At 49.8% G+C, this 45,127-nt stretch carries 42 protein-coding genes, 1 pseudogene and 1 other annotated feature (1 of these 44 running past the window's edge); of the genes and pseudogenes, 28 read left to right on the top strand and 15 right to left on the bottom strand.

Features of this window, described 5'->3' with window-relative positions:
* Positions 1 to 34: 34 nt before the first annotated feature.
* Positions 35 to 1,015 carry an IS110 family transposase gene (locus tag BZG75_RS04910; protein ID WP_077460419.1) on the bottom strand — a complete coding sequence of 327 codons (981 nt, stop codon included), beginning with the start codon at positions 1,013 to 1,015 and terminating at the stop codon, positions 35 to 37.
* Positions 1,016 to 2,059: 1,044 nt separating this feature from the next.
* Positions 2,060 to 4,807, bottom strand: coding sequence for a bifunctional acetaldehyde-CoA/alcohol dehydrogenase (gene adhE / locus BZG75_RS04905; RefSeq protein WP_274532496.1), 2,748 nt, complete (start codon positions 4,805 to 4,807; stop codon positions 2,060 to 2,062).
* 642 nt (positions 4,808 to 5,449) lie between these two features.
* Here adhE and BZG75_RS04900 point away from each other — a divergent pair.
* Positions 5,450 to 6,088 carry a YchE family NAAT transporter gene (locus tag BZG75_RS04900; RefSeq protein ID WP_077460415.1) on the top strand — a complete coding sequence of 213 codons (639 nt, stop codon included), beginning with the start codon at positions 5,450 to 5,452 and terminating at the stop codon, positions 6,086 to 6,088.
* A 135-nt stretch (positions 6,089 to 6,223) separates the two neighbouring features.
* A complete protein-coding gene (locus tag BZG75_RS04895; protein ID WP_077460414.1) occupies positions 6,224 to 7,072 on the top strand; it encodes an ion transporter in 849 nt (282 codons plus the stop codon).
* A gap of 133 nt (positions 7,073 to 7,205) precedes the next feature.
* Here the strand turns inward: BZG75_RS04895 and cysS are convergent, their stop codons facing one another.
* A complete protein-coding gene (gene cysS, locus BZG75_RS04890) occupies positions 7,206 to 8,600 on the bottom strand; it encodes a cysteine--tRNA ligase (protein ID WP_108742885.1) in 1,395 nt (464 codons plus the stop codon).
* A gap of 240 nt (positions 8,601 to 8,840) precedes the next feature.
* Between cysS and BZG75_RS04885 the strand changes: the two genes are divergently transcribed.
* The 13 genes from BZG75_RS04885 (at position 8,841) to hisIE (ending at position 19,149) form a co-directional block, all read left to right on the top strand.
* A complete protein-coding gene (locus tag BZG75_RS04885; protein WP_077576342.1) occupies positions 8,841 to 9,419 on the top strand; it encodes a MarR family winged helix-turn-helix transcriptional regulator in 579 nt (192 codons plus the stop codon).
* A 197-nt stretch (positions 9,420 to 9,616) separates the two neighbouring features.
* Positions 9,617 to 10,114, top strand: a complete 498-nt coding sequence (locus tag BZG75_RS04880; RefSeq protein ID WP_021022351.1) for a peptidylprolyl isomerase — start codon at positions 9,617 to 9,619, stop codon at positions 10,112 to 10,114.
* 81 nt (positions 10,115 to 10,195) lie between these two features.
* Entirely contained in the window at positions 10,196 to 10,930 is a 735-nt protein-coding gene (lpxH, locus tag BZG75_RS04875; RefSeq protein WP_077576332.1) for a UDP-2,3-diacylglucosamine diphosphatase, read from the top strand.
* A 29-nt stretch (positions 10,931 to 10,959) separates the two neighbouring features.
* A complete protein-coding gene (locus tag BZG75_RS04870; RefSeq protein ID WP_077576331.1) occupies positions 10,960 to 11,436 on the top strand; it encodes a YchJ family metal-binding protein in 477 nt (158 codons plus the stop codon).
* A 99-nt stretch (positions 11,437 to 11,535) separates the two neighbouring features.
* Complete coding sequence (locus tag BZG75_RS04865; protein ID WP_077576330.1) at positions 11,536 to 11,739, top strand: hypothetical protein; 204 nt, start codon at positions 11,536 to 11,538, stop codon at positions 11,737 to 11,739.
* Between the two features lie 165 nt (positions 11,740 to 11,904).
* Positions 11,905 to 12,043: a sequence feature (His leader region), on the top strand.
* Positions 12,044 to 12,077: 34 nt separating this feature from the next.
* Positions 12,078 to 12,974 carry an ATP phosphoribosyltransferase gene (hisG, locus tag BZG75_RS04860; protein WP_077576329.1) on the top strand — a complete coding sequence of 299 codons (897 nt, stop codon included), beginning with the start codon at positions 12,078 to 12,080 and terminating at the stop codon, positions 12,972 to 12,974.
* Between the two features lie 6 nt (positions 12,975 to 12,980).
* A complete protein-coding gene (gene hisD / locus BZG75_RS04855; protein WP_077576328.1) occupies positions 12,981 to 14,297 on the top strand; it encodes a histidinol dehydrogenase in 1,317 nt (438 codons plus the stop codon).
* Positions 14,298 to 14,299: 2 nt separating this feature from the next.
* Positions 14,300 to 15,352 carry a histidinol-phosphate transaminase gene (gene hisC / locus BZG75_RS04850; protein ID WP_108742884.1) on the top strand — a complete coding sequence of 351 codons (1,053 nt, stop codon included), beginning with the start codon at positions 14,300 to 14,302 and terminating at the stop codon, positions 15,350 to 15,352.
* An 11-nt stretch (positions 15,353 to 15,363) separates the two neighbouring features.
* Entirely contained in the window at positions 15,364 to 16,431 is a 1,068-nt protein-coding gene (gene hisB / locus BZG75_RS04845) for a bifunctional histidinol-phosphatase/imidazoleglycerol-phosphate dehydratase HisB (protein WP_077576326.1), read from the top strand.
* Positions 16,431 to 17,030, top strand: coding sequence for an imidazole glycerol phosphate synthase subunit HisH (gene hisH / locus BZG75_RS04840; protein ID WP_077460406.1), 600 nt, complete (start codon positions 16,431 to 16,433; stop codon positions 17,028 to 17,030). The genes hisB and hisH overlap by 1 nt, the downstream gene beginning before the upstream one ends.
* 6 nt (positions 17,031 to 17,036) lie before the next feature.
* Positions 17,037 to 17,774 carry a 1-(5-phosphoribosyl)-5-[(5-phosphoribosylamino)methylideneamino]imidazole-4-carboxamide isomerase gene (gene hisA, locus BZG75_RS04835; RefSeq protein WP_077576325.1) on the top strand — a complete coding sequence of 246 codons (738 nt, stop codon included), beginning with the start codon at positions 17,037 to 17,039 and terminating at the stop codon, positions 17,772 to 17,774.
* A complete protein-coding gene (hisF, locus tag BZG75_RS04830) occupies positions 17,756 to 18,529 on the top strand; it encodes an imidazole glycerol phosphate synthase subunit HisF (RefSeq protein ID WP_077576324.1) in 774 nt (257 codons plus the stop codon). The genes hisA and hisF overlap by 19 nt, the downstream gene beginning before the upstream one ends.
* Positions 18,526 to 19,149, top strand: coding sequence for a bifunctional phosphoribosyl-AMP cyclohydrolase/phosphoribosyl-ATP diphosphatase HisIE (gene hisIE, locus BZG75_RS04825; RefSeq protein WP_021022340.1), 624 nt, complete (start codon positions 18,526 to 18,528; stop codon positions 19,147 to 19,149). Before hisF ends, hisIE begins: the two co-directional genes overlap by 4 nt.
* 119 nt (positions 19,150 to 19,268) lie before the next feature.
* Here the strand turns inward: hisIE and BZG75_RS04820 are convergent, their stop codons facing one another.
* The 4 genes from BZG75_RS04820 to BZG75_RS04805 all read right to left on the bottom strand — a co-directional run bounded on the left by BZG75_RS04820 (position 19,269) and on the right by BZG75_RS04805 (position 22,072).
* Positions 19,269 to 20,465: a sensor histidine kinase gene (locus tag BZG75_RS04820; RefSeq protein ID WP_241824047.1), complete on the bottom strand. Its 1,197-nt coding sequence runs from the start codon at positions 20,463 to 20,465 to the stop codon at positions 19,269 to 19,271.
* A gap of 11 nt (positions 20,466 to 20,476) precedes the next feature.
* On the bottom strand, positions 20,477 to 21,172 hold the full coding sequence (locus BZG75_RS04815; protein ID WP_077460401.1) for a response regulator transcription factor: 696 nt from the start codon (positions 21,170 to 21,172) through the stop codon (positions 20,477 to 20,479).
* Between the two features lie 23 nt (positions 21,173 to 21,195).
* The gene (locus BZG75_RS04810; protein WP_077460400.1) at positions 21,196 to 21,474 is read right to left on the bottom strand and encodes a hypothetical protein; all 279 of its coding nucleotides are present in this window, start codon (positions 21,472 to 21,474) and stop codon (positions 21,196 to 21,198) included.
* Positions 21,475 to 21,538: 64 nt separating this feature from the next.
* Complete coding sequence (locus tag BZG75_RS04805; RefSeq protein ID WP_077460399.1) at positions 21,539 to 22,072, bottom strand: PepSY domain-containing protein; 534 nt, start codon at positions 22,070 to 22,072, stop codon at positions 21,539 to 21,541.
* 555 nt (positions 22,073 to 22,627) lie between these two features.
* On the opposite strand from BZG75_RS04805, the gene pseB reads away from it, so the two are divergent.
* Genes pseB through pseI form a run of 6 tightly spaced genes read left to right on the top strand, consistent with a single transcriptional unit; the run spans position 22,628 to position 28,164 of the window.
* On the top strand, positions 22,628 to 23,623 hold the full coding sequence (pseB, locus tag BZG75_RS04795; RefSeq protein ID WP_077576323.1) for a UDP-N-acetylglucosamine 4,6-dehydratase (inverting): 996 nt from the start codon (positions 22,628 to 22,630) through the stop codon (positions 23,621 to 23,623).
* A gap of 12 nt (positions 23,624 to 23,635) precedes the next feature.
* Positions 23,636 to 24,781, top strand: a complete 1,146-nt coding sequence (gene pseC / locus BZG75_RS04790) for a UDP-4-amino-4,6-dideoxy-N-acetyl-beta-L-altrosamine transaminase (protein WP_077576341.1) — start codon at positions 23,636 to 23,638, stop codon at positions 24,779 to 24,781.
* Positions 24,782 to 24,784: 3 nt separating this feature from the next.
* The gene (gene pseF, locus BZG75_RS04785; RefSeq protein WP_077576322.1) at positions 24,785 to 25,489 is read left to right on the top strand and encodes a pseudaminic acid cytidylyltransferase; all 705 of its coding nucleotides are present in this window, start codon (positions 24,785 to 24,787) and stop codon (positions 25,487 to 25,489) included.
* Positions 25,486 to 26,562: a UDP-2,4-diacetamido-2,4,6-trideoxy-beta-L-altropyranose hydrolase gene (gene pseG / locus BZG75_RS04780; protein WP_077576321.1), complete on the top strand. Its 1,077-nt coding sequence runs from the start codon at positions 25,486 to 25,488 to the stop codon at positions 26,560 to 26,562. The genes pseF and pseG overlap by 4 nt, the downstream gene beginning before the upstream one ends.
* A complete protein-coding gene (gene pseH / locus BZG75_RS04775) occupies positions 26,553 to 27,131 on the top strand; it encodes a UDP-4-amino-4,6-dideoxy-N-acetyl-beta-L-altrosamine N-acetyltransferase (RefSeq protein WP_077576320.1) in 579 nt (192 codons plus the stop codon). The genes pseG and pseH overlap by 10 nt, the downstream gene beginning before the upstream one ends.
* Positions 27,115 to 28,164, top strand: coding sequence for a pseudaminic acid synthase (gene pseI / locus BZG75_RS04770; protein WP_077576319.1), 1,050 nt, complete (start codon positions 27,115 to 27,117; stop codon positions 28,162 to 28,164). Before pseH ends, pseI begins: the two co-directional genes overlap by 17 nt.
* Positions 28,165 to 28,249: 85 nt before the next feature.
* Here the strand turns inward: pseI and icd are convergent, their stop codons facing one another.
* A complete protein-coding gene (gene icd, locus BZG75_RS04765) occupies positions 28,250 to 29,500 on the bottom strand; it encodes an NADP-dependent isocitrate dehydrogenase (protein WP_077576318.1) in 1,251 nt (416 codons plus the stop codon).
* A 139-nt stretch (positions 29,501 to 29,639) separates the two neighbouring features.
* Between icd and BZG75_RS04760 the strand changes: the two are divergent.
* The 5 genes and pseudogenes from BZG75_RS04760 to BZG75_RS04740 form a co-directional block, all read left to right on the top strand.
* Positions 29,640 to 30,272, top strand: a pseudogene (locus BZG75_RS04760) (pseudouridine synthase); the annotation flags it as partial.
* Positions 30,273 to 30,695: 423 nt separating this feature from the next.
* The gene (mnmA, locus tag BZG75_RS04755; protein ID WP_077460486.1) at positions 30,696 to 31,805 is read left to right on the top strand and encodes a tRNA 2-thiouridine(34) synthase MnmA; all 1,110 of its coding nucleotides are present in this window, start codon (positions 30,696 to 30,698) and stop codon (positions 31,803 to 31,805) included.
* A 13-nt stretch (positions 31,806 to 31,818) separates the two neighbouring features.
* On the top strand, positions 31,819 to 32,463 hold the full coding sequence (hflD, locus tag BZG75_RS04750) for a high frequency lysogenization protein HflD (protein WP_021022328.1): 645 nt from the start codon (positions 31,819 to 31,821) through the stop codon (positions 32,461 to 32,463).
* Between the two features lie 25 nt (positions 32,464 to 32,488).
* Complete coding sequence (gene purB / locus BZG75_RS04745) at positions 32,489 to 33,856, top strand: adenylosuccinate lyase (RefSeq protein ID WP_077576317.1); 1,368 nt, start codon at positions 32,489 to 32,491, stop codon at positions 33,854 to 33,856.
* 109 nt (positions 33,857 to 33,965) lie between these two features.
* Positions 33,966 to 35,114, top strand: coding sequence for a ribosomal protein uL16 3-hydroxylase (locus BZG75_RS04740; RefSeq protein ID WP_077576316.1), 1,149 nt, complete (start codon positions 33,966 to 33,968; stop codon positions 35,112 to 35,114).
* Between the two features lie 107 nt (positions 35,115 to 35,221).
* On the opposite strand, the gene oppC is transcribed toward BZG75_RS04740, so the two are convergent.
* The 4 genes from oppC to BZG75_RS15310 form a co-directional block, all read right to left on the bottom strand.
* On the bottom strand, positions 35,222 to 36,133 hold the full coding sequence (gene oppC, locus BZG75_RS04735; protein WP_077460389.1) for an oligopeptide ABC transporter permease OppC: 912 nt from the start codon (positions 36,131 to 36,133) through the stop codon (positions 35,222 to 35,224).
* Between the two features lie 10 nt (positions 36,134 to 36,143).
* On the bottom strand, positions 36,144 to 37,064 hold the full coding sequence (gene oppB, locus BZG75_RS04730; protein ID WP_077576315.1) for an oligopeptide ABC transporter permease OppB: 921 nt from the start codon (positions 37,062 to 37,064) through the stop codon (positions 36,144 to 36,146).
* Positions 37,065 to 37,217: 153 nt separating this feature from the next.
* Positions 37,218 to 38,888 carry an ABC transporter substrate-binding protein gene (locus BZG75_RS04725; protein WP_077460388.1) on the bottom strand — a complete coding sequence of 557 codons (1,671 nt, stop codon included), beginning with the start codon at positions 38,886 to 38,888 and terminating at the stop codon, positions 37,218 to 37,220.
* A 601-nt stretch (positions 38,889 to 39,489) separates the two neighbouring features.
* Complete coding sequence (locus BZG75_RS15310) at positions 39,490 to 39,654, bottom strand: hypothetical protein (protein ID WP_158009963.1); 165 nt, start codon at positions 39,652 to 39,654, stop codon at positions 39,490 to 39,492.
* Positions 39,655 to 40,433: 779 nt separating this feature from the next.
* Here BZG75_RS15310 and BZG75_RS04720 point away from each other — a divergent pair.
* Both BZG75_RS04720 and BZG75_RS04715 read left to right on the top strand, forming a co-directional pair.
* Positions 40,434 to 41,006 (top strand): LON peptidase substrate-binding domain-containing protein, encoded by a 573-nt coding sequence (locus tag BZG75_RS04720; protein ID WP_077460387.1) that lies wholly within the window; start codon positions 40,434 to 40,436, stop codon positions 41,004 to 41,006.
* A 212-nt stretch (positions 41,007 to 41,218) separates the two neighbouring features.
* The gene (locus tag BZG75_RS04715; RefSeq protein WP_077460386.1) at positions 41,219 to 42,211 is read left to right on the top strand and encodes a YvcK family protein; all 993 of its coding nucleotides are present in this window, start codon (positions 41,219 to 41,221) and stop codon (positions 42,209 to 42,211) included.
* Here BZG75_RS04715 and BZG75_RS04710 read toward each other — a convergent pair.
* The 3 genes from BZG75_RS04710 to uvrB all read right to left on the bottom strand — a co-directional run.
* Positions 42,158 to 42,517 carry an Hpt domain-containing protein gene (locus BZG75_RS04710; RefSeq protein WP_021022320.1) on the bottom strand — a complete coding sequence of 120 codons (360 nt, stop codon included), beginning with the start codon at positions 42,515 to 42,517 and terminating at the stop codon, positions 42,158 to 42,160. The two genes, BZG75_RS04715 and BZG75_RS04710, sit on opposite strands and share 54 nt — an antisense overlap.
* 13 nt (positions 42,518 to 42,530) lie before the next feature.
* Entirely contained in the window at positions 42,531 to 43,994 is a 1,464-nt protein-coding gene (luxO, locus tag BZG75_RS04705) for a quorum-sensing sigma-54 dependent transcriptional regulator LuxO (protein ID WP_242413575.1), read from the bottom strand.
* Between the two features lie 365 nt (positions 43,995 to 44,359).
* Positions 44,360 to 45,127, bottom strand: the end of a protein-coding gene (gene uvrB, locus BZG75_RS04700; RefSeq protein ID WP_021022317.1) for an excinuclease ABC subunit UvrB. Its footprint extends 1,260 nt past the window's final position; only the last 768 of its 2,028 coding nucleotides appear in the window; its start codon lies off the right edge, out of view — the gene reads right to left on this strand; it ends in the stop codon at positions 44,360 to 44,362.

The raw sequence follows: 45,127 nt of genomic DNA, 5'->3' as shown, positions 1-45,127 counted from the left end.
GTAGATACCATCTCTCCGAACCATCCGTAAAGGGTTATGTAACCACTTGCGGGTGGTATTCGCTTTGATGTTTTACAACACCAAAACAAATCTGTACCAGCTTGCGCATTCCAGCTCCTAAAGCCTGCATTTTACTTTTACCGTTTTCCATTAGGCGCTGATATTGTACCTGGATATCCGGGTTATATCTCAAGCAAACAACTGCCGCCATATACAGCTTTGCTCTGACATTAGCGGGCCCTTGTTTACTTAGACGGCTACGGCCTTTCCATTGTCCAGACTGTTGTATGCGGGGGACTAACCCTAAAAATGCAGCAACTTGCCCCGCTGTTCTGAATGAACGGCTGTGCAGCACGCTAAGCATTAAACGGGAGACTATCGGTCCTACACCCGGAATGCTTTCCATCAACTGGCGATCTTTTCTCAACTGTGGGTAGCGACCAATATGGTTGTCGATATCATCTTCAAGTCGCCTTTTCTCCGCTTTAAGCTGTTCGATCATCAGGTTTAATGACCCAATGACACGCTCTGAAGAACAGTTAAACTCGGCTTTCTCCAAGCGATTAGTCTCGCGGTTTAAATCTGTCTCCAACGATTCTAAGCGTGCCAGAAGTGCTTTTAATTCACGAATTTCCGGGCGTTCCGGCTGCCAGAGTTCAGGATGCATTCTGTGACAATAGAGAGCTAATATCTGGCTGTCTTTGGCATCCGTCTTGTGAGTATTACCCAGACTGGATGCAAACTCTTTAGTTCGGGCTGGGTTAACAACACAGATCTGATAGCCGCGCTCAAAAAGATAATGAGCAAGATTTTCATGGTAGATACCGGTTGCTTCCATCAACACGGTAATCTCACTGGGATCAGCTTTGGTCAGACTTGTAAGCCAGATGTCTAAGGCCTTGCTGTCTGCCGCATTATTCTTAAATACTTTGGTTTTGAATTTGTTTTTTTCCGCGTCACGTAACCAACAACAATCGAGTTTGGCTTTACTGATATCAATACCGATATAATGCATCTCTCACTACCCTTGTACATGCAGCATCACTGAAAACAGGTGCTTGGATACCATTCAATGTATAAGAACAAAAGAGTCTGGGCGCTGATCTACATAACAGCATCAGGTGCTAAGGTCGGAATCAGCATCACCAAACTCACCGGAACAGAGGTAGCTAACCTCAACTCCAGGAGAGATACAAGGTCGGTCTCTCACTACCCTTGTACATGCAGCATCACTGAAAACAGGTGCTTGGATACCATTCAATGTATAAGAACAAAAGAGTCTGGGCGCTGATCTACATAACAGCATCAGGTGCTAAGGTCGGAATCAGCATCACCAAACTCACCGGAACAGAGGTAGCTAACCTCAACTCCAGGAGAGATACAAGGTCGGTATAAGCGCCAGCACAATGCCAATCATTATCACGATGTGGGCCGCGCGCCATCCGACACCGGGGCCAACGATTAACCTCGATCGTGACAGGCGCCCGTTCACAATGTACACATATTCATCATCGTGCTGGGGCTTGTGTCATCGTCGCCAATGGCACCACCGATGTATCAATTTTGTCATTGTATGCATTCCCACGCAGGAGCGTGGGAACGAGTAATCGTCGCCAATGGCACCATCGATATATAAACCAGGCGTAGGTCGGCATAAGCGCCAGCACAATGCCAATCATTATCACGATGTGGGCCGCGCGCCATCCGACACCGGAGCCAACGATTAACCTCGATCGTGACAGGCGCCCGTTGGCAATGTGTACCTATCCATCATGGTGCCGGGGCTTGTGTCACCTACGCTAATTGCACCATCGATGTATAAATTTTGTCATTGTATGCATTCCCACGCAGGAGCGTGGGAACGAGCAAGAAGCGAAGCGTCTCGTCTCTTTCCGTATTCCGTAAGCGAAGCGCTCTGTATTCCAATTCCCGAATATCGCGTAGGTCGGCATAAGCGCCGGGGCTTGTGTTCAATCGTAAGATTAAGCAATCACGCGGGTAAAATCAAAAAGACCCGCCGGTGGCGGGTCTTTTTCGTTAAGCGGCTGCCTAGGTTACATTAGGCGTCTGCTTTTTGGTCCTTTTGCTCAGCTTTCGCTTTTGCGTCAGCTTTAGCCGCTTTGGTCGGCGCTGCAGCGGGTTGGTCATCTCTTTTTTTGATAACCGTGGTGCCTTCAAAGGTTTCACCTTCAACGTAAGGCTTACCATAGTAAGACGCAACCAACACTTCTTTCAGCTCTTTGATGAGTGGGTAGCGTGGGTTTGCACCGGTACATTGGTCATCAAACGCTTCTTCCGCCAGCTCGTCTAATTTAGCCATGAAGTCTGCTTCTGGTACACCCGCCGCTTGGATAGAGGTTGGAATGTCTAGTTTCAGCTTCATGTCTTCAAGCCAGGTTAACAAACGCTCAATTTTCTGTGCGGTACGGTCACCGGCTTGAGCCAGACCCAAGTGGTCAGCGATTTCTGCATAGCGACGACGTGCTTGTGGGCGGTCGTACTGCGAGAATGCCGTTTGCTTGGTTGGGTTGTCATTGGCGTTAAAACGTACCACGTTTGAAATCAATAATGCGTTCGCCAGGCCATGCGGCAGGTGGAACTCAGCACCGAGTTTATGCGCCATGGAGTGACACACACCCAAGAAGGCGTTGGCAAACGCGACACCGGCAATGGTGGCACCATTGTGCACTTTCTCACGTGCGATTGGGTCGTTAGCACCGTGCGTATAGCTTGCTGGCAGATAGTCTTTCAGCAGTTTCAGTGCTTGCAACGCTTGCCCTTCCGAGTACTCATTTGACAGGATAGACACGTAAGCTTCCATCGCGTGAGTAATCGCATCGTAACCACCAAAGGCTGTCAGCGACTTCGGCATGTTCATCACTAGGTTGGCATCAACAATCGCCATTTGTGGTGTCAGCTCGTAGTCAGCCAGTGGGTATTTCGCACCGGTTTCGTCGTCAGTCACAACCGCAAACGGCGTGACTTCTGAACCAGTACCTGAAGTGGTTGTTACACAAACCAATTCGGCTTTTTTACCCATTTTCGGGAATTTGTAGATACGTTTACGGATATCCATAAAGCGCATTGCGAGCTCTTCGAACGCGGTTTCTGGATGCTCGTACATTACCCACATAATTTTCGCTGCGTCCATCGGTGAACCACCACCAAGAGCGATAATCACGTCAGGCTGGAAGCTTTGCATCGCTTCAGCACCTTTGCGTACCACGCTTAGCGTTGGATCCGCTTCCACTTCGAAGAAAGTGTTTACATCCATGCCTTGCGCTTTAAGCAGTGACTCAATTTGCTCTGAATAACCGTTGTTAAACAGGAAGCGGTCAGTCACGATCATCGCACGTTTCTTGTCTTCCAAATCACCCAGTGCGATTGGCAAGCTGCCGCGACGGAAGTAGATAGATTTTGGTAGTTTGTGCCACAGCATATTCTCAGCTCGCTTCGCAACAGTTTTCTTGTTCATCAGGTGTTTAGGCCCAACGTTCTCAGAAATTGAGTTACCACCCCATGATCCACAACCCAGTGTGAGTGACGGTGCAACGTTAAAGTTGTACAAATCACCGATACCACCGTGCGTCGTTGGAATGTTCACCAGAATACGTGCTGTTTTCAGGCGGTCACCGAAATACTTAATGCGGTCTTGGTTGACATCTTGGTTGGTATACAGGCCTGATGTGTGACCGATACCGCCCATTTCTACCATTTTGCAAGCCATGTCGACGGCGTGCTCGAAGTTTTTGGCACGGAACATACCCAAGGTTGGTGAGAGTTTCTCGTGTGCAAATTCTTCTTCAATGCTGATTTCCAGGCCTTCACCAATCAGAATTTTTGTGTCTGATGGGACGCTTACGCCTGCCATATCGGCAATTTTTGTTGCTGATTGACCGACGATATCTGCGTTCAGGTTGCCGTTAATGAGCAACACTTTACGCACTTTGTCGGCGTCGGTTTTACTCAATACATGGCCTTTGTGAGAGGCGAAGCGTTCTTTGACTTCGTCATACACTTCGTCCATCACGATAACCGCTTGCTCTGACGCACATACCACGCCGTTATCGAAGGTTTTAGACATGAGTACAGAAGCTACAGCACGCTTAATGTCTGCAGTCTCGTCAATCACGACAGGTACGTTACCCGCACCCACGCCGATAGCTGGTTTACCAGATGAGTATGCCGCTTTCACCATGCCTGGGCCACCCGTGGCCAGAATCAGGTTGATGTCATCGTGCTTCATCAGTGCGTTAGAAAGCTCAACAGACGGTTGATCAATCCAGCCAATAATGTCTTTAGGCGCACCGGCGGCAACCGCGGCGTCGAGAACCAGTTTTGCGGCATCATTGGTGGAGTTTTTCGCACGTGGGTGTGGCGAGAAGATGATGCCGTTACGGGTTTTCAGTGAGATCAGAGATTTGAAGATCGCTGTCGACGTTGGGTTCGTGGTTGGAACGATACCGCAGATAAGACCCACTGGTTCGGCAATGGTCATGGTGCCGAATTCGTCATTCTCTTCCAAAATGCCGCAGGTTTTATCGTCTTTGTATTTGTTGTAGATGAACTCAGACGCGAAGTGGTTTTTGATAACCTTGTCTTCGAGGATACCCATGCCTGACTCTTCGACGGCTTGTTTAGCCAGCGGGATACGCGCGTTGTTTGCCGCCAGAGATGCAGCACGGAAGATCTTGTCTACTTGCTCCTGTGAATAGGTAGCAAATTCTTGTTGTGCCTTTTTGACACGCTCAACCATCGCGTTGAGTTCGGCAATATTAGTAACAGGCATAGTTGTCTCCTGGTTCATATTTGAAAATCATTTAGTAACTGCTTGCGACCACCAGCCTACCCGCTTGGTTGGGTTTTTGATGGCTGCCTGGCGTTTGACCCCTCTAACCGAGATTTCTTCACCCTAACGGCATCGCATTTAGTAAATAACTTTCAAAACTGAGTATAAGTTTTCACAGCGATAGCAACTTGATCTCGATCATTTGTTATCAAATCAATCACAACGAATTTATTGCTTAACCCCCATGAACATTGGGTTTATTCATCATGTAGCACACAGGCCACGTGTCCAATATTTTCACCAAAGTAACACGACCTTTACATGCGAGGCCAACAAAAGCGGTGATTTTGTATTATTTTTTCAACAAAAAGTGAGTGTCTACCATAAAGCTGTTTCTTTTATTCTTGTAAGCCCACCAATGTGACTCTTTTTCCTCTAGTGAGTAAAAACCGTTTAGTGGCTCAGTATAGTTTGCGCTAACAAACTTGCTCACTCATTTGGGGACTTTTTTGCTCCCTCCCATGACTTCACTAAAACCGCAATCAAGACTTGCAGAAAATGCAAGGTTAAGCGGTTGGTTTTTAAGCTGAGGTCGCTATACTGGCCCCACCTTTTAACCCGAGAGAAACTGGACTTCCTCACAGCATCACGAGATTCGCCATGGCCGTTTTTGACACCATGATTTTTGTACAGTTTTTTGTCGGGCTTTTTGCCGCCGTGAACCCTATCGGTATCATGCCCGTTTTTGTGACCCTTACCGTGCATCTTGACAAGCAAGAACGAAACCGCACTGCGTATACCGCAGCGATTGCGGTGGCGATTATCTTGATTGTGTCCTTGCTTGCCGGTCAGATGTTGCTCGACTTGTTCAGTATTTCTTTAGACTCTTTCCGTGTCGCCGGTGGCATGCTACTGCTCAGTATCGCTTTTACGATGATGAACGGTAAGTTAGGAGAAGGTAAACAAAACAAGCAGGAGCAGTCAGAAACCATCAGTCGTGAGCAAGTGGGCGTGGTGCCGCTTGCCATGCCGTTGCTTGCGGGCCCCGGCGCGATCAGTTCGACCATTGTTTACGGCTCCCAATACCCTGATACATGGAGTACGGTCACGCTTATTTCAACCCTGGTGATCTTCGCCGCTGGCATTTGGGGCTTATTTAAAGTGGGACCTGCGGTGGTAAAATTCTTGGGACAAACCGGTATTAACGTGATCACTCGAATCATGGGTCTGATTCTCGGCTCTCTCGGGATCGAGTTTATTGCCTCTGGCATGCGGGCTTTGTTTCCAGGCCTTAACTGACCCTGTCGCAGATTGGCCTTAGGCTACACGGTAAACAAATATCAAAAACCGGCACGTTGAGCTTTGTAGCCATGTTATGTGTTGCAGTGTCGGTTTTTCAGCTCAATCATCATGTTTTTCGAGCAAGGAAAGCCCATGAACAAACCACAAAGCCGATTGCAGCATTACTTATATACCACAATTTTTGGTACGGAAACCAAGCACGGTAAGGTGTTTGATCTGGCATTGATCGTCATGATTTTGGCATCAATGGTGGCATTGATGCTGGAGTCGATCGCAAGTGTCCACGCCCGCTGGTCACAATGGCTATATTGGATTGAGTGGGGATTTACTGGCATTTTTACCATTGAGTATTTGCTACGTCTTTATTGCTCCCCACGCCCATCCGCCTATGCACGTAGCTTTTATGGCGTCGTGGACCTGCTTGCCATTCTCCCCACTTACATCGCCGTATTTGTTCCGGGCACGACTTATATGATGGTGGTGCGTCTGCTCCGTGTATTACGTATTTTCCGTATACTGAGACTCATGCGCTTTTTGGAAGACTCCAATATTCTGATGCGTTCGATGATCATGTCATCACGCAAGGTGATGATTTTCTTTTCCACAGTCATGATTCTGGTCACAGTATTCGGCGCTCTAATGTATGTGATAGAAGGACCAGAGAATGGTTTCACCAGTATTCCTTATGCCATTTATTGGGCGATAGTAACGCTTACCACTGTCGGATATGGCGACTTGGTCCCCCAAACGGATATTGGTAAGACGCTGGCCTCTTTCACTATGCTGATGGGCTATTCCATTATCGCTGTCCCCACCGGGATCATTACTGCTGAAATAGGCCAACAAATGACACTGCATCGCCAGTTAGTCAAATGCCCAAATTGTTCAAAAGGGGGGCACGAGTCTGATGCGGACTTTTGTAAACATTGTGGTAGTGAACTGCCTGAGCCCGATAAGCGTGAAGTAAAGCCTGGACGGTAATCCAGGCCGGTGCCTTCACGCATTTGACCTTCTGTGTCACACGATTATCACACCGACAATAAAAAACGGAGCCTTATTTGGCTCCGTTTTCATTAAATTGCTATTATTCTCGGCCGGATGGCGCTTTATCTGCTTACTTACGGCGCCAGGTGGTGCCTTGTGGGCCATCTTCCAACACAATGCCCATCGCGGTCAGTGCATCGCGCGCCGCATCGGCTGCCGCGAAGTCTTTGGCTTTACGAGCATCATTACGTGTTTGAATTAAGGCTTCAATGTCAGCAACTTCATCATCCGCGCCAGCATCACCTTGCAAGAAGTTATCGGCGTCTTGCTCGAGCAAACCAAGAATAGATGCCAATTTGCGCATTTGCGCGCCCAACGCAGACGCGGCGGCCATATCGTCAGCACGGAGGCGGTTAATCTCACGGGCCATGTCAAACAACACTGAATAGGCTTCTGGCGTATTGAAGTCGTCATTCATTGCCGCTTCAAAACGCGCCACGTATTGGTCGCCACCTGCCGGGGTTGCCTGAGTGTCTAAACCACGCAATGCCGTATAAAGGCGCTCTAATGCTGAGCGGGCTTGGTTAAGATTTTCGTCGCTGTAATTCAGCTGGCTACGATAATGGCCTGACAGCAAGAAATAACGCACGCTCTCAGCATCGTAGTGCGCCAGCACATCACGGATGGTAAAGAAGTTTCCAAGTGACTTAGACATCTTCTCACGATCGACCATCACCATGCCGCTGTGCATCCACGTATTCACATACGGCGTGTCATGGGCACAGCACGACTGAGCAATTTCGTTCTCATGGTGCGGGAACTGTAAGTCTGAGCCGCCGCCATGAATATCAAAGTGCTTACCCAGAAGCGCTGAGTTCATCGCTGAGCATTCAATGTGCCAACCTGGGCGGCCCGGGCCCCAAGGGGATTCCCACGTCGGCTCGCCGGGTTTCGACATTTTCCATACCACAAAATCCAGCGGGCTGCGTTTCGCAGTTTCAATATCTACACGGGCACCCGCTTGGAGCTGATCCAAGTCTTGTTTAGACAACTTACCGTATTCATCAAACTTAGCGACTTCAAACATTACATCGCCGTTATCGGCCACATAGGCAAAACCACGCGCAATCAGCGTTTCTACCAAGGTAATGATTTCGTCAATATAATCGGTTGCACGCGGCTCGATATCAGGACGCACCATGTTTAAGGCATCAAAATCTTGGTGCATTTCACCAATCAAACGTTCTGTTAACGCATCGCAAGTCTCGCCATTTTCAGCGGCACGCTTGATGATCTTGTCATCAATATCCGTAATGTTGCGCACGAAGGTCAGATCAAAGCCCAGATAACGCAGGTAACGAGAAATCATGTCAAACGAAACGAAGGTGCGCCCATGTCCGATATGACAAAGATCGTAAATCGTCACCCCACACACATACATACCAATTTTTCCTGGCGTGATAGGCTGAAAGACGGCTTTTTCTCGCGTCAGTGAGTTGTAGATCTTTAACGGGGGGGTTTGCATCGACATAATAATTAGATGACTCGTTACAGTAATGACAATGAGTAAAGTGAAGCTGCTATTACACCTTTTCTGCTAGCGTGACGCAAGCATCGACCCGGTGTCTGGCCCGATAAAGCGCGACGACCGAGTTCACAAGTTAAGAGAAAAAGCACGATTTGAACCAAAACCGACCAATCGGTGCTTGAGTTGGGTCGGGGTGATCATTTATTTTTCGGTAAAGAATCTTTATCGATAACCATTATGACAAAAAATTCAACGCGCACGCACCCAGTAACCACGGCTGCTTCAAAAAGCCAAGAACAAGGTGTTACTCCATCACAAACTGACAAGGTTGATCTCATTCTGAGCCAGTGGCACAGCGAACGCCCTGATATTGATCCAAGCCCCATGGCGATTACAGGCCGGTTGGCACGTATCAACGGCCACATTAATCCCAAACTGCAGCATGTTTTCGGCCAATACAATCTAAACCCAGGGGAATTCGATGTGCTGGCCTCGTTACGGCGTGCGGGCAAACCCTACACGTTAACCCCAAATCAGCTGCTGGATGCTTTGATGCTCACCTCCGGCGCCATGACTAACCGTATTGATCGGTTGGAGCACAAAGGCTTGGTGGCACGCAGCCCCGATCCTAACGATCGCCGTGGGGTCTATGTCTCACTCACCGACGCAGGGCTGGATTTGATCGATAAGGCGGTGACCGATCACACCAATAACTTGCATCAGCTCCTGGCTGGACTCACCACTAGTGAGCAAGCCAACTTAGCTGATTTACTCAAAAAGTTACTCGGGCATGTTGAACCTATATCGTCAGAATGATCTCGATGAATAAAAGTGATCTTGAGAAATAAAAGTGATCTCGAGGAATTAAAGTGACAAAGCGTCCCTGTAAATCGATACTTTGGGGTCACTTAGCGATGATTAATTCCACATCCAGGGCGATCATGCTTGATCACCCGGCTCGTTAGGCTAAAATCTGTGATCCTTTTTAGCCAAGCCAATGACAGGATTACATCATGGTAACTCTTCATACCACGTTCGGTGATATCAAACTCCGCATGTATGCAGACGAAGCACCGGCCACGGTCGAGAACTTTTTACAATATTGCCGTGACGGCTTTTATAACGGAACCCTGTTCCACCGTGTTATCGACGGCTTTATGGTCCAAGGCGGTGGCATGGCCTCTGGCATGGAAGAAAAGTCGACGCGTGCACCGATCAAAAACGAAGCGGATAACGGTTTAAGTAACCTTACCGGTCGTTTATCCATGGCGCGTACCATGGAGCCGCATTCAGCCAGTTCACAATTCTTTATTAACGTGAATGACAACTTATTCCTGGATCACAAAGCCAAGACGCCAGACGGTTGGGGCTACTGTGTGTTTGCCGAAGTCGTCGACGGCATGGACGTGGTCAATAAGATCAAAGGCGTTGCGACCGGCAATTGGGGTTATGTACACCAAGACGTCCCTGTTGAAGAAGTATTAATCAATAGCGTGACTATCGAAGACTAAGCCGCACTCGTCAACAAGGGTAGCTAAAGCTACCCTTTCTTTTTGAGTGAACCGCTCGTTTTGCCAATAAAAAGCCAATACATGCCACATACCCTCTTTATTGCTGATTTACACCTCAGCCCTACTCGGCAAGATATCACTGATTGCTTTTTGCGATTTATGGCCGAGGAAGCGGTCCACGCTGATGCACTCTATGTGCTGGGAGATTTGTTTGAGGCTTGGATTGGCGATGATGATCACAGCCCCTTTCATCAGCAAATCAAAACCGCCTTTGCGACCCTCACACAGCAAGGCGTACCTGTGTACTTTATTCATGGCAATCGTGATTTTTTAATCGGAAAGCGTTTCGCCCGTGAAACAGGCATCACCTTGTTGGATGAGCACACATGCATTGATTTATATGGTACGCCGACCTTGATTCTCCATGGCGATACCCTATGTTTGGCGGATGCCGACTACCAAGCATTTCGTCGCAAAGTCCACCAGCGCTGGCTACAACACGTGTTTTTATGCTTACCCTTAGCGTTGCGACGTCGTATTGCGGCCAAAATGCGCGCGGGCAGTGCCAATGCCAATCAGCAAAAGTCGTCCACCATCATGGATGTGACGCCACAAGAAGTGCAGCGCCAGTTAGATAACGCGGGAGTGGTTAACATGATTCACGGCCATACCCATCGCCCCCATGTCCATCAATGGTGTGATCAAGGCCACGATTACCAGCGCATCGTGTTAGGCGATTGGTACCAACACGGGTCGGTATTAGTGTGTGGCCCGCAAGGCTGTGACTTACAAACTCGCGACTTTACCCATCACTAAGCCTTTCAGCCCATCGTTAAGAGATCTTTATGCAGACTGATTTATGCCCTTGTTGTAGTAACAAACCCTACGCCGAATGCTGCGCGCCCGTTCATCAACATCCGGCCAACGCTGTCCATCCTGAGCAATTGATGCGTGCTCGTTACAGCGCACATCCGAAAGGCTTGGTGGACTTTATTGTCGCGACCTATCACCGCGAATGCGGCGCCGAGGCATTTCGGGATGATATTGCCATGATGACCGACCATCAGTGGCAATCACTTGAGGTGCTCGATAGCGAGGTATTAAACCACGGTGAGCTTGGATTTGTGACCTTCAAAGCCCACTTTGTTGCTGACGGCCAGCCTCAGTGTTTGCATGAGCGATCTCGGTTTGTCCAAGAAACAATCAATGGACAGCCTCAATGGCGATATATCGATGGTGTTTTCCCCGGCCATGTCAAAGCCGGCCGTAATGACCCTTGCCCGTGTGGCAGCGGGCGTAAGTTTAAAAAGTGTTGCAGCTAGCCCCCTAGCCTCGCTATTCTAAATAACTTCTGGTTAAAAAATCATCAAGTTTGGTGCTTCGTGGTCGATACTCATAGTAAGACCAAAGGAGGACCCATCATGAACTGGCTTGGCAATTTGACTCCTGTGTATCGCACGCCGCATGCACCGCCCACCAAAGTATGGGCGATCCGCAAATCGGAGCATATTGATGCGCGTAAAGAACGGCGGCTAGACGATCTCAATGAACACGCTCAGCAACCGCAACAAGAGCACAAAAAAAAGACGCCCAAAAAAGATGGCGAGTTAGATATTTACGTATAAATTCATCGCTCAGCCGCTAGGCTACCGCCACCATAGGTAAAAACGCGTGGAAAAAATAGCGGATCATTGGTTGCAATCTAAGCTGATTTTGATAGTGTCAATATCAGTTAAATAAAGTTCTACGTAACAACGGACGACACAAATGACTTCATCGCTAATGACCATGCATCACCACCATCATCCTGACTAGTCTTTCGGGAGGAATGGTTTCGACTGGAAGACGAGTAAAAAGCGCTTCCGTCGGTCATTAGCAAGCTAACAGATTCAGACCCTCGGGAGCATCGTCTTCCGAGGGTTTTTTCTTTTTTAGCTTTTCATTTTTAGACAAGGAAGCACACATGCAAACACAACGCTTACGTATCGCCATCCAAAAAAAGGGCCGTCTCGCCAAAGAGTGCCAAGAGCTGCTCAAACGTTGCGGGGTTAAAATTAACTACACCGGCGAGCGCCTGGTGGTCCACGCCGAAAACATGCCCATCGATCTGCTACTGGTTCGTGATGATGATATCCCTGGCCTTATCATGGACGGCGTGGTTGACTTAGGTGTGATTGGTGAGAACGAATTAGAAGAGGTTCGCCTTGAGCGCATCAAGTTGGGTGAGCCGAGCCAGTATCAGCTGCTTCGTCGTCTCGACTTTGGTGGCTGTCGTCTTTCCATTGCGCTGGATAAAGACCAAAATTACAACGGCCCAAAAGATCTCGCTGAGCAACGGATTGCCACCACCTATCCCAATATTCTTAAAGCCTACATGGATAAACAAGGTGTGAACTTTAGCACTTGTATGCTCAATGGCTCCGTGGAAGTGGCGCCGCGTGCAGGGCTCGCCGATGCGATTTGTGATTTGGTCTCAACGGGCGCCACCTTAGAGGCCAACGGCTTGAAAGAAGCCGAAGTCATTTTTCGCTCTAAGGCAGTATTAATTCAGCGTGAAGGCAGCTTCAGCGAAGAGAAAACCGCATTGATTGAACGCTTGCTCACCCGCATGCAAGGGGTCATCCAAGCCAAAGAGTCCAAATACATCATGCTCCACGCACCCAGCGAGACCTTAGAGCAAGTGGTCGAGCTACTCCCCGGCGCGGAAGATCCCACCATCTTGCCCTTGGCACATGAGAAGAGCCGTGTCGCTGTGCACCTGGTGAGTACCGAGAACCTGTTCTGGGAAACCATGGAAAAACTGAAGCAGTTGGGTGCAAGCTCAATTTTGGTCCTGCCGATTGAAAAGATGATGGAGTAAATCACCATGCGTACTGTGGTCTGGAAATCACTCGGAGAGTCACAAAAAGAAGGCTTAATGCTCCGCCCTGCGATCACAACCGGCGCGCAAACCCAAGCGAGCGTCGCGGATATTATCGCCGATGTCCGTGAGCGGGGAGATGAAAGCTTAAAAGCATTGACCCAAAAGTTTGATGGTGTCGAACTGGATAGCATCAAACTCGACAAAGGGACCTTGGCCGAGGCTGAAGCGCGCTTGGGAGAAGATATCAAACTCGCCTTACGCCAAGCCTACGATAACATCAGCACCTTTCACCGTGCGCAAAAAGCGCAGCCGTTGAAAGTCGAAACCATGCCAGGGGTGGTGTGCGAATCCATCACTCGCCCGATTAACCGCGTGGGGCTGTATATTCCTGGCGGCAGCGCGCCTTTGCCCTCTACCGTATTGATGTTGGGCGTCCCCGCACAAATTGCCGGCTGCCGCAAAGTGGTGCTGTGTACCCCACCGACGGTGGCCGATGAGATTTTATACTGTGCCAAACTGTGCGAGATTGATGAAATTTATACCCTAGGTGGCGCACAGGCCGTTGCAGCGATGGCCTTTGGCACCCAAAGTGTGACCAAGGTGGATAAGATTTTTGGTCCGGGCAATGCCTATGTCACCGAAGCCAAACGTCAAGTGAGCCTGGCCGCCAATGGCGCAGCCATGGACATGCCTGCCGGCCCCTCGGAAGTGTTAGTGATTGCCGATGCCGGCGCGGATCCAGACTTTGTGGCCGCCGATTTACTCAGCCAAGCGGAGCACGGCCCCGATTCGCAAGTGGTGCTGGTGACCCCCGCCCCGGAAATGGCGGAGAAAGTGGCGGATGCGGTGCAGCAGCAATTAACCACGCTAAGCCGCGCGGAGATTGCCAAACAAGCGCTGGGTAGCAGTGTGATTATCATTGCAGACACCCTCACTCAGTGCGTGTCGATTTCTAACCGCTATGGGCCGGAGCACTTGATTGTGCAAACCCAACAACCAAGGGATTTATTGCCCCTGTTGGATAATGCCGGCTCGATTTTCTTAGGGGCCTACTCGCCCGAGTCTGTGGGTGATTACGCCTCTGGCACCAATCACGTGCTCCCCACTTATGGCTATACGCGCACCTACAGCAGCCTTGGACTGGCCGACTTTACCAAGCGGATGACGGTGCAAGAGCTTAGCGACACGGGGTTACAAACACTGGGCCCGACAGTGATGCGCATTGCAGAAGCCGAGGGCTTGGATGCACACCGCCAAGCGGTCGATATTCGTCTGACTAAACTACAACAAACCCAAGACTCAGAGGACTCGTTAGCATGAGCATCGAAAAACTCGCCCGTGAGCAAGTACAAGCGCTCACGCCTTATCAGTCAGCCCGCCGCATCGGTGGTAGCGGGGATGTCTGGCTCAATGCCAACGAGTCGCCCTTTGACAATGCTTACACCGTAAGCGGCCAAGGGCTCAATCGCTACTCCAGCTGCCAGCCAGCATCATTGATTAATGCCTATGCCAACTATGCGGGGGTAGACAAGGGCCAAGTGATTACCACTCGTGGCGCCGATGAAGGGATTGATTTATTGCTGCGCGCGTTTTGCGAGCCAAACCAAGATAGCGTACTGATTTGCCCACCCACCTATGGCATGTATGCGGTCAGTGCAGAAAACCAAGGGATCGCCACCACCCAAGTGCCGCTCACCGCCGACTGGCAGCTGGACATGGCAGGAATTGATTCCGCCTTGGAGGCAGATGCCAACATCAAGCTTATCTTCGTATGTAGTCCTAATAATCCGACCGGTAATTTAATTAACCGCGACGACATAGAAGCGCTACTCACCCGCACCCAAGGTCGCGCGATTGTGGTGTTGGATGAAGCCTATATCGAATTTAGTCCAGAAGCGACCTGCACCGATTTACTCGCGCGCTTTGAGAATCTGGCCATTTTGCGCACGTTATCAAAAGCGTTCGCTCTGGCGGGACTACGTTGCGGCTTTACCCTCGCCAATCCCGCTATTATTAACTTGATGCTCAAGGTGATCCCGCCGTATCCGGTGCCGGTGCCCGTGGCAGATATTGCCGAGCAAGCGCTCTCCGAAGCGGGCTTGGCGCGGATGAAGTATCAGGTTTTGGACTTAACCGCCAACCGTGCCTATTTGCAAGCCGGCCTCAGTATGCTGCCCGGCATCAAGGTGCATCCAGGCTTTGGTAACTACCTGCTGATAAGCCTGGACGACACCGATGCGGTGTTCGAGCACTTGGGTAATGCGGGAATTATTGTGCGCCGTACCGCGATCGAGAACAGCTTACGCATCAGTATTGGCAACCGTGACGAATGTGAAAAAGTGTTGGCTTTTATCCGCCAGCAGCTCAGTGAATAAGGACAACCACTGTGAAAGACAAGATTTTATTTATTGACCGTGATGGCACCTTGATTGTGGAGCCGCCTGAAGACTACCAAGTGGATCGTCTGGATAAATTGGCCTTTGAGCCGGACGTGATCCCCGCACTACTTAGCCTGCAAGCAGCGGGCTACACCTTGGTGATGGTGAGCAATCAAGATGGTTTAGGGACCGATAGCTTCCCGCAAGCGGACTTTGATGCACCACACAACATGATGATGGCGCTATTTCGCTCACAAGGGATCCATTTTGAAGACGTGCTGATTTGTCCGCACTTTGATAGCGACGACTGTAGCTGCCGCAAGCCCAAATTAGGCTTGGTAAAAGACTATCTGCAGCAAGGCCGGATTGATTTCGCCCAATCGGCGGTGATTGGCGATCGCGACACCGATATCACCTTAGCCAACAATATGGCGCTACAAGGGATCAAATACCAACGTGAGGTGATGGGCTGGCCGCAGATTGTCGAGCGTCTGACCTTGCAGCCGCGCATCGCATCGGTGACTCGCACCACCAAAGAAACCGACATTCAGGTGGCTGTTAACCTGGATAAGAGTGGCGGCAGCCGCATTGAAACCGGACTGGGCTTTTTTGACCACATGTTGGATCAAATCGCCACCCACGGCGGTTTTCAGCTGAGCGTTGGCGTTAAAGGCGATTTGCACATCGATGACCACCACACCATTGAAGACACCGCCCTCGCCTTGGGCGACGCGCTTAAACGGGCGCTGGGCGATAAGCGCGGTATTGGCCGTTTTGGGTTTAGCCTGCCGATGGATGAATGCTTGGCGCAATGTGCGTTGGATTTATCCGGACGTCCGTTTCTTAAATTTGAGGCCAGCTTCCCGCAGCCACAAGTGGGCGATATGTCGACCGAAATGGTCGGGCATTTTTTCCGCTCATTGACCGATACTTTGGCCTGTACCCTTCACCTGACCGTCGATGGCGAAAACACCCATCACTTGGTAGAAAGCTTATTTAAAGCCTTTGGCCGCACCTTGCGTCAAGCCATTAAGGTAGAAGGTGATGCTCTGCCAAGCAGTAAAGGAGTCTTATAATGCGCAAACACACCGTCATTATCGATACCGGCTGCGCCAATGTCTCCTCGGTACGCTTTGCTGTCGAACGCCTGGGGTATCAAGCCACATTGAGCCGCGATCCGGACGTGGTGCTGGGGGCAGACAAGCTTTTTTTGCCCGGTGTCGGCACGGCCAGCGAAGCGATGAAAAATCTCACCGAACGCGGCTTAGTGGATTTAGTTAAACAGGTTGAGCAACCGCTACTGGGAATTTGTCTTGGCATGCAAATGCTAGGCACGCGCTCCGATGAAGGCGATAGCCCGGTTGAGTGCCTTGGCCACATCCCCGCGCCGACCAAGCTAATGGATACCGATGGCCAGCCTTTACCTCATATGGGTTGGAATCGGGTCGCCACCGTCAATGACCATCCCTTATTCGACGGCATTCCCGCTGGCAGCTACTTCTATTTTGTCCATAGTTACGCGATGCCGGTCGGTGACTATACCCTGGCACAATGTCACTATGGTCATGCGTTCAGCGCAGCAATCAATCAAGGTAACTACTTCGGGGTTCAGTTTCACCCCGAGCGTTCGGGCAAAGTGGGCGCGCGTTTGATTCAGAATTTTTTGGAGATGTAAGCAAGGATGATTATACCAGCACTCGATTTGATAGATGGCCAAGTGGTACGCCTTTATCAAGGGGATTATCAGCAAAAAACCGACTACGGTTTTGACCCGCGTGAGCAGTTCGCACGTTACCATCGAGCGGGCGCGGATTGGTTGCACCTCGTGGATTTAACCGGTGCCAAAGATCCGACCGCGCGTCAGGTCGATTTAATCACCGAGATTTTGCAATCAACGCCCGCCAATATCCAAATCGGCGGCGGCGTGCGCACCGAAATGGACGTGATTGAGCTGCTAAACACCGGCGCGCAGCGCGTAGTGATCGGCTCCACCGCGGTTAAATCCCCCGATTTGGTTAAAGGCTGGATGCAAACCTACGGCCCTGACCGGATTGTATTGGCACTCGACATTCATATTGACAACGACGGGACGCGACGCGTGGCGGTGTCCGGCTGGCAACAAGACTCCGGCGTCACCATTGAAGCGCTACTCGACGATTATCTGTCCGTCGGGCTCAAGCATGTGCTGTGCACCGATATCTCCCGCGATGGCACCTTGCAGGGCAGCAATGTGGCGCTCTACCGCGACTTGTGTCAGCGCTATCCGAGCATTGCGTTTCAATCATCAGGCGGCATTGGCAGTCTCGAAGACATTCGCGCCTTGCGCGGCACCGGTGTGGCAGGCGTGATCGTCGGCCGCGCCCTACTGGAAGGCAACTTTAGCGCAGAGGAGTCGATCGCATGCTGGCAAAACGGATAATTCCTTGTTTGGACGTCCGCGACGGACAAGTAGTAAAAGGCGTGCAATTTCGCAATCACGAAATCATCGGCGATATCGTCCCGCTCGCCAAACGCTACGCCGAAGAAGGCGCTGATGAACTGGTGTTTTATGACATCACCGCCTCCAGTGACAGCCGGGTGGTCGATAAAAGCTGGGTTAGTCGCGTCGCGGAAGTAATTGATATCCCCTTTTGCGTCGCCGGTGGGATTAAATCCGAAGCCGATGCCCAGCAAATCTTGGAATTCGGCGCGGACAAGATATCGATTAATTCACCGGCTTTGGCCGACCCTAGTTTGATCACGCGGCTGGCCAATAAGTTTGGCGTGCAGTGCGTGGTGGTCGGAATTGATTCCTTCTTCGATGAAGCAACCGGACACTATCAGGTCTATCAATTTACCGGTGATGAAAACCGCACTCAGGCCACGCCTTGGCAAACCGCCGCGTGGGTTGAGGAAGTCCAACAGCGGGGCGCAGGCGAAATCGTACTCAATATGATGAACCGCGATGGCGTGCGCCAAGGCTATGACTTAACCCAACTAAAAATGGTAAGAGAGCGCTGTCAGGTGCCCCTGATTGCCTCCGGCGGTGCCGGTGAAATGTCGCACTTCGCCGACGCCTTTTTACAAGCGAATGTCGATGGCGCGCTGGCCGCTTCGGTGTTTCACAAGCAAATCATCGCGATAAGCGAATTAAAACAAACATTAAAACAACAAGGGATCGAGGTAAGAGTATGACGGCAGCGTGGGTAGAACGTATCGATTGGGAGAAAAACGCCGGCTTGGTGCCTGCGATTATCCAACACAGTGATAGCGGCCAAGTATTGATGCTGGGCTACATGAATGCCGATGCACTGAACGCGACGCTCGAAACCGGTCGCGTCACCTTTTGGTCACGCAGTAAGTCGCGTCTTTGGGTAAAAGGCGAAAGCTCCGGTCATGTGTTGAGCCTGGAACACATTGCACTCGATTGCGATCAAGATACCTTATTGGTCACGGCGACGCCGCATGGGCCCACCTGTCACCTCGGCACGACCACCTGCTTTGACAGTGATAATAAACCGCCACACACTGGGCCCGGCTTTTTGTCGAGCCTAGAGCAAGTGCTTGCCAGCCGCAAAGACGCCGCGCCTGATGACTCTTACACCGCGAGCTTATTTGCCAAAGGCACCAAGCGTATCGCGCAAAAAGTGGGGGAAGAAGGCGTCGAAGTCGCCCTCGCTGCCACGGCAGGCGATAAGGCCGAGCTATTAAACGAAAGTGCCGACTTGCTCTATCACCTGTTGGTATTGCTGCAAGACCAAGAGCTTAGCCTCCATCAAGTGACCGAAGTCCTCGCCTCTCGCCATCAAGGCTAACAGCGAAGCGCGTTAACCTATACATGCTCTCTCCAAAGCGCCGCACAACTGCGGCGCTTTTTGATAATATGCGCTTGTATTCAGTGATAGCAAGGGTTCTTCGTCAATAACAAGAGGTGTTATAAATGATATATCGGAATTGCAATTTCCACTCTTAAGCCAGGATTCGCATCAGACAACGTAATGCTGCCATAATGAAGGCCAGCAATGGCTTTAGCGAGCGACAACCCCAAACCCAGTCCCCCATCAGCTCGGCTCTTATCTACCCGATAGAGCCGCTGAAAAACTCGCTCTTTATGTTCATCGGCAATACCTAGCCCCGTATCCTCAACCTCTAACCAGGCTTGAGACGTTTTCAGATTTTCTCCGCAACGGAGATGAATCTGGCTACCTGGCGGACAATAACGCAACGCATTTTCTATCAAGTTAGCCACTTGCTGAATCAAAAGCTCACGATCCCCCTGAATCATCAGTGGCAAAAAGTGCTTTTCTGATATCAATGACATCTGTGCATCTTCGGCGACATCAGCGTATATCTCCGAAACTGTATCGACCACGTTATTCAGATCAAGCATCACAAAGCGGCTTCGGCGCGCACCGGATTCAATTTGTGCAATACGAAGTAAAGCATCAAATATTGACGCTAGCCGCTGTGAATCTTCTAATGCTCTATCCAATTCAACAAAAAAGGCGTTATTGGGGGTTGATGAAATACTCACAGCATCTTGTCGCAATGCCAATAAATTATGGCGCAGACGACTGATTGGAGTTTTAAGCTCATGAGCAATATTAACGGAGATATCACTCATTGCTGCTACTGTTCCTTCCAGCCGTGACAACATATCATCAAGTGAAACCGAAATACGTGCCAGATCGTTATACGTGTATTTTACATTGGTTCGCGCTGAGAGATCTCCTTCGGCGACGGCATTCAAGACGGTTTCAATCCGTTTAATTCGCTTCTGGCTAATGCGAGTCATTACTGTCACTAGTACCACTGAAAACACTGACACTAGTATGCCCGCAAGCACAAAGCCGGACGCGAGCATAGCGAGAATTTCTTCGTCTTCAATAGGTTCGTCATCGAGTTCGCTTTCTAATCCCTTAGCGCGGTCAAGGGACGCTTTAACGATATCGTAGTTTTGTTCTTTCAGTTCATGGTCGACATAGAAAAAGGTTACCAAGGCCATTAGTACTAAGCTGATTAGAGCCACTCCACCGAACATTAAACCTTGGTGAGTCGCAGAGCTTTTCATCCACGCAGGAAGTATATCTAGCAATTTTCGCTTAGAAAAATAGCGAGGGATAAAGTCCACCAGTCTCCCTCTCATTTTAGTTTTCCGCTTTTCTGTTCAAACTTATAGCCTACACCACGAAGCGTATGAATGAGTGTATCGCCAAAGGGTTTCTCGATCTTGTTTCGAAGACGACTAATATGGGTTTCTACAACACTCGTCTGCGGATCGAAGTGTATATCCCACACATGCTCAAGCAGCATGGTCCGAGTAATGACGCGTCCAGGATGGCGTAAGAAAAGCTCAAGAATCCGAAATTCTTTTGGCTGTAAATCCAATGCCTTGCCCTGGCGAGTTGCTGAGTGCGCAAACAGATTCAGTATTAAATCGCCAGAACTAAGTTCATGGCTGGATTCGGTTTTCTTCAACATTGTACGACGGGAGAGCGCAGTGATGCGTGCCAAAAGTTCAGAGAAAGCAAACGGCTTGGTAAGATAGTCATCACCGCCTGCTTCTAAACCTTCCACTCGATCGTCCACACCACCCAGCGTGGTAAGAAACAGGATAGGAATACCAACTTGCGCAGCACGAAGGGCCTTAACGAGAGAAAGACCATCTAGGCCCGGTAACATGCGATCGACAATCGCCACATCGTAACTTTCTGTCATGCAAAGCGTGAGGGCATGCTTGCCGTTATCAATCACCTCAACTTGATGGCCTGCTTCTCGCAGGCCTTTTTCTACGAAACGACTGAGACTATTATCGTCTTCCACCAACAGTACGCGCATTTGGGCACCCCTCTATTTAGGCATTAAGGTTGTATTTCAGCTGCCGTTACAACCGATTCACCTTGATTTGTCGTACTTTGTGGATGAGGAATGTCTTTAACAACTTGGCGTTGTTGGTATTTCGCCATGATAATAGCGACAATACCCGCCATCAAACTCATCCCAAGTATAACCAGCCCAAACATGAAAAACAGTGAGAAGCTCAATACGCCTAAAATTGCCATAGGAGCCTTTTGAACAAGACTTTTAACCTGTTCTTTTGTACGTTGCCATTTTGATGCGTTTCTGTTTTCTACATTCATATAAACCTCCAATCATGGGCACTAGCCCATAAAATTATCCGATACAGGTTGGTTTGTTACTGTCTTACTTTAATACTCTCGCATCAATTTTAATTTCAACATGATTGCCGCTAGTATTTAGCAGGTCTACTTCGTAGTATGGCCGATCAAGATGATCATCCTGTTCAACTCGCCACGCTTTTCCATCTACTTGCGTCTCTGCTTGCATCAATGCCTGTTCAAGAGAAAGAAACGTTCCGTTTCTAATACCTGCTAACCAGATAGCATCCTCAACATCATTGTCATGATTGCGATGAGTATTAGTTAGAATCACTTCACCTGTTGCTGCGCTCACTACTGTATTAATTTCTTCACCCGTATCGCTTATGATCTCAATCTCATAGACCGCTTGGCTCATTACCACATCACGTTCAGCCTCTATCACGATACCGTCAGCAGTTTTCTTTGCTGTCTCAACTGCCTGGATCAATGTTACCGCATCGCTATGGAGAGTCTTGGGCTTCTCACCTGCGTTGGCAGCACCAACAACCAACATCGCACCTAGACCCAGCACAGCAGTAAGAGTGGCGGTAGACGAAAACACTAAATTTTTTTTCATGATGTAATCCTCATTGTTCGTATGATTTGATAGGGACTTCCCTCTCGACGTAGATACTCTAAGCGATCGGGATTTCGTCAACTTTTCGCGAACTATACATTTTTGTAATGTTTGACTGCGCACATGAAGCAAAGAGAAGGTCGAAAGTGGATATATTATCTTGGTACTTTGACGGTTATCATCAACGGCACTGAAGTAGTGTTTAAATGTATCGATCCACGGTATCTATCTCGAACTATTATAGAGTCGGCCTATATGATAACAGCCAGAGGTGATCGTCAAACCGAACCTGTTTTGGTCAAAAACGTTCGCGTGGTCGCCCTGCTAAGTATAGAAGCTGTCGACATTGCAATGGGTCACCTTGTTAACCTATATAACTGGCTGTGAAGTTTATAGATAGCTATTTAGAGGACTTTTCCGATTCTCTTAGTTTGGTACCACTCTTTTGGAATTCGATTTTGCCAATCACACATCAGAACGCCCTAGCAGATCGCCAAATCCTGCTCAGATCAGTTAAACTGCCTGTATTCCCGACAGTTAGTGACAAGGCGTCCTATGTTTAACGGCAAATCCATTCTGATCACCGGCGGTACTGGTTCTTTTGGTAAAAAGTACGTCCGCACCCTGCTTGAACGCTATCAACCACGTCGCCTCGTGGTGCTCTCTCGCGATGAGCTCAAGCAATATGAAATGCAGCAAACCTTTAACGCCCCTTGCATGCGCTATTTTATCGGCGATGTGCGTGATGGCGATCGTTTAATGCAAGCGATGCAAGGCATTGACTATGTGATTCATGCTGCTGCACTTAAGCAGGTACCTGCCGCCGAATACAACCCGATGGAATGTATCAAGACCAACATTCACGGCGCAGAGAATGTGATTCGCGCTGCGATTGCCAACGGGGTGGAAAAGGTGATTGCGCTCTCGACTGATAAAGCCGCCAGCCCCAATAATCTCTATGGCGCCACAAAACTATGTTCAGATAAATTATTTGTCGCCGCTAACAATATGACCGGGGGCCAAAAGACACGTTTTTCGGTGGTGCGCTATGGCAATGTGGTCGGCTCGCGCGGCTCTGTGGTGCCTTTGTTTAAGAAAAAGGCAGAGGAAGGCGCGGATCATTTGCCCATTACCCATCCTGAAATGACCCGCTTTTGGATTACCTTGCAGCAAGGGGTGGATTTTGTGCTGAAAAACTTTTCGCGCATGTATGGAGGGGAAATATTTGTTCCTAAGATCCCATCGGTTCGTCTAACGGATCTCGCCAGCGCCTATGCCCCGAACACGCCCGTCAAGGTAATAGGCATTCGTCCCGGCGAGAAAATGCATGAAGTGATGTGTCCGGCTGACGATGCGCATCTGACGCTCGAATTTGCCGATCATTACGTGATTTGCCCTACCATTAAGTTCTACGATGCCGATGATGACTATCGAGAAAATGCGTTGGGCGAAAAAGGACAGCCCGTGCCAGAGGGCTTTGAGTATCAATCAGGCACTAACCCAGATGTGTTAACCGTCGAGGCCATTTTGCAACTCGACACCGAGCAGTAAAGGAGTATGGCGTTGATCCCATACGGAAAGCAGCATCTTAGTGAGCAAGACTATGCCGCTGTGCTTGAGGTGCTAAAAAGTGATTATCTGACCCAAGGCCCGCAAGTTCCGGCTTTTGAAGCCGCCGTCGCCGAACTCACCGGGGCTGCGCATGCTGTCGCCGTCAATAGCGCTACATCTGCCCTGCATCTCGCTTGTCTGGCGTTAGGACTAGGCCCAGGCGATCGTTTATGGACCTCGCCCATTACCTTTGTCGCGTCAGCCAATTGTGGGCAATACTGTGGTGCCGAGGTGGACTTTGTCGATATCGACCCAGACACTCGTAACCTATGCCCTCAGCAGCTCGCGAAAAAACTGGCGCAAGCGGCCGCTACTCAAACCTTACCCAAAGTGCTGGTGGTGGTACATATGGCCGGTGCCAGTGCGCCAATGGCCGAGATTGCCGCGCTCGCTAAGCGGTATCAGGTGGCCATTATTGAGGATGCGTCACATGCGATGGGCGCACACTATCAAGGCGCGGCAGTAGGTGGATGCCAGTACAGCGATATTAGCGTATTTAGTTTTCATCCGGTCAAAGTGGTTACCGCGGGAGAAGCCGGGGTTGCCACCACCCAACATGCCACATTGGCGAAAGCGCTGCGTCAGTTGCGTAGCCACGGGATCACCCGTGATGCAGAAGACAGCCACGCTGCCCTGCCACCTTGGGGGTATGAGCAGCATACACTGGGGATGAACTATCGCCTCTCGGATATTCATGCCGCGCTTGGCCGTTCACAATTAACCCAGCTTCGTTCCTTTATCGCCAGACGGTTTGCACTCGCTGAACGCTACCACCAAGCGCTGGCGGATTTGCCCGTTAAGCGGCCCATTTTAGACCCTGAATCGGCATGGCATTTGTATTTGATTGAGCTTGAGCACGTCGACACACGCCGCACCGTTTTTGAGGCAATGCGTGTGCAAGGCATTGGCGTGAACGTGCACTATATTCCTGTGCATACGCAACCTTACTATCAGGCACAGGGCTTCCAGCCCGGAGACTTCCCGCTTGCCGAGCAGTATTACGCGGGGGCACTCACTTTACCGCTTTACCCCGATTTAACCGAGCAACAGCAAGATACGGTGATTGCTGCGCTACAAAAAGCCATTGAGGATGCGTGACCGATGAATGTATGTATTATTCCCGCCCGCGGTGGCAGCAAACGCATTCCGGGCAAGAACCTCAAACGGTTTAACGGGGCGCCCATTATTACTTATGCCATTGCGACAGCACGTCAAAGTGGGCTATTCGATCGCGTCTTGGTTTCCACCGATTGCGAGGACATTGCCAGTGTGGCGCGCGATGCAGGGGCTGAGGTGCCTTTTGTGCGTCCCGCCGAGATTGCCGGCGATCACGCTACGACCTTGGATGTGCTTGAGCATGCGATCCAGTGGCTCAACCCGTCGCCACAGCAAACGCCTTTGCACGCGGTTTGCTGCCTGTATGCTACCACCCCCTTTGTCACCTCGGATGACTTGCGCCAAGGCTTAGCGTTACTGGACGGCGACACCGTCAAATACAGTTTTGCCGCCACCCGCTACGCCTTTCCGATTCAGCGCAGTATTCATGTCGATGCCGATGGCAGTGTCAGTATGTTATGGCCAGAGCATTTCACTACACGCTCCCAAGACTTACAACCGGCGTACCACGATGCGGGAATGTTTTACTGGGGCACGCCAACTGCGTTTTTAGCGCGCGAGCCGGTTTTTGCGCCCCACTCGAAAGCTGTGTTGATCCCTCATTACCGCGTGCAAGACATTGATGAGCCGGATGACTGGCTACGCGCTGAGCTAATGTATCAACTGTTGGAGAAACAGGCCTTGCTATGAGCCATATTGCCATTCGAGTCGATGCCTCCCAAGCGATAGGCACCGGGCACGTCAGCCGCATGCACGTGTTGGCTAACATGCTACAAACGTCGGGCCATCAAGTAACCTTGGTGTGTCGCGACTTGCCCGGCAATTTGATAGCGGTCAGCCATGAACAAGGCTTAACGGTGGCGGTGTTGCCTGCCCCCAAAAACTCGCTCAGCAACACCGATTGGCTTGGTGTGAGCCAGCAGCAAGATGCCGAAGAGACAACCGCATACGTGGCTAACCAGCTGGTGGATTTGATGGTGGTGGATCATTACGCCCTCGATGCCCGCTGGGAACAATCGATTCACACCCAATTGGGCTGTCCGGTGATGGTGGTTGATGATTTAGCCAATCGGCCCCACGATTGCGCGTTTTTGCTCGATCAAAATCCTTGGCCAGATCTCACCACGCGCTACGCATCACAGCTTGTAAATCCACAAACCCGATGCTTATTGGGGCCAGACTATGCACTATTGCGTCCAGCATTTGCCGCCTTACATCAGTCTCCGCCGCCGCGGGAAGATAAAGTGATCGCCTTTTTCTCCGGCACGGATCCGACCGGTGAAAGCGTCAAGCTCGTGGACGCGGTGAAACACCTAGAACAAGAGCAGAAGATCGAGAGGCTGCCTTTCTCACTGTTAATTGTCACCGGCCGGCGCAACCCAGACCGCGACGCATTGTGTAAAGCGCCTGTCTCCGATGGGGTTCGTGTGGTGGAAGCACTGTCGGACTTTGATGCCCACATGGCACGGGCACGCTACGCATTTGGAGCCGCCGGCGTTACTGCCATTGAGCGCAGCTGCTTGGGAGTGCCTAGTACCTTGGTATGTGTGGCGGAAAACCAACACGCCATGGCCGAGTATCTCGCCGGACAGCCGGGCTATCAATACTTAGGACGCGGTGAGCACACCCGCTGGCAAGATTACGCGTCTGCACTGCAGCATCTTGCGGCAAACTGGCATCAGCTTCCTACCCTACCAGCGATCACTGATGGAAAAGGCGCAGAGCGTGTCGTCGCGGCCTTGGAGCATGACTTATGCAACTGATTTTTAGAGCGGTGACTCACGCGGACAGTGACACTTTATGGCATTGGCGCAATCGTCCCGCTGTCCGCCAGTTTATGTACACCCAACATGAAATAAGCCATGATGAGCACCAAGCATGGTTCAGCCATATGCTCGCCAACACACACCGATATTTCTATATCGTTTACAAACGCGTAGACGGCCAACCGGACAAGCCACTTGGCGTGGTCAACCTTGACCTCGATAGCGAGAATAGGACAAGTGCAATCTGGGCTTTCTATGCCACCCCCGATGCACCACGTGGGAGCGGTGCGCTCATGGAGTTTGGCGCATTAAGCTTAGCATTTGAAACCTTGGGCGTGACCCAATTGAACTGTGAAGTGCTCAGTCATAATCAGGGGGTAGTTCGGCTACATCAACGCTTTGGCTTTCGTGAAACGCCGCAAAGTCGGCAACGCACCTTTTCCCTGCCTGAGGGAAAAACCGTCGAGATTGTGTGCCTGTCTTTGTCCGCTGATGAGTGGCAGCAAGGCGCCAGCGCCCTTCAAACCAAACTGAATATCGATGCGGTTTATGAACAACGACATTAAGATTGCAGGCCGTTTGATCGGTCCCCAGCATCCTCCCTATATCATTGCCGAAATGTCGGCCAACCATAATGGTAGCCTTGAGCTTGCCAAGCAAACCATTTCCATGGCCAAAGCCTGCGGTGCCGATGCTGTGAAAATGCAAAGCTATACCGCCGATACCATTACCCTTGATTGCGACCACGATGAATTTCAGATCAAAGGCGGACTGTGGGATGGTTATAGTCTCCACCAACTATATCGCTGGGCACAAACCCCGTTTGAGTGGCACAAGCCGTTATTTGATCACGCGAGAAAAGAAAGCATCACCTTATTCTCCTCCCCTTTTGATTGCTCCGCGATTGACTTGCTCGAAGATCTTAACGCCCCCGCTTATAAAATTGCCTCGTTCGAGGCGATTGACTTGCCCTTGATTCGCTATGCCGCGCAAACCGGTAAACCGATGATCGTCTCAACCGGCATGGCTGACGAGACAGAGATTGACGAGGCGGTGGCGACTGCCCGTGATAACGGCTGTCGTGAGCTGGTGTTGCTTCATTGTATCAGCGCCTACCCCGCACCGATGGAACAAAGCCATCTGCGAACCATTCCAACCTTAGCCAGCCGCTATCAAACATTGGCGGGTTTATCCGATCATTCGCTGACCAATACCGCCGCGATCGCAGCCGTGGCACTCGGCGCGTGCGTGATTGAAAAACATGTGATGCTCTCTGAAAATTCGGGAGGCCCGGATGCTGCTTTCTCGCTTACGCCACCTGCACTGAGTGCGCTTTGTGAGCAAACCCACGCGGCGTGGCAAGCGTTAGGAGAAAGCGCCCTCACCACCCGAGAGGCCGAGTCGAGCAACCGTCAATTTAGGCGCTCTTTGTATGTCTGTGAGGATATCGCGCCCGGTGAGCCACTCACGCCCGATAATGTGCGCAGTATTCGTCCTGGCTTTGGGTTGGCGCCGAAACACTATGATGCGGTGCTCGGAAAACGCGCGACACGCGCGTTAACCAAAGGCACCGCGTTGTCGTGGGAGGATATAAACTGATTGTCTAAGTGGATCATTCCCGAGACCACAAACAAAAAAACCCGGCGAATGAGCCGGGTTTTATCATCGTGCGATAATACTATTATTACATTTGCGCAATCATGTCGTCTGCAAACTCAGAGCACTTACGTAGGCTCGCACCTTCCATTTGACGCTCGAAGTCATAGGTCACAGTTTTGTTGGCGATGGTTTTTTCCATTGATTTGATCACCAAATCAGCGGCTTCAAACCAGCCCATGTGACGCAGCATCATTTCTGCTGACAGGATAAGCGAGCCTGGATTTACCTTGTCTTGGCCCGCGTATTTTGGCGCCGTGCCGTGGGTAGCTTCAAACAGTGCCACACCGTCACCAATGTTGGCACCTGGGGCGATACCAATACCACCAACCTGCGCTGCCAAAGCATCAGATACGTAATCACCATTCAAGTTCATGGTGGCAATCACATCATACTCTGCAGGGCGCAACAGAATTTGCTGCAAGAAAGCATCTGCGATGGAATCTTTAATAATGATTTCTTTACCGGTTTTTGGATTTTTCATCGTCATCCACGGACCGCCATCAAGCAACTCGGCACCAAACTCTTTATTGGCTACTTCGTATGCCCAATCTTTAAACGCCCCTTCGGTAAACTTCATGATGTTACCTTTGTGGACGATGGTCAGTGAGTCGCGATCGTTATCGATGGTGTACTCGATAGCCGCACGAACCAGACGCTTGGTACCTTCTTCAGAAATCGGCTTGATACCGATACCACACTGCTCTGGGAAACGGATTTTGTTGGCACCCATTTCTTCGCGCAGGAATTTAATCACTTTATCGGCTTCTGCGGTGCCCGCTTTAAACTCGACACCCGCGTAGATGTCTTCTGAGTTTTCACGGAAGATCACCATATCGGTATCTTCTGGCTTTTTCAGAGGGCTAGGAACGCCAGTGAAGTAACGTACCGGACGCGCACAAATGTAGAGATCGAGCTCTTGGCGAAGGGCCACATTCAGAGAACGAATACCACCGCCAACAGGCGTTGTCAGTGGGCCTTTAATCGCCACTTTGTATTCACGAATAAAGTCGAGTGTTTCAGCCGGTAGCCATTGATCATCACCGTATACCTTGGTGGATTTTTCACCGGTGTAGATTTCCATCCATGAAATCTTACGCTCACCGTTGTAGGCTTTAGCAACTGCGGCATCAACAACTTTGATCATTGCAGGGCTAACATCCATCCCGATGCCATCCCCTTCAATGTAAGGGATCACAGGGTGGTTAGGGACTACCAGTTTTGTGCCGTCGAGTGTAATTTTTTCACCTTCCGCCGGTACAACTACTTTACTTTCCATTTTAATCTCCTAGCGTCCATTTGTTATCTTTGTGTAAGATGCGCAACGAGGATACTCGAATTCATACAACACGCCAAACAGATTATTACGTGTATAATACCAAAGTCTCATTTGCCGTTTAATCTATTTGACAGCCCGTATGCCATATAAATCCCGCTCTCAGCCAGCGTCAAAGGCTGTTTCAAACACCACTGCCAAATCATCTCAACACGCACAGGATTCACGCGCGGCGGCGATGACCACTAAAGTGATACTTGTTAACAAACCTTATAACATGTTGACCCAGTTTAGCGGTGAGCCCGGTGACAGCACATTAGCCGACATCGTCTCCGTAAAAGACGTGTACCCGGCCGGTCGACTCGACAAGGACAGCGAAGGCTTGCTGGTGCTCACCAATAACGGTGCCTTACAAGCCAGATTAACCCAGCCTTCATCTAAATCTCCCAAAACCTATTGGGTCCAAGTGGAAGGTGATCCCAGCGATGAGGCGATTCAAGCGCTTTGCGACGGTGTGGAGCTAAAAGATGGTCTAACGCTACCCGCTGAGGTATCAAAAATGGCGTCACCCGCCGTGTGGGAACGCCATCCTCCGGTACGCTATCGCGCCAACATTCCCACTACCTGGCTAAAGGTGGTGCTGAACGAGGGGCGAAATCGACAAGTACGCCGGATGACTGCCCATATTGGCCACCCGACGCTGCGCTTGATTCGCGCCCAACTCGGCGCCTGGCAGCTGGATGATTTGCAACCGGGCCAATGGCGTGAGGTCGCGCCCCTGAAAGGCTTCGAGCAGTTCATCCCTAAACCCAAAGGGCCAAAAGGGAAAGCACCGTGTGGGCGCACTCGCTCGTCCAAGCGCGCACCGTTGAAGAAGGCTCGATAAAGCCAAGCTTCCACAGCAACTGTCGTCATCGCTCTGAGATTGGATACCACGCATAAACACGCCGTGAATCCATCCCTGGAGGCTCCGCCGCGCCATCCATGGCGCGGAGGGTCTTTGCGCGGCACCCAATCACAGACTATGTCCGCCATTGATATTTAATCGCATCAACATAAGCTGCATCGGTCGCCGTCAACGCAACCATCTATCTACTTTAGATAACGGTTAACGTGTGAGCCTTATCACATCTGTATCCGGCGATTTGATTCTGTTAAACTCAGCGTCCGTTTATTGATAGCAGCATTTGTGATCACCATGTCAGATAACAGCAGCAAAAAAGTGATTGTCGGAATGTCCGGCGGTGTTGATTCGTCCGTTTCTGCCTACTTGTTGAAACAACAGGGTTATCAGGTCGAAGGCCTGTTTATGAAAAACTGGGAAGAAGATGACAACGAAGAATACTGCTCTGCTGCAGAAGACTTGGCCGATGCGCAAGATGTCTGCGATAAGTTGGGCATTGAGCTACATACCATTAATTTTGCCGCTGAGTATTGGGACAATGTGTTCGAGCATTTTTTGACCGAGTACAAAGCAGGCCGTACGCCGAATCCAGATATTCTGTGCAATAAAGAAATCAAATTTAAGGCATTTCTCGAGTTTGCCGACGAAGTGCTAGACGCCGATTATATTGCTATGGGCCATTATGTGCGTCGATCTTTCCCCGACAATGGTGAAAAAGCACAGATGCTGCGTGGCCTTGATAGCAATAAAGACCAAAGCTACTTCTTATATACACTCAGCCACGATCAGATTGCACGTAGCTTATTCCCAGTCGGCGATCTCGAAAAGCCACAAGTGCGCCAAATTGCCGAAGAACAAGGCTTGGTGACCGCAAAGAAAAAAGACTCCACTGGGATCTGCTTTATTGGTGAGCGCAAATTTACTGACTTTTTATCGCAGTACTTACCCGCGCAACCGGGGCCCATCGAAACGACCGATGGCGAGAACATCGGTGACCACCAAGGCCTGATGTATCATACCCTGGGCCAACGTAAAGGTTTAGGGATTGGCGGATTAAAAGGCGGTAACGGTAGCGAAGCGCCCTGGTATGTGGTCGATAAAGACGTTGAGCGCAATGTACTGATTGTAGGTCAAGGCCATGATCATCCACGCTTATTCTCTGCAGGCTTAATAGCAGCCCAATTACACTGGGTCGATCGCGAGAATGTGACCGAGACACGCCGTTGCACAGTCAAAACCCGATATCGTCAACACGATATATCATGTACTATCACGCCTGTTGATAATGACACCATAAAAGTGACATTCGACGAGCCGCAAATTGCGGTCACCCCTGGCCAATCCGCTGTTTTTTATGACGGCGACGTGTGTTTAGGTGGTGGTATTATCGAGCAACGTATTTAAGGAGCCGTGATCAGTGGCAGAGACGATTTATGATCGCACCCTCGCTTTTGCGAGCATTTGTCAGGCAGCGAAACTGGTGCAAGATGTGTCCCGTCAGGGCTATTGTGACCAAGACGCGCTCAGTACCAGCTTAAGCAGCATCGTGATGACGAACCCGTCCTCGACGCTCGATGTGTTTCGCGGTGAGGTCGGTAATGTCACTGGCGGCGGTGAGTCAGGGCTCCATTTAGGCTTGGAAGCGCTGATCAGCCAGCTGGATAATAGCAGCAACGGTAGCGAGCTAATGCGTTATCTGATCAATTTGCTCGCCTTAGAGCGCAAGCTTGCCAGCCGTCGTGATGCCATGGCGCAATTGGGCGATCGGATCGAAACCATCGAGCGCCAATCGAGCCACTTTGATCTGCTTGATGAGCAAATGATCAGTAATCTTGCCAGTATTTATCTCGACGTCATCAGCCCACTGGGCCCGCGTATTCAGGTTTCTGGCGACCCGCAACACCTACAACAAACCGGCGTGCAACATCGTGTGCGTGCCCTCTTGTTATCTGGTATCCGTAGTACCGTACTATGGCGCCAAGTAGGCGGTAAACGCCGACATCTCATTTTTGGTCGTAAACAAATGGTTGAGCAGGCCAAAACTATTCTAGCCCGTAGCTAATCAGATTGAACTCAGGAGACATAAAATGGAACTGTCAGCGCTGACTGCTGTTTCCCCGGTCGATGGCCGATATGGTACGAAAACGATTGCGTTACGATCGATTTTCAGTGAATTTGGATTGCTAAAGTATCGCACCATCGTTGAAATCCGCTGGCTGCAAAGCTTGGCAGCCACTGACAGCATCAAAGAAGTGCCTGCATTTAGCGATGACGCCAACGCCCTCCTCGATCGGATTGCCGCTGAATTTGATGAGCAAGACGCCGCCCGAATCAAAGAGATTGAGCGCACCACTAATCACGACGTCAAAGCGGTTGAGTACTTTTTAAAAGAAAAAATTGCTCAACACCCAGAGATTCATGCGGTTAGCGAGTTTATTCACTTTGCCTGTACCTCGGAAGATATCAATAACCTATCTCACGCACTGATGCTTAAAGACGCGCGTGATACGGTGATCTTACCGGAAATGCAGCAGCTTGCCGATGCAGTTAAAGACTTGTCACAACAATTCCGCGATGTGCCGATGCTCTCTCGCACCCACGGCCAACCGGCTTCGCCGTCGACCATGGGTAAAGAAATGGCGAACGTTGCCTACCGCATGGCGCGTCAGATTAAGCAAGTCGAAAGCACTGAAATCCTCGGCAAAATCAATGGTGCAGTGGGTAACTACAACGCCCATTTGTCGGCCTACCCAGAGATTGATTGGCACGCCTACAGCGAAGCCTTTGTCACCTCGCTCGGTATCGACTGGAACCCGTACACCACTCAAATTGAGCCACATGACTACATTGCTGAGCTCTTTGATGCCGTGGCGCGTTTTAACACCATTTTGATCGATTTTGATCGTGATATCTGGGGCTATATCGCGCTGGGTCACTTCAAGCAAAAAACGGTTGAAGGTGAAATTGGCTCGTCGACCATGCCACATAAAGTCAATCCGATTGATTTCGAAAACTCGGAAGGTAACCTCGGCCTAGCGAATGCAATTTTCTCTCACCTGGGGCAAAAGTTGCCGATTTCTCGCTGGCAGCGTGATCTGACCGATTCGACAGTATTACGTAACCTGGGTGTCGGCGTGGGTTACACCCTAATTGCTTATGCCTCGACCTTTAAAGGGATCAGCAAGCTAGAAGTCAACCAAGCCGCGCTAGAAGCCGAGCTGGATAAGAACTGGGAAGTGCTTGCCGAACCGATTCAAACCGTAATGCGTCGCTACGGCATTGAAAAGCCGTACGAGAAGTTGAAAGAGCTGACACGCGGTAAACGGGTGGATGGCGAAGGCATGCGTGCTTTTGTTGATGGCCTCGACTTACCTGAGCATGAAAAAGCGCGCTTGAAGCAAATGACACCAGCTAACTACATTGGTGATGCGGTCAAGCTCACTGACAAACTTTAAGCAAAACGTTCTCATACCTCACGGCCTCCATTGGGGGCCGTTTTTTATCCCCCTCGCACCGCCCCGCTCAGCGCGTTATACTGCCGCAAATTCCTTAACCTGTGATGCTATGTATCAGTTTCAATTTTCCATTGCCGACTTTATGTCCACCTATTGGCACCAAGCGCCTACCGTTATCCGTCAAGGCTTTATAGACTTCGAGGATCCCATCGACCCAGAGGAAGTCGCAGGCTTGGCGATGGAAGCCGATATTGATTCTCGCATGGTGACACACGCGAATGGTCAATGGCAGGTTGCCCACGGACCGTTTGAGGATTTTAGCAACTTTCCTGATACTCACGCGCAACTGATTGTTCAGGCAGCCAACCACTGGCACCCAGGCGCCCGCGAGTTAGTCAGTGCCTTTTCGACACTGCCTCAGTGGTTATTCGACGATCTTATGGTGTGCTATTCCCAGCCGCAAGGTGGCGTGGGACCCCATATCGATCAATACGATGTCTTTATTGTTCAAGGGCAAGGGCGTCGTCGCTGGCGCGTTGGGCCGAAAGGCGATTATCAAGATGCCAATCTCGAGACCGGTCTCAAGCAAATTACTGGCTTTGATGCCATTATCGATGTCGAACTAGCCCCTGGCGATATTCTTTATATTCCACCCGGTTTCCCGCACGAGGGCGATACCCTAGAACCTTCGCTCAGTTACTCGATTGGTTATCGATCGCCAAAAGCGCGCGAGCTACTCAGTAGCTACGCGGATCAAGTGATTGTTGATGAAGCGGGCGATAACCACTTCCATTGGCCCGCGATGCCAGCGCAACCCGATGCGCCAGCGGCACTCGACCCACAACATCTCGCCCAAATGGATGAGATGATGATGGCATTAATGCAGGACGAAACCCGTAAAAAGCGCTGGGTTGGCGAGTTTCTCTCTCAGGCTCGACACGAGCTCGATTTGCTCAGCCCCGATCCGCAGTGGCAGCCTGATAGCCTCAAAGCCGCCATGCAAGATGGTCTGTGTTTAGAAAAACTCAGTGGCTTACGTGCTTTTTATCACGCTGATCAGTCAGAAATAATTTTTATGCTCGGTGAAAGCTTTGACTTACCGGAAGGCTGTGAGTCATTGACGCCTGAGCTGTGCAATCAGCGTTTTATCGATTGGGAAATGCTCGGTGAAGCCGCTGAAAATAGCCTGTTTTGGCCGATGCTCACACTGTGGGTCAACCGCGGCTACTGGTATCCTTTAGACGAGGCGCCAGAATAACCGCGATTTTTTGCAAAAGATCGCGCTCGATGATTGATAAAAAAGCGCAGGAAACAAACCTGCGCTTTTTATCTTATTGCGTTTTTTACGACGCCAAAAGCTGTCGATTATCTGTCTTTTGGATCCAGCGCATCACGCAAACCATCACCGACATAGTTAAAACAGAATAGCGTCAGCACCATAAAGGTCGCTGGGAACAGCAGCTGCCAGATTGCTATTTCCATCGTTTGTGCCCCTTCTTGTAGCAAGGCACCCCAGCTGGTCATTGGCTCTTGCACGCCCAGACCCAAGAAACTGAGGAAGGATTCGAACAAAATCATGTTCGGCACCAACAAGGTCGAATACACAGCGACAATCCCTAATACGTTCGGCACGATGTGGCGGGTAATAATATGACGTGTGCTCACCCCTGAAACATGCGCCGCCTCAACAAATTCTTTACTGCGTAAGCTGAGCGTTTGACCACGAACGATACGGGCCATATCCAGCCAGGCAATACAACCAATCGCCACAAAGATCAGTACGATATTCCGACCAAAGAAGGTCACCAACACAATCACGAAGAACATGAATGGAATCGATTGTAAGATCTCAACCAAGCGCATCATCACCGCATCGGTACGGCCGCCAATAAAGCCAGAGGTTGCACCATATAGTGTACCAATCAGGACGGCGACAAAGGCCCCCATGACACCAACCATGATCGATATACGCCCGCCCATCATGGTACGCGTAAACAGATCTCGCCCAAGGGCGTCAGTGCCAAACCAGTGGCCATCAAGACCCAATGTCGGGGCCGCATGGATGGCGTACCAGTCGGTCGCATCATAAGCATAAGCACTCAGGGACGGACCCAATAGAACACTCAAACCAATAATGACAAGGATCACCAAGCTGGCCATCGCGGCTCGGTTACGTTTAAAGCGTATCGCTGCGTCCTGCCAAAGGCTTCGCCCTTTTACATCCACTTCTTCTGCGAAGTTTTCTAGGGCGTCAATGTTTTCTTTTTTCGTCAGCATCATGTCACCCCTAGTAACGGATCTTAGGATCGATATACGCAAGTAGGATATCGACAATGGCGTTGAAAAGAATGGTCAGCGTCCCGATTAAAATCGTACAACCCAGTACCAGTGAATAGTCACGGTTAAACGCAGCGTTAACAAATAGCTTACCGATGCCAGGTAGCCCAAAGATGGTCTCGATCACCACCGAGCCGGTAATAATCCCAACAAAGGCTGGCCCCATATAAGACACCACCGGCAACATCGCTGGCTTAAGCGCATGCTTGACAATAATGGTCGGGTAGCTCAACCCTTTGGCGCGTGCAGTACGAATAAAATTACTGTTCAGGGTTTCAATCATGCTGCCACGGGTCACACGCGCAAACGTGGCAACGTAGAGTAACGACATGCCAATCACGGGGAGCACCATAAAGTGCCAACCTCCCCCTTGCCAGCCACCGGCCGGTAACCAGCCCAAATTAATGGCGAAAATATAAATAAGCACAGGCGCGAGCACGAACGATGGCATGACCACCCCGAGCATCGCGGTCGACATAATGGTGTAGTCAATCCAGGTATTTTGTTTCAGCGCGGCAATGGTACCGATCGTGACCCCAAACAGCAGGGTGAACACAAATGCTATCGCGCCGATTTGCGCCGAAACAGGGAGAGAGTCAGCAATCAATTCATTAACGCTATAGTCAATATATTTAAACGAGGGACCAAAATCCCCTTGTAAGATATTGCCTAAATAGGTGGTGTATTGCTCAAACACGGGCTTATCTAAGCCGTATTTGGCATTAATATTTTCCATTACCGCCGGGGGCAATGGACGTTCACTTGAAAAAGGGTTGCCAGGCGCAAACCGCATCAAGAAGAAGGAAACAGTGATTAAGACCAACAGCGTTGGGATCGCTTCCAATATTCGCTTCGCGATAAATTTCAACATAGCTCTACCGTCAACATTAGCTCTTGCATAAATACGAGCTGTTCCATGTTAGTTAAGCATCACAGCAAGCGCTGCCTTGGGCATTTCCACAAACAGCGAAACCATCAAGGGAGTCGTAATAAACGACTCCCTCACTTAGCCGTGAATCAGGGATTACTCCGCTTTGATGTAAAGATCTTTGGAGAAGATCTTCTCTTCCGCGTTATTGGCTGGGAAGCCACCGACTTGGGGGCTAAGCAGACGCGCTTTTACATACTGATAGATTGGCGCAATCGGCATGTCTTTCGCCATTTGTGCCTCTGCATCAAGGTATAGTTTGCTACGTTCCGCCTCGTCTGTAGTGGTCATCGCTTTTTGCATGATAGCGTCATAAGCTTGGCTATCGTAGTGCACACCGCCTGAGGTATTGGTGCTTCGCATTAAGCTGAGGAAGGTCGACGCCTCGTTGTAATCACCACACCAGCCGGCACGGGCCACGTCAAAGTTACCCTCGTCTTTGGTGCTTAGGTAGGTTTTCCACTCTTGGTTGTTCAGATCGACAGACACGCCGAGCTTGTCTTTCCACATTTGACCAATCGCAACGGCCAGTTTTTTGTGGTTTTCACTGGTGTTATACAGCAGTGAGAAATCAAGCGGATTATTTTCACCAAATCCTGCCTCTTTAAGCAAACGCTTAGCTTCTGCATCACGCTCTTCTTGGGTCATTTTGGCGTATTCTGGCAATTCAGGCTCAAATCCGGCGGTGATCTCTGGTGTTAAGAAATAAGCCGGTTTTTGGCCCTGACCCAGTAAAGCGTCAGTGATTACATTGCGATCAATGGCATAAGACAATGCTTTACGGATGCGAACGTCATCAAAAGGTTCACGCTTGGTGTTAAAGATGTAGTAATAGCTACACAGGTTACCCACGATAGAGAGGTCGTCTGGATGCTCGCTTTTCAAACGACGGAAATGCTCATTGGGGATCTCGTAAGTCATATCAATTTCACCGGCCAAGTAGCGGTTCATTTCTGCGACTTGGTTTTCAATCGGCAAGAAAGTGACTTTGTCGAGTGTGGTATTGTCGTTATCCCAGTACTGCTCATTACGCGTTAATTCGATACGCTCGTTGATTACCCAGTTATCGACCACAAACGCGCCATTACCAACGAAGTTTTCTGGTTTGGTCCACTGATCACCATGCTTTTCTACAGTCTCTTTATGGACTGGCTTCATGGTGGTGTGACCCATCATTTTCACCAAGTACGGAACCGCTGAGTCAAGCGTGATCTGTAACGTGTGATCGTCGAGTGCTTTAACCCCTAAGGTGTCTTTATCTTTTTCACCTTTGATGATGGCTTTGGCATTCTCCATGTGGGTATAACCCAGATACCATGAGTAAGGCGACGCCGTCATTGGGTCAGCGACACGTTTAAAGCTGTATTCAAAATCTTGTGCAGTGACGGGATCGCCGTTTGACCATTTGGCTTCATCGCGCAGGTAGAAGGTAAAGACTTTGTTATCTTTGTTTTCCCAGCGCTCAGCCACACCAGGAATCACATTACCGTCGGCGTCTTGGTTAACCAGACCTTCGAGTAAGTCACGAATAACATGTGACTCTGGCACGCCTTGGGTTTTATGTGGATCGAGAGAAGCCACTTCCGCCCCATTACCACGAACGAGCTCTTGTACATCAGCAAGTTGGGGTTCACCGGCGGCGGTTTCAGTTTTTTGTTCAGGGGCTGTTTGGGAGGTTTGTTTTTGCTCAGGCTCACTGCATCCTGCGAGAGCCAGAGAAAGGCTAGCGCCCATAAAAAGGGTTCGGGTGATCGTGTTTAGCTTCATCGTGTAACTCCATAACAATCGCTATTGCATCCATGACAATCGTCGCAGCCAGCGGGAGCATCCATTTGCACAACTCTAGAAGTTGTACTACGCCGTGCTGCGCGACTAAAGGCAAAACATTACCAATCAATACTGTGTTTTGCCATAAACCTGAAGTATTTTGCCATAAAATGAGATTAAAAACTTATCTTTCACTACACTTAAGTCACATAAAAAAACGTTCAGCTGGTAAGACAAGGCAAATTTAGCGCTTTATTCATCACCAGTAACAAAAAACGGTACAAATTGCTGTTTATACTGAATCTGAGGACTTTGAGGCTAAGACTTCACTGGCTTACCGTTTAGAAAGCACACAAGCCTCTACCGAACACTTTCACCTCAGTGACTTTAACTGGCAAACCACATCAATGTTAATCAATTGTAACGACGATAATAAACGCTATTTGTCAAAAAAACTCAACATAAAAGCGCACGTGTGATGTCAGACAGGTATCAAGGTCACAAAATCGATGGTATTTCAGGTGACCGCTGCGGGAGGGTATTTGCGGTGTCATTATCTCTGTATAGCCAGCGTCAAAACGCTGGCTATAAGTGATGCCTGTTACTTTTTGGCCTCATCCGGGGTAAATGTCGGACTTTCATCAGGCGAGTGATCATGCGCCTGATCGTTGAGGGCATGGTGTTCCTCGCGGGCCTTCTCCATCTCCGGCATCACATTGTTCAACATCTCTTTCATTTTCTTATTGCTATAGCGCTTGTGTTTCATTGTGTCCTCCTGAACGGATCAGTGTTTGGCACAGTCACACAAAGTAATCATAAACTAGGTAATCACAAACTAGGCAATCACAACCTCGATTGCGTTTTTATTACTTTGGTACAAACCGCTTGTGCAATTTTTAAGCTACACCCTTGTCTCCAAGAAAGCAAAAGATGATCATGTTAGCGATTGCATCGACACGAGCCTGATGATGGTCATCTCAACAGCCACGCGGTTATCGGCGTTTTATCAACCAAATTTAAGAAGATTAACTGATAATAATTCGCTTTTTAGAAGAAATACCAATATCGACCACTTTTTAACCAGATTATCTTGTTATTCATTGCTATCTCCCCCATCCTTGTACAAGTGGTGAGACGTTCCCTATCACCACCTTATTTTTCTTCCGACAAAAGAGTGACAAGCAAGACTATGAGACCACAAAGTTCAACCTCGCGCCCCCTGTGCGCACGCGTTCGCCATGGTTACAATCCATACAAAGGAAAAAAACCTCAGGTTAATCGCTAACGCGGTGTTGAAGTGACGATGCGTCAATCTAATAGCCTCCCATGTTGGAGGCTATTTTTTTAATTGCACAATACGCGATTGCACAATGCAGGCCATGAAGCGGATTTGCATTGCAAATTGCGATTTATTCAACCGTCGATTATGGCTTAAGCCGCTAGAAACGTGCCAATCCCCCGATACAGTTGAGTTTTAAAAAGTAGGCACCCCTTTTGCAGTATCTAGATTATTAGACCAAACCATTGCTCACCAGGAGGTGTTCCATGGGACAATCAACACCCATTCTGTTCAACGATCGCCATATATTACCGGGTGGACGCATTCCACTCCGGATCCCAACCGGGGAAGCGTTGCAAACACTGGTCTTTGCCTTAAAACACGGTCTGCCTTTGGGAGTATGTATGGCAGAAAGCCAGGCTCAGCGTCAGCATGTCAATATTGGTACCTTTATCGAGATTGAAGATTACACCCGCAGTCAGGAAGATGGATGTTTGGTTGTTACTGCCCGCGGCATTGCGCGTTTTGCGATTCGAGCGTTAAACCACCAGCATGATGAGATGTTATTCGCGACCGTGAGTCCACTCCCTCGCTGGCCTGACTGCCACGTCGATAAGCAAAGCGAACCACTAGTTGAGCGCTTACAATCCATGTTTGAGCGCCACCCAGAGCTACAAAGCATGCATCGTGAGGCAGAGTTCTCCAATTTAACTTGGTTATGTCAACGCTGGTTAGAGCTGTTACCGCTGCCAACCGATGAAAAACAAGCATTAATGGCCAATAACTCTTGTGTCGCTACACGCGATTACCTACTGAGTATGATGCAGGATCCTCACTAGATAGAGGACGATGCTTTCTGTGCTGCCTTGCCAATTACGCCCATTTTTCTGTCTTTTTAGGGTGAGGGATAATGCGCTGCGTTATCCCGTTTTTTCACTTTTTATCGTACTTTTCTTCTCCTGCTCACATTTTCGCACCAAGCGTTTCTTCTTAATTCGGACGATTAAGGTAACATTAGTGTAATTTTTCTGTCTGTTTAGGTCTCTCGGCAATGCGCCATCCAACGCTTTCTGATCCAGCGATTTCCCACCAAACCGTGTCTGATCAAGATCGATCAGCCCAAAGTTCATCTCACCAAGCAAACGTCACGTCTTCAACACGTATCGTCGCCCTTGGCGGTGGACATGGCTTAGGGCGAGTATTATCTGCATTAAGTGAGCATGGAAATCGCGTGACCGGCATTGTCACTACGACAGATAACGGCGGATCAACGGGCCGTATTCGCGCCTGCCAGGGAGGAATAGCCTGGGGTGATATTCGTAATTGCTTGAATCAATTAATTACCGAACCATCAGTGGGCTCTATGCTGTTCGAATACCGATTTAAAGGCAAAGGCGAACTGAATGGGCATAATTTAGGCAATTTAATCCTGACGGCGCTCGATAATTTATCCGTTCGCCCCTTAGAAGCGATTCAGCTGATTCGCGATCTATTAGATGTACGTCCGCATCTTCTGCCGATGTCTGAACACCCAGCAGAATTAGCCGCATTAACGGCCGACGGCGAAACCGTCGCGGGGGAAACACACATTGATGAGCTCTCTGCGCCCCCCACACGTTTATTTCTCTCGCCAACCGTACCGGCCACACGTGAAGCCATGGATGCAATTGCACAGGCAGACATGATACTGCTCGGCCCCGGCAGTTTTTTAACCAGTGTCATGCCACCTTTACTGGTTCCCGAATTGGGACGAGCGCTCAAGCATACGCAGGCAAAAATTGTTTTTATCCGTAATTTAGGCAAAGAAATCGGTCCGGCGGGCGAGATGTCTCTCGATACCATGTTGACGTGGTGCGAACGTGCGATGGGAGGCAAAAAGGTTGATGTTATACTCGGAGAGAAAAGCGCGACACAGCTTGACCCAGACTATCAACAAAAAGAGGCCGAGCTGGCCTCTTCAAATCATCATTGGCGTCACGACCGGGATAAGCTACGTCAAGCTATTGATGAAGTCCTGCTCGACTGCCATCTCCCGGTATGTTGACGCCGTCCCTTGCAGCATTTCGGTAAGCTCATCCAGGTGATGTGACATCCACTCGCGCTGGCCTTGCTTAACACGCGATTCGCACTCGCGCGCCATTTCGGCTAAATCATCGGCACCAAAACTGGCGGCACTGCTTTTAATCGCATGGCTGATTTCACGGATTTGCTCAATTGATGGCGAGCCAGCCAGTTGAGAGTGATACTGAGATAATTCATCACTAAATACAGTGAGCAAAACGGTCACCGTATCCTCTCCCACTTCTAATGCCAATCGACGCAATGTTTCAGTATTTACTGTGGTGGCCATACATCCGTTCCTATCATTCATTCGCCGCAGTTTTTTGCCAGGCTTGCAGTTTTCGGTACAAGGTTGAAGGACTCACTTCGAGTAACCCGGCCGCTTGCGGGATATTGCCATTACACACATCAATCGCCGCTTCAATGGCGCGCTTTTCAATTTTCCATAAAGGCTCGATATCCGCTTTACTCAACGACGATGGCGTTGAATCTGGTGACTCTCGCGTCACCAGGTGATTCGGCGAAAAGGCACTCGTCGTGACGTCAGACCCTGCGTTATGCTGCGGTGATGCAATTTCGGCACCAGAAACGCGATTCACCGGAGGAGGAAGCATTTCTTTGCTGACTTCTTCACCATTATGCAGCACAACAATGTTGCGAATCACATTTTGCAATTGACGAACGTTACCCGGCCAGTCATAACGCAGCAGGAGATCGGCTACCTCATCACTGAAGCGACAAAAATCTTTACCCTCTTCTGCAGAAAATACAGCGAGCAAGGCATTGGCAATCGCGAGTACATCGTCACCGCGTGCGCTTAAAGGCGGCAGTTCAAGTGGAATCACGTGCAGACGATAATAGAGGTCTTCACGAAACTTTCCTTGCTGAACCTGAAGCCAAGGATCTTGGTTGGTTGCACAAACAAATCGAACATCCACGTTTTTGACATGCGAAGAACCGACTTTTTGAAAGCTACCCGTTTGAATGAAACGTAGCAATTTGGATTGCAAATCCATATCCATTTCGCAAATTTCATCTAAAAAGAGAGTGCCGCCATGCGCCATTTCTGCCGCCCCTTCACGCTCAGCCGCCGCCCCGGTAAACGCGCCTTTAACATGGCCAAACAGCTCACTTTCAATCAGATCTTTGGGAATAGCGGCACAATTTAATGCAACAATAGGCTTATTACTGCGGGTGCTGGCTGCATGAATGGCCTCGGCACAGACTTCTTTCCCGGTGCCACTTTCACCTGTAATAAAAACAGTCGCTTTGCTGGGGGCGGCGGATTCAATCACGCGGTAAACCGCTTGCATCGGTAAGCTACTGCCGATGAAGCCATGATATTCGCTTTCGTGCTTGCTGGTTTTGGATTGATGGCTGGATTTAGGCTTGAGCGACTTATTCACCGTGACGCGCAATTGATCCGCTTCACAAGGCTTAATTAAGAAATCATTGGCGCCATGGCGCATCGCGTCGACTGCCGCGTCAATCGAGCCATGAGCTGTCATGATGATCACCGGCAAGTCTGGCGCGACAGCACGGACTTTTGCCAGCACATCAATCCCTGACATATCGGGCAGGCGAAGATCCAGAATGATCAACGCAAGTTGGTCGCCTTCTTGTTCAAAGAAAGTCAGCGCATCCTGCCCTTTGCCCACAATAGTGACATCGACATCCAAGGGATTTAAATACGATTTGTATAACGCCGCGACCGACGCTGTATCTTCCACCATCAATATTCGTTTATTGGGTGACAGTGCTGGCATTTATCCTCCAAGAATCACATCGCTGCCTGGGGTCTTCATAAAGCATACAGTCTTCATTGAGTCCATAGCCTTCATTGAGCCCATAGCCTTCATAGAGCCTGTAATATTCATTGGCTCAATTGCACGAGCGTATGCGAAATGCATTGCATTATGCAAAATTTCCCACATTGTATCTTTGCTTGTGGCTTAAAACCACACGTTTTGTCGATGTAATCGCCTTTTTAATTTTTGGCACGCCAAATGCATCCTATTGTGTGACCCTAAGGGGTCACCTAGCCAACTGACGTTGTTTGTGAGTTATTACTCACTGAAACACTGTAGCCAACCTGACTCTTAGGTTGGCTTTTTTTTATCTAGCTTTTTATCTAACTGTTGGCGATAAACTGCTCGCGCAGCCCCTGGAGCTGATCGCGCAATTGTGCTGCCGTTTCAAACTCAAGGTTTTGTGCCGCTTCTAACATTTGGCTTTCAAGCTTTTTAATTTCCGCATCAATCGCTTGCGGGGATTTCAGTGCATAATCTGCATCTGGCTCGGCAACAGCACGTAACGACTTCGCGGACGATTTATTCGCCTTGCTTCGCTTACCGGTGCCGATTTCCATCACGTCCATCACTTTTTTGTTCAATTTCTGCGGTGTGATGCCATGTTCCTCATTGTAAGCCACTTGCTTGACGCGACGCCGCTCGGTTTCATCAATCGCACGCTTCATCGATTTGGTGATCCGATCACCATATAAAATGGCTTTACCGCGTAGGTTACGCGCAGCACGGCCTATGGTTTGAATCAGCGAGCGTTCAGAGCGCAAGAAACCTTCTTTATCGGCATCCAAAATGGCAACCAAAGAGACTTCTGGCATATCTAACCCCTCTCGTAGCAGGTTGATCCCCACCAAGACATCAAACTCGCCAAGCCGTAAATCGCGAATGATCTCCATGCGTTCAACCGTATCAATATCAGAGTGTAGATAGCGCACGCGCACATCGTGCTCTTGCATATATTCAGTTAGGTCTTCGGCCATACGCTTGGTTAATGTGGTCACAAGCACCCGTTCATTCAGTTCGCGCCGGGCACGTACTTCTGAGAGTAAATCATCGACCTGAGTGGCGACCGGGCGCACTTCAATTTCAGGATC

The organism is Salinivibrio sp. AR640 (assembly GCF_001995405.1).
Classification (GTDB): domain Bacteria; phylum Pseudomonadota; class Gammaproteobacteria; order Enterobacterales; family Vibrionaceae; genus Salinivibrio; species Salinivibrio costicola.
This window is presented reverse-complemented; position numbering and strand designations above follow the sequence as displayed.

Coding starts and splice junctions, on each gene's coding strand:
- BZG75_RS04865 (WP_077576330.1), top strand. CDS start 11,536: ATGAACTGGCTTGGCAATTTGACTCCTGTGTATCGCACGCCGCATGCA.
- hisF (WP_077576324.1), top strand. CDS start 17,756: ATGCTGGCAAAACGGATAATTCCTTGTTTGGACGTCCGCGACGGACAA.
- BZG75_RS04885 (WP_077576342.1), top strand. CDS start 8,841: ATGACAAAAAATTCAACGCGCACGCACCCAGTAACCACGGCTGCTTCA.
- hisG (WP_077576329.1), top strand. CDS start 12,078: ATGCAAACACAACGCTTACGTATCGCCATCCAAAAAAAGGGCCGTCTC.
- oppB (WP_077576315.1), bottom strand. CDS start 37,064: ATGTTGAAATTTATCGCGAAGCGAATATTGGAAGCGATCCCAACGCTG.
- BZG75_RS04720 (WP_077460387.1), top strand. CDS start 40,434: ATGGGACAATCAACACCCATTCTGTTCAACGATCGCCATATATTACCG.
- pseI (WP_077576319.1), top strand. CDS start 27,115: ATGAACAACGACATTAAGATTGCAGGCCGTTTGATCGGTCCCCAGCAT.
- BZG75_RS04815 (WP_077460401.1), bottom strand. CDS start 21,172: ATGCGCGTACTGTTGGTGGAAGACGATAATAGTCTCAGTCGTTTCGTA.
- pseH (WP_077576320.1), top strand. CDS start 26,553: ATGCAACTGATTTTTAGAGCGGTGACTCACGCGGACAGTGACACTTTA.
- oppC (WP_077460389.1), bottom strand. CDS start 36,133: ATGCTGACGAAAAAAGAAAACATTGACGCCCTAGAAAACTTCGCAGAA.
- BZG75_RS04880 (WP_021022351.1), top strand. CDS start 9,617: ATGGTAACTCTTCATACCACGTTCGGTGATATCAAACTCCGCATGTAT.
- BZG75_RS04710 (WP_021022320.1), bottom strand. CDS start 42,517: ATGGCCACCACAGTAAATACTGAAACATTGCGTCGATTGGCATTAGAA.
- hisD (WP_077576328.1), top strand. CDS start 12,981: ATGCGTACTGTGGTCTGGAAATCACTCGGAGAGTCACAAAAAGAAGGC.
- BZG75_RS04740 (WP_077576316.1), top strand. CDS start 33,966: ATGTATCAGTTTCAATTTTCCATTGCCGACTTTATGTCCACCTATTGG.
- purB (WP_077576317.1), top strand. CDS start 32,489: ATGGAACTGTCAGCGCTGACTGCTGTTTCCCCGGTCGATGGCCGATAT.
- pseG (WP_077576321.1), top strand. CDS start 25,486: ATGAGCCATATTGCCATTCGAGTCGATGCCTCCCAAGCGATAGGCACC.
- pseF (WP_077576322.1), top strand. CDS start 24,785: ATGAATGTATGTATTATTCCCGCCCGCGGTGGCAGCAAACGCATTCCG.
- lpxH (WP_077576332.1), top strand. CDS start 10,196: ATGCCACATACCCTCTTTATTGCTGATTTACACCTCAGCCCTACTCGG.
- mnmA (WP_077460486.1), top strand. CDS start 30,696: ATGTCAGATAACAGCAGCAAAAAAGTGATTGTCGGAATGTCCGGCGGT.
- BZG75_RS04805 (WP_077460399.1), bottom strand. CDS start 22,072: ATGAAAAAAAATTTAGTGTTTTCGTCTACCGCCACTCTTACTGCTGTG.
- BZG75_RS04715 (WP_077460386.1), top strand. CDS start 41,219: ATGCGCCATCCAACGCTTTCTGATCCAGCGATTTCCCACCAAACCGTG.
- BZG75_RS04870 (WP_077576331.1), top strand. CDS start 10,960: ATGCAGACTGATTTATGCCCTTGTTGTAGTAACAAACCCTACGCCGAA.
- BZG75_RS15310 (WP_158009963.1), bottom strand. CDS start 39,654: ATGAAACACAAGCGCTATAGCAATAAGAAAATGAAAGAGATGTTGAAC.
- BZG75_RS04900 (WP_077460415.1), top strand. CDS start 5,450: ATGGCCGTTTTTGACACCATGATTTTTGTACAGTTTTTTGTCGGGCTT.
- cysS (WP_108742885.1), bottom strand. CDS start 8,600: ATGCAAACCCCCCCGTTAAAGATCTACAACTCACTGACGCGAGAAAAA.
- adhE (WP_274532496.1), bottom strand. CDS start 4,807: ATGAACCAGGAGACAACTATGCCTGTTACTAATATTGCCGAACTCAAC.
- BZG75_RS04810 (WP_077460400.1), bottom strand. CDS start 21,474: ATGAATGTAGAAAACAGAAACGCATCAAAATGGCAACGTACAAAAGAA.
- hisA (WP_077576325.1), top strand. CDS start 17,037: ATGATTATACCAGCACTCGATTTGATAGATGGCCAAGTGGTACGCCTT.
- hisH (WP_077460406.1), top strand. CDS start 16,431: ATGCGCAAACACACCGTCATTATCGATACCGGCTGCGCCAATGTCTCC.
- BZG75_RS04725 (WP_077460388.1), bottom strand. CDS start 38,888: ATGAAGCTAAACACGATCACCCGAACCCTTTTTATGGGCGCTAGCCTT.
- BZG75_RS04910 (WP_077460419.1), bottom strand. CDS start 1,015: ATGCATTATATCGGTATTGATATCAGTAAAGCCAAACTCGATTGTTGT.
- pseB (WP_077576323.1), top strand. CDS start 22,628: ATGTTTAACGGCAAATCCATTCTGATCACCGGCGGTACTGGTTCTTTT.
- BZG75_RS04895 (WP_077460414.1), top strand. CDS start 6,224: ATGAACAAACCACAAAGCCGATTGCAGCATTACTTATATACCACAATT.
- icd (WP_077576318.1), bottom strand. CDS start 29,500: ATGGAAAGTAAAGTAGTTGTACCGGCGGAAGGTGAAAAAATTACACTC.
- luxO (WP_242413575.1), bottom strand. CDS start 43,994: ATGCCAGCACTGTCACCCAATAAACGAATATTGATGGTGGAAGATACA.
- hisIE (WP_021022340.1), top strand. CDS start 18,526: ATGACGGCAGCGTGGGTAGAACGTATCGATTGGGAGAAAAACGCCGGC.